Source organism: Methylicorpusculum oleiharenae, from assembly GCF_009828925.2.
GTDB lineage: Bacteria > Pseudomonadota > Gammaproteobacteria > Methylococcales > Methylomonadaceae > Methylicorpusculum > Methylicorpusculum oleiharenae.
The window spans coordinates 4,612,235-4,669,905 of the sequence record NZ_WUTY02000001.1 but is presented as its reverse complement, the minus strand read 5'-3'; the positions used below and the strand labels follow the sequence as shown (position 1 = coordinate 4,669,905).

The window sequence follows — 57,671 nt, the reverse complement described above, 5'->3', positions numbered from 1 at the left end:
CTTTCCATGTCGCAAGCCAACTGCTTCATAATCTTGGCAGCTGATCAAACCCGAGTGGAAGTTGGTGAAACGGTTATTGTGCAACCTTTTGGAAACTGGTTATAAAGTTTGAGTAAAAAAACTGAGTTAAGTAATTACGAACCGATTAATTAAACAAAATTCTTACATGCTTCGTCCTTAACATATACCGATGGACATTTTTAGCGCTCAACTGGTTCGCAACTGTTAACAAAGATTGTTGAATCCGCGCCTTAGATCCCTCCGCCTACATAAATTACGACTAGCCCTTCGTTCCACTCACCGCTTTTTAACTGTGCTCTTCTCGTTCGAATATCAAAAAGATGATCCATCCCCGATAAGTGCGATTCAACCCTGAATCACGCTTATCGGGTTATTCCTGTTTCAAGTTGCGATCCTCGGCGCGGTAGAAAGGGATAACGTAAGCGTGCTCTGCCAATTTCTGAACTGCGAAGCACAACTATGAAGCAAGCGATTTTTCCAAGTTTGCCGCCCAACCGGAATAGCCGATTGTAGGCAAAACTGAAGCCCCGGTTTGATGCGCGGTTTCCGGATCGACATCGACACCAACCCCATTGACGAACCGGTTCATAAAATTGACCACGCAGCAGATGCACACCACATCAAAAAAGGCTTGTTCATTCCATCCCTCAGCATAAATTGCATTGACATCTGCTTTGGTGACTTGCGTAGGCGTTAGTGTAAGTTTTTTGGCGTAGCTCAATATCGGCTGAAGTTTTTTATCGACTTTAGGCGAATCAAGGTTAATCTTCATGTCACTGAATATCGATTCATCAATTCCGTAAGCGGTGGCCGCAGGCACATGAGAATGAAAACAAAAACTGCAAGAATTTAAGCCGGAAATATAGGTAAAAATGAGTTCGCGTTCGCCGTCAGTCAGTGGTGATTCCTTACGCATGATGTCGTCGATGAGGTGCAAGATCATAATACCCCGTTTGGGATATTTTTGAAACACATCCGGGAGATTAGTCGAGCCTGGACTCGAAAGTAAAAAAGACATGGATTTATCCTTTATTAAATTAAAAATGAATTAAAAAATGAGTTAGTTGTAAGCTATAAGTTAAATCACCCCCGGCAAAGCCCCGGACTTATCTCTGTTAGCCCCTCAAAGGGGCTTGTTCAAGAACCGCCAAAAGGCGAATTTGCTTGCCCAAAGAGCATCAGTTGCTCGTAACGTTCTTGCTCGCGGATGAAATTCCTCACCATTTCTACATCAAGGTTAACTGTTGATAAGAAATAACGCCGCGCTCGGAAATTTTTTTACTAGTAAAATTCTTGGTCTTGCACCTGAAGTTCCGGGTTATTGCATTCTCACTTGCTTTGACTCAAACTTTGATATTCCCTCATTTTCGATACTCCTCTCTTTTGGTCGAGATAAGAGCATCGTTGCGACCATCTTATAGATGGTCAAACCTTCGAGAGTCCCGCGCCATAGCCGGGGGATTACCAATATTAATTACCTCCCTAATACGATTGAAAAATATATTGACTGATTGGTACATAAAAAATAAAAAAATAAGTGCGGGATCTTTAGGAATACGCATACTCGCTTGGAAAGACAATCGACAACACGGTAGGGGTAGCCACCATAAGCGCCAACTTAAGGATCTAAGTGCTTGATTAAGCAAAACGAACACCTAAATTCCGACGTTCAGCGACGAGCTCCGAAACACGACCCGGCAAACCCTGAAGCTTTCTCTTGCGTGGACGTTCACAGAGGCTTTTTATACAGTTGTCAATAAATCGCTCATTTTTTGGCAAACAAGCCGTGAGTCCGGATTTGATTTCATCGGCGATCATGCGCCATAAACGCCAATGGGTAATCGAACGATCGCCGGCCATCGTGGTGGCCGCCCGGCCGAATCGGCGCTGCACAATTTTTTGAGTCACTGCGGCAAACAGTAACTTGCCGTGCAAATATAAGTCCGCCAGCTTGCTGTTTTTACGAGCGCGTAGCCGGTCGATATCGAGCAAACTTTTCAGGCGCTTGATGACCAGTTCCACTTGCCAGCGAACCCGGTAGAGCTCAGCGACGGCTTTGGTGTCGAGCACCGACTCGGAAATCGAGGTAAAAACCAACACCCAACCGCTCAGCATCAAGGTCTTTTGGCTTGCCGTGCGACCTTTATCACGCGCGCGTTGTTTCGCTTTGCAGCGTGCCTGGGCGGCCTGTTCCGGCGGTAACGGCATCGCATGCACCACGCCTTCGATGCGGTTGTCTTGATGACACAGATAAACCGGTATCGCAGCCGGTTGGCCGTTCAAGTCGCGTAAGCGCTGTTCCCAAGCGATTTTGACACCGTTGGGATCGTCGTTCCGCTCGTAAAGCGTCATACTGTGCGGATTATAGCGCAGCACGACATCGCCGCCCCGGTCAATGAACGGAATTAAGCTCTTCGGTTGGTTGTAGCCTCGATCCATCAGCGCGACATCACCTGCGGCCAACTGATAATGAGCCAAGCTTTCCCCAACTTTATCGGTCGTGACGTTGACCTCGCGGAGTGTCAAGCTCATCAAGTCGATCGCCACATGCAGGCGATAGGTCGTTTCGTTCGCACCCGGTTCTTGCACGGTCGAGCCGTCAATCACAATGAAATTCAGTGCGCCTTGATTGACCACTTTATCCAGTCCAAACACACTCTTCAGTAACGACTTGATCCATGCTACGCAGGCCGCCAGTCGCTTGGTTACCGCCATGTCGCTCAAATAGCCCTGAAGCTTGGCGATTTCGCCAGCACAGCTGCGCAACGACAAGTCCAGTCCGCAATACAACAGGACTAACTGCAATAACTGCAGCGGTGATTGGATTTTCCGTGCCCGGGCAAACGCCTGCAATTCATAGGCCCGCGCCTGGAAATCAGCCGGGAGTTCTTGCAAAAAGTCATCAAAATGCGTATCAGTTAGCTGTGGCTGCATCATAGGGATTTTCACTTTCGTCGGTAAAAATACGCTATGTTGTGGTCACACCTTTATTTTTCAACTATGAATCAATATTTTATGGCTTAAGTTGGCGCCTATGGGGGTAGCCACCACTTTTTCATAGTTTTCCTGACAAGGCTTGGCGCCTCCCAGCACCTAGACTCCATAAAATACAGCGGTCAGGTAGGGCGACAATACCTGTAGATCGCTGCCTTCGCCTATTTCTCCTGTGGCTTGGGCTTTGGACAAGATTTTGAGAATGGTCATTTCTGATTGGGATATCCCCATATCGACTATTTCAGCCACTTTGGGGTCTTGACCTCGAAACCCCAGCGCCGCTTTTCCTAACATGCAGTTTTTCTGTTCATTAAAGGGTCTTTTAATTAATTGATCGAATAATTTCCTTAATGATTCCTGGGCAAATTTTGCTTCTGACAAGGTCTTGAATGCTTGAACAACATGCCAGTGTCGCGGAAATGCCTAAGCGCTTATAGGTAAAGTTCATGTTTTCTGTAAAAAGCCACATAAAAGCTGCCCTTGCCGATGCCCATGAAAGCCAAAAGTTCAGCCATCGATACGCCCTTGTAACCCTTGCTCCAAAATACTTCCATAGCATGGGAGATGGTTTGCCGGGTATAGAATCCGCGTGTTTTCATAAATTCTGCATTAGTCTTTCTGTTTCGTTTGGTACGGAATAAGTCGATAAATAGTATTCAGTAAATAGCACGTTTGGTTTGTGCGAGAAGCGAATCCCAAGGCAATGAGGCCCAGTTTGCTCAATCAACACAGTGGACAACTGCATCTTTGAATATTCAGTATCATTTTTTTGGCTAAATTTCGCGTTATTCGCATTAAAAGTCAAAATCCAGCCCAAATTCCTTTTGTCCCAACCAGAAAGAAGGTGATCAATTGAACCAATAAAAAAAGCAGTCCAAGCGCTAACAAGAGTTTTTTCACATCATTCATTATGTACCACCTCAGATACAGGCATCCTGTCTCGCCTTAAATTACTTTATTTAGACTAAGAAGTTGAGAAAAGACAAGTCAGTCAATCAGATCAAAATATTTGGTATTTATACTGCTTACCATAGTTTTATCCTATATCTTATAGAGTGGCACATAGTTATTATTTGGCTGTAGGAAAATAAGCTAATGAGCATAAGCTTTATTATTCATGTGTCTGAATTAATATTACAAGAAATCAGGCGCGTTTGTAAAAGACTAATTACCTATGAAAACATAGTATTTACCTATGAATTAAAACTGTAAGTAAGTTATTAATTTCAGTATTTTTCTGATTCTTCGGATGATAAATCGCATATATTTGGCGACTGATTTCCGGATTGCTCAAATAACGGCAACGCACGTCATCGGCGTTTGCAGGCAGGCTGTACTCTGGCATCAAGGCAACCCCCATGCCAGCGCGCACCAAGCTGACGATCCAATCCTCGCTATTGCTACGGTATGCGGCGTAGAGGTTGACTTCCTGGTCCTGGCAGATTGCCCGCAGAGTATCCCTAAGTTCGCAGTTCAACCGATCCAAATAAGGCTCAGACTGGATTTCCTTGAGGTCGATTTTGCTCAAGTGATTAAAACGGTGCTTGTTGTTAAACGCAACTACGTACTTTTCGGTATACAGCAACGTGGATTGATAGGGCGAACCCAGCAATTGCAAAGGGGCGCTAATCACCAAATCAAGCAAATCCGATTCCAGTTGCTGCAATAATAAAGTTTCACAGTCGATAATCAATTCAAATTCAATATTGGGAAACTCATGCTTGTAATGGGCAAAAATCGGGCTTAAACGTTGTGCGCCTATCGTTGCCATCAGGCCTATCCGCAACGGGATATTGTTCAACTTGGTAAAACGAAGGGCATCGGCCTTAGTCGTGACTGTTTCCTTGTATATCTTACGAAAGTTAGGCTCCACCAAGCGGCCGAGCGAAGTCAGCAAACAGCCGGAACGGTCGCGAGTGAATAATTCCCCGCCCAATTCATCTTCCAGTTTTTTAATGGATTGCGTTAAAGATGGCTGGGAAATATAGCTGAATTGCGCGGCACGGGTAAAACTGCCATGATCGCAAACCGCTAAAAAATAACGGATTTGATGCATTTCCATAGTGTCTTCCTCGAACTTATATAGCCAAAACCTATTCTTCCATAGAAAGTTAGTATTTTACAAGACTTATAAGCAGAGAATATGATTACATCACCATAATCGAATCCTATGAAAAACCATGAAAACTGCAAAACTCATTGTTATGTACCCAACACCTGCCGATGTCGATACATTTGAACAACGCTATGCAGAGGAGCATGTGCCGATGGCGGTAGAAAAAATGGCCGGAAAAACCCGCTTTGTCGCGTCGCTGGTTAAATCCAGTGTTGGTCAGGAACAAACGCCTTTCCATCGCATTGCCGAAGTTTATTTTCCGTCAATGCAGGATTTGGAAGCCTGTTTAAATTCACCGGGCGGACAGGAAACCGCACAACATGCCGTTGATATTTCGACAGGCGGTGCGCCGTTGTTTTTAATTGCGGAAGTTGAAAGTTTCGATTTTTAATCCCCCTGGCAATTGGGCAAGATATATGAGCCGATTGCCGATTTTATACCAATATCATCAGGAGCTACGATGTTATACCTGACACGAAACCCAGACCTTAATTCCTTACCCGACATGCAGGAAAAATATCCGCATCGCCGGGTATTACTATTTAAGATCATGGAAGAAATCATGAGAAATCATTCACCTTTCAGCAAGGAAACGCGCCAATTACTGTTTGCTTATACGTCATATTTGAACCAATGCAGCCTGAGCTATGAATACCATAAAGCCGCTTCGTTACCCTCAGGTCCTAACGAATCGGTATTTGCAGCTTTAAAAACGCTTATTAACAGCGCAAAAATCGATGACAAGCTAATACCGATACTTTGCTTTCTTAAAAAACTCACCCTGTCGCCTAAGCAAATTACCCCTGCAGACGCTCAAAACATCTTCGATGCGGGTTGGGACGAGCATGCGTATTTTGATTCCGTTTGTATCTGCGCCCTCATGAATTGCATGAACCGTTTTGTTACCGCTATACGTATTCTCGCCAATTCATCCGGCATCAATAATACTCATAAGATGCTGTTTACTTTTAACTATATCGGTTGAATGAGTGAAGATGAATTGATAATTCTGCCTTCAACAAAATACAAAAGAGGTTTTGAAGATGAAAAAGAATTTTTCGTTACCAGCATTATTCAATACGATAGCTCATGCTTGCCGCGCTATAGCTCTATTCGGATTATTGACCATTACTTTACCATCAGTCGTTTATGCACATCGGGGGGCAAATGATGAAGTCGATGCCTGCAATATTCTGGTGGGTCATGAACGGGTACACTTTACTGCCTATACTCCAACATTTACCACCAAAGAGTATTGCCAGTCGATTCCTCAAATAGGAGCGACTAATCTTGTATTCGATTATGAAGGCAAAGGCCTGCGCAATTTAACTGTCGAGTTTGAAGTCACCAAAGAACCAGAAGGAACCCGGATTTTCTATAAGGAACCGACAAAAATAAAATCCGGTACGGTCAATGGCGTGGTCGATTTCAGTAAATTCGGTGCAGGTAATTATCTGGCCCACGTCGCGATTGTGCATAAAGACAAGAGCATTGATAGCCATATACCGTTTTCGGTAGGTCTCGAAGAGGAATCCTCAGGCAATTTACCGATAAATTTGCTATTCATCTTTGTCCTTATAGCAGCAGTTTTTTATTTAATGAAACGCGAAGCCAATAAACCTGTAGTGGGGCCATCCGATGTTTAAAACCTATTTTGATAAATTTAAAACCGTTTCGACTTTTCGCAACAGCGTGTTTATCTTGCTGTTTTTTCTGCCTATCTTGATCACGCTGTTAATCTTTTTTAGCGAAGATAATGACGAGTTTTCGCAGATGGGCAACACGTCTTATACCAGCGATAAAGTTCAGGCGCACTGCGAAGTTGGTAAACGCCCGGGTGATCCAGGTGCGGACAATGGCGAATCAACAAGTGAAGGCATTAAATATAATATACGCACGCCGTTAAATTATGATCCCACAATCGCTCATCCATTGCTGATGGTTTATTCACCGGCAAAATCAAATCGGGCTAAGACTGAGAAACTGACCGGACTTACGCTAAAAGCGACGACGGCCGGTTTCATAGTCGCTTATGCAGATCATCCCGAGTTATCGCCTACCTCAACCATCGAACTCGGTACTATTCCAGGCTTGATTGCCAAAAAATGGTGTATTGACGAACAGCGTATCTTTCTTACCGGGCATTCTGACGGTGGGACTGCCGCGATGGCGCTGGCGTTTATGGCAGGTACCAAACATATCCCCCATGCGATTGCACCCAGTGCCGCCGGTATCGATTATCAGGATTTACGTGATCGCAAGTGTCCGGAGCCTATCCCTGTCATGATTATGCACAGCACGAATGACCACTTGTTTCCAAAATATGGTGTGCAGTCTTCAGGTTGGTGGGCGGCATGTAATAAATGTGAGCCGATACCTGAACAAATTGAAAATGGTTGCATGGCTTATTCTGGCTGTTCTAATGGCGTAAAGACTTGGTATTGCGAAGGCGATAAACTCCATGCGCAATGGCCGGGTATTAATGATACGTTGTTAGATTTCTTTATTTCGATAGGTCGTTAAGCGATACGGTCTACCGTTGAGAATTGCAGACATGTTGTGCGCACTTTTTATACCCGACACCTAAATCTGCTCAGACTAAATTATCAATCCCCTCCTCACTATCGTCGCTTTGAATCAACCAGTGAGAAAAAACGTTTATACTTAACGTTAAGGCGCTTTAAATAGTTCTGCAATAACTCAGAATACCCGTTTTTGGCTGGTAATTCCATTTGGTTCATTAAAATTACTGACTGCTTTCGACTCAACTGCTGTCACTGACTCAGATAGCGTGGCGGCTCGCATTTGGCCGTTATGCAAAGCTTTGCATAACGGCCATAATGTGAAGTTTCCTTTTATGAGCAGCGGCTTTGGCACAACCATGATGTAAGCTGGCTTTAAAGCCTCTACCACGCACGCAATCTTTGCATAATTTCCATGATTTAAAACAAGCATTTCAAATGCACCCAAAAGGAGCAATATCAACGATTATTCCAGTCGATGTCATCAGACGTATCGAATTCTCACTTTTTATCGACATCATGGATAAATTCCGCGTGATTGTTTCCCTGTTGGAAGCAATATTTAAGTAGAAAAAGCTATCTGTAGTACTGAGGGTTAGTTTCTGAATCGAACTACAGAAAATCGACTCCTGCAGTTTGCAAAAATTATGACCAGCTTTTTATCTGGCTGCCTTGCTCAATCTGCTATATTCCTAACGTCAACTATTCGAAACCAAGATGTTGTTCATAAAAGAAACTTCACATAATGGCCGTAATGACTCAGTGATAATGTCAATTTGCTCGCCGAATACCGGACTGTCGGCTGGGCCATTGGTTTGCCTTATCTATTGAAATTGGATCGTTACTCCGGCCAGCGGGTTTTTCCCGATTCAGTGAAGTCGCCAATGACTGCTTTGTAGACCTCCAACTCGCAGGATCTGGATTTCTCTGAATGGCCGCTTTGGAGAAGCGCGAGTGGCAAAAATGGGTCGTTCGCCGACGATCAGAAATCAAAAATTTGCTTATGGCCAATGGCTGCTTTTGAATATTTAACGTGGCAGATTGGTAGCGTAATCGGCGCTAGTTTCCTCCCGGATGGATATGCCTCTCAGTTGCTTGATACGATCAACCTATCCCTTAATGTAGCCAGAATACTATGATTGCCAGCATCTTCTTGCCTCATCACCTCGCGAATTTGAGCGTTTATTTGTGCTTCTGGTATACCCGCAAAGCGAGCCGCATTTAAAACTGACGTGTAAGCTTCGAGCACATCGCCGGTGGTCATTTGATAGCCATAGCCCCGTGCCATCCAACGGAGCGCCGCCATTCCAGCAGACACAGCAAATTGCGCCTGTTTTTCAGCAGAGTCTCGGCTTGCTCTAATCAGCGTCCGTGGGTCGGTGGGACTCGTGTTGACTAACTCGATTGCTCTATCGAACAAGCCGGCGTCCTTAGCCGCAGCAAACCATTTTCCTTCCGAGTTGGGCTCACTGGCCACCAGATCTTCCAGTATGTCCGCTGCCGGTTTATGCGGGTACTTTTTGACGAGTGCTCGAAACGTCGCCAGATGGGTGGTGCCCGAGTTGGCCTCCAGCGCATAACGGTTGTAGGCTTCTTCATAAAGACCTGACGCTATCAAAATAGCCTCACACACCTTGGCAACGTCCGATAGAGGTGTATTGATGATCTTCTTGCTTGCTTCAGCGTAGTGTAAAGCGTCGGCTTTTCTATCCAGAGCCAGCAATGCCCGAACCCCCCATTGACGATACCACCAGCCGCTGAAAGAGGGATTGTCAAACAGGGCCAATAATTCATCGAACCGACCGGCGGCATACAGAGAAGAGAGGTAAGCACTTGATCCCTTAAAATACGCATAACCGGATACCTGCAATACCTGCTCCACAGCCGGCCTGAATTCATCAGCCCATTGGCTGGCACACTCAGGGTTGGCGCACAGCTCACCCCAGGCATCGCCCAATGCCTCAATGTACGGTATCGCGTCAGCCTGCAACGCCAGCCACAACCGTTGCAGCCATTGTTGTCTGACCGAGGGGGCTACAGGCGCTTTGGCAATGAGAGGTACCAAGCTATCAATAGCACGGTTAACCGAGGCGCCGATGGCGCCGGAAGAACTATCAACCTGTTCGAGGGCCGGAGAGATTTTTTCTAAAAAAAGCACAGCACCTGCAGCGGCTAAGGCCGGATCTTGCTTGGCCATCCGCTTAATTTCAGAGAGGGCTTCCTTAATGCGTTGTTTCGGTTTATCCGACCGCCACCCAAAGGCATGAGAGCGAAAACGCGCTGCGAACTGCCATTTGTAAGCCGTCATGTTGAGAGTATCCTTGCTGAATTTAAAGGGAACGGCAGGGGCTTGATGATAAAGCGCTGCTCGGTTGCTGCTAACCCTCGGTGCCAATGAATATCAATCGATTGTTCCGGCGCGGTGTTTTTCCTGGCAAAGAAGCCTTAAGGGTGAGGACGATTATAAAGCCAGCTTGGGTTAGCGCTATGCTTAATTGGTGCCGTCCAGTGTTGCCAACCGATCCTTCAAGCATCTCGTGGCAATTTAAGTGTATCTCCCTTAAACCTTCAGAACGGCACCGAAGGACCGTACCATTCCACAGCAGCACGCGGCGTGGCTTTGGCGATCGCAGCAGCCGCATCGCCCCAGCCGCCACAACCGTGCCTACCCCAGCGGCCTCTGAAGGCATTGAGTAGCCGTTTGGCTTGCGCATAGCAACTAAAGAACAACACCAGTCCCCGTTGTTGCCACGGTGAAACCGGCGTGAGGCTACAAATCAGTTTGTCATCATACATACCCCGGTCATACACACCAATCGCCCCCCAGGCATAAACCGTCAGCGTGGTCCCCAAAGCTAAACGCGGACCGAGGACCACCGCATCGAGCAGATCCCCCTCTAAGCCGATGTAAGCTGGAATCGAGCCGTAGTTAAACGGGCAGGGCAGGAGCGAGATAAAATCCAGTTGCCCGGTCGATCCCCGTTTTAAAAAACTGCCACGGGGAATTTCAATGACCACCTCAACGGGAAGCCTCGGGTTTTGCTTAAACATCACTACTCCCAAAAACCCTAACCGCGTGATTTAGCATTTTGCCTGGAAGCACCGCAAAGCAAAGGCTTATCATCATCTGCACAATCGAAAGCCGGCCAATGGTTCGCCGCCTTACGGGCCACGAGGCCAGACCACCGGATGAGCAACACCCCGCAAGCGAATCACTCCGTACGCAATTTAGCACAGGTTTCAACCCCGTGCTTAGCAAACCAGGCCTGATGATGCTGAAACTCGGGTGGCCCCTAAAAGCCACCGTTACCCCGGCCAAGACGCAGCCCACGGCTTCCCTGAATGCCGTGCCGGGTCTGGTGCCGATACAATCGGCCGAAGCGTTATTGGAACCGCATGCTAGCCTGCTGGCTCAACTCGATGAACTTGCCGGTGTTTCCAAGCACCATTTCACGCACTTTTATAGCATTCCCCTGCGTAACTTTGCCCGTTTTGTCCAGCAGTTACCGGCATCCGAAGTCCATCATCACGCCGGACTCGGCGGCCTGCTGACCCATACCCTGGAAGTCTGTGTCACTGCCCTGAAAATCCGACGCGCTTATTTACTCTCGGAAACCGGCGGTGCCGAAGACATCGCCGCCCACCAGGACAGTTGGACCTATGCCGTGTTTTTGGCCGCGCTCTGCCATGACCTCGCCAAAGTTGCCGTCGATCAGACCGTGACGCTGTATGCGTCAAACCACCAGGAACAGACCTGGCAGCCCTGGCAGCACTTCATGGATGAACACGGCCTCGCCTACCGCAGTGAATTTAACCCCAAAAGACAGTACCGCCTGCATGAACACGCCACGCCCTTATTGATCCATAACATCATTCCCGACCACGGCATGACCTGGCTGAGCCAAGACCGGATCCTCTTGGCAAGATGGCTGGCCAGTCTCTGCGGCGATCATGACCAGGCCGGGGCGATCGGCGAGATCATCCGGATGGCCGACAGCCAATCGGTCGCCGCCAATCTGGGGGCAGACGGCAGCCGCATGCCCACCGTTAAAACCATCCCGCTGCATGAAAAAATGCTCACTGCGTTACGGCATTTATTGCAGGAAGGCGAATTACCCCTCAACCGAAACGGCGCGGCCGGCTGGATAAAAGACGAATACTGCTGGCTGGTCAGCAAACGCACCGTCGATGCCATCCGCGAGCATTTGACCCAAGAAGGCCATACCGGCATCCCTGCCAAAAACGGCCGACTATTCGATCTGCTCCAGGAACATGCGCTTCTCGTGCCCTGCGGCGACAAAGCCATCTGGACCGCCCGCATAGAAGGCGAAGGCTGGAGTCATCAATTGACACTGATCAAAATCCCCGTTGCCAAACTATGGACGCATCCGGAGCGCAGGCCTGAGCCCTTTGACGGGCGCATTGTGCCTATCGAACCAGTCGAAGAGGAGGGTTCAGACAACATGCTGAATGCTCTCACCGCAATAACAAGCCCCCTTCAGCCAGATCCCCTCCAACCCGCCCGTCAGCAGAATCACGATCCGATGCCGGAAGAACACGATCCGGCCCCGCTGTTGAACGTTCTGCCGGCACTGACGCAAGAGCGGGATGACAACTCAGCCAAAGTAAACGTTGCACTAACCCGAACGCTAAAGTCAAAGACTCAACCGCCGGTTAAAGACAAACCAGCAAAACCGCAGCCCAGCACCGCAGCCAAAGCCAGTGCAGAACCCACCGATCCGGTGGACGCCTTTTTTCACTGGCTGCAGCAAGGCATACAAACCGGCACCCTCAAAACCAATCAAGCCAAAGCCCGAGTGCATGTCGTCCAGGAAGGCGTCGCGCTGATGACGCCCGGCATCTTCCAGGACTATGCCTTGGCCAACGAACCAGACAGCGCCAACTGGGCCGCCATTCAGAAAAAAGTTCTGAAGAAAAATTGGCATGTCAAAGCAACCAACGGTTTAAATGTGCTCAACTATCAAGTCACCGGGCCCAGTAAGACTCACCCTGTCAATGTTGTGCTCTTTGAAGATAAAACGTTAATCTTCGGGGCAACACAACCGCCCAAAGCCAATCCGCATTTTCTGAAGAGGCTTTGAGGTCTGGGGTGCATTAGCTTTGCCAAGTTACGCGCAGCGTGTTCGGAAAGAGTTCACAAAATGATCGACTTCCTGGCATGATGTAGTGATCCATTATCGGCAGGATTTTCAGCGAAATGGACGCGTTAACCAGGCGGACTCGCTAACAACCATTCAATAAAGGGGAAACGTGCAATGGCGACTTCAAACTCTTATACAAGCCCAGACGCTGTTTGTGATCTGATCATGAAAGGTGGCATAACCAGTGGCGTCATTTACCCAAAGTTGATCGGCAAGCTAGCCGAACACTATCGGCTCAAAAATATAGGCGGCACCTCGGCCGGAGCGATTGCAGCAGCAGGCGCTGCAGCAGCGGAGTTTCGGCGTCATACTCAACATACCGATGCCGGCTTCATCCAATTGAAAAAATTACCCGAGATTCTGGGCGAGACAGTCACTGTAGAGGGGGGCAAACGCTCGCGGTTATTGAGTCTGTTTCAACCGACTTCCCGGCTAAGGCCGCACTTCACGGTTTTACTGAATACCCTGAATGTTAAGCTGCCGGGATTAGCCGCTCTGGAAACTGTTTTCCAGATGGCACGCCATTTTCCTTTGGTCTTAGTGTTCGGATTGGCGCTAGGCACGCTTTTGTTGTGGTCGATATTTTTTGGATTAACGGCAGGCAACCCGGCTGTTGCTTATTACGGTGCCTTAGCGGTAATGGGGGGCTGGATTATCATTACATTGGGAATCCGCTATGGGTTTAAGGGCAAAACTAAAGACAATAAAATGTTGCTCCGTACTCTAATAATTTGGTTTCTACTCGGTATTGCCTGGACCGCTATCGTGACAGGGTTGGTTAGTACCCTGACGATCCCGGTCTTGGTCTTCAGTCTGGAAGTCGGCAGCTTGACACTGGTAACCCTATTAACAAGCTTTGTCGTCCTGGTGGCTGTCTTGGTCTTTTTTACCCGATCAATGGTTAGCGGCTTAGTTGAGAATGGTTTCGGCTTTTGTAGCGGTTTGAACGCGGCTGACTCAGCGGATCCGAATGCGTTAACGAATTGGTTGACGGGTTATTTCAATGAATTAGCCGGACTGGAACCGACCGATTCACCGCTGACTTTTGGCGACCTATGGCGCGGTTCCCGGATTCAGAGCGCCGCAATCCCTGCTGCGAAAGATCGAGTGATCAATTTCGAAGCAATGACCTCTGCTGTCAGCCGAAAGATGCCCTATCGAATTCCGTTTATTCGAGATGAAAAGGAGTATTACTTTGACCCGGATGAATGGGCTCGGTTATTTCCGAAGGAGGTGATTGCGTTATTGAAAGTTCGTGGTGCCAGTAAAGGGGTCTATGACCCGACGACACCCAGCCGTTCTCTTTATCCTTTGCCTGAAGCAGATCAATGGCCGATTGTTATTGCCGTTCGGATGAGCTTGTCGTTTCCACTCCTTCTCTCGGCAGTCCCTTTATACGCCATTGATTCGACACTTGAAGCCGTCAACACCGTCAGGAAATACAACAGAGAGAATAAAGATCGACGGCCCCTTCCTGTCTCAAAAGTGTGGTTTTCCGATGGCGGTATTTCCAGTAACATGCCGTTGCATTTTTTTGACACCTTTTTGCCGCAACATCCGACATTTGCCATTAATCTGAAAGAAAAACATCCGGATGCGACCGACGACAACCCCGAATCTCCGCCAAAACCGGGGTTTGAAAAATGGCGCGTCTTTCTGGCAACCGGAAACGATCAAGGCTTGCAACGACACTGGCAATCGCCTACAGAAACAGGAATGGCCGGACTCTTCAATTTCCTAAAGACGGTCATAGAAACCATGCAGAATTGGCGAGATGAGATTCAATTTCCTTATCCCGGCTACCGTGACCGGATTGTTCAGATCAGTCAGTCGGAAAATGAAGGCGGACTCAACTTGAATATGTCGGAAGAAATCATTCAAGCGTTGGGCAATGCCGGTGAGAATGCAGCGCAACGACTGATCGACAGATTCATTGAAGGGAAGGGCTGGGACAATCACCGAAAGATTCGTTTACGTAACTTCCTGGCCCAACTTGATCTCGAGTTAGATGATCTTGATGCCAACCAATCAGTAACATGGCAAACATTTCTAACACAAACGGCAACACTGTCACCGTATAAAATGACGCTTAATGAAAAGAAACTGGCTGAGGAAACCTTAAAAAGCTTGGTCGATATGGCGGCAGAGTTGCGTAAAGCCGATCAAGACACTCCCCCGGTCACACTGACAGGCCACGCACCACGACCGTTTTCGGAGATCCGCATTACGCCACGGTTTTAGGATGAGGCTATCAAATTTAACGATGGCCGCCACTGATTCGCCTGGCTGCGTGATCACGGTGTTACCATTTCCCGGTTCATCTTGATCCGGATAAAGTTGAGTGAGTGAAAAACCGGTGTGGGGTGGAGGATAAACTTGAATAGACTTTGGCCGGTTTCTGCTACCGGACACGGGCGATGAAAAAATATTGGGCTAATGTTACCAACACAACCGGCCGAACCGCTCAACAGTTGGCTGCAAATTGCTGAACCTGACCGCGATCCGGGGCGAGGTAATGAAAGATTTTAGATTAAAGCCGAGGGATGCAGCGGGGGAGTTGAGGTTTTCCGGAGGGGGAGGGAAGGTTTCGACGCCGGAGGTTTTGGAGGGGATGTTTTAGTGATCAAAAGTAGAAACTTATTGGTAGTGATCGGCCACTTTGTGACATTTAAGAATTTCAACATATGGCGGTTGCAAAACAGAAAGCAGTCGTTCAACGTAGGTTTGGGCGCATTAAGGGCACTCCCGTTGAGAACATAAGCTATCCTGCCATTCGATTAGCGATCGTTGCGATTTCAGCTTCTGTTAATCGCTCCAGAGTCCAGCCCTTAGCAAATTTTGCAGTCTCTGACTTTGGAAGTTGGTCGTCTGTAAGATCGCGAATTCGAACCCTTGCAGGCATAGAGGCACCTTCTCCGACAAAGATCGCCTCTTGCTGAGCGAGATTCGGCAAAGCTTTCGTCATGCCAGACAAGCCATCCGGCAAGAAACGAGAAACATGTTGCTGGTCTGCTGCATTCGTAAGCCTCAAAACGAGCCATGTTCCGCACTGAGAAATCACGGTACTTTCAACGTCCGCAGGCCTTTGGCTAACTAGCATCAGACCAATTCCATATTTTCGCCCTTCACGAGCGATGCGGCGGATGGCAGTTTGAGCTGCCGCATACTCGGCCTCGCCCCTGTCGGGGACATAACGGTGAGCTTCTTCGCAAACTAGGACGACTGGATCACGTTTTCTTTCGTCAGTTGTTTGGTAAACCTTATACTGAAATAACAAACGGGCTAGCATGGCTGCAAGCGGACCGGCTACTTCATTTGGAAGGCCAGAAATATCCAGAATACGAATGTCCTGGTCCACACCCCCTTCGCCTTGGATCTGTCCAATCAACTGGGCAATAATATGCTCAAGTGGTGGACTCTGAGCATCCCACTCCCGCATCATGAAACGAATACGTGGATCACGCCTCAATACTGAGAGCTTATCCAAAATGGATTTAAATTTGGTGGCGAAATCAGAAGGCGTAACACTCTGAAGTTGAACTCCCTGCACACGCGCTGCCTGCAAATAGAAAATGTGGTTGTAAAACTCGTCAAGACTAAACGGCCTAGGTTTGTCATGATCAAACTCAATCAACTGTTCAAGCGTCACTCTCGCTTTAGGCCGGGGTGCATCATGGTCCAGTCCATCAGTTGGAGATGGCCCGCCATGTGCGGTCGGAGAAGGGTGAATAAGGTTAGCTGCAACCATTCGGGCAAAGGTGATAGCTTTGTAAACAATATTATTCTGAGAAGTAGCTTCTTGTTCAGTTTTCCCGATAACTAACGTTCTGAATTCATCAGCCGACATCAGCCAGTAAGGCAGGCTGATCGCAGAGCCAGTCGTCTCTTCGCTTCCGAGTGGGTCATAGGCACGATATACGATCGCACGCTTTTTGAATGCATGCCCGTATTCCCCATGAGGATCAATGACAAGTATTCGTGGATGACAGACTGTGTTCAGCTCTGGTGTGTGATCCAGCATGCTGTGAAGCAAAGCGGCAACTGCACCAGACTTTCCCGACCCCGTTGAGCCGAGCACCGCACAATGCATGCCAAGCATTTTATCCACGTTTGCCCGACATACGGCATTGTCCGCGCCGACGTAATGAGCAAATGGAACAAGTGGGCTATATTCGCCGTCATTCTGCTGCCCTTCAGCAGCCGAGTAAATCTGAACAGTCTCCTCGCGAGTGAGCAGATGCACGCTCTGGCGGGGCAGCGGATAGGTCGTAACACCGCGGACGAACCGAAGTTTCTGGTCTCCCGCGTTCCAGACACCTTCGGCAAACAGTTCGACCTCCATCAGTCGCTGGTCAGCATCGGGCGGAATAGGCTTCGCGATCTCAAGCAACTCCTCGGAACGCATGCGTAATAAGGTCACAAATCCGAACACGAGACGCCTTCCGAAATGGACTTTGACGATGCTTCCAATCTGACCTATGGGATAGACCCGCCCTTCGTAGGTTCGGGTGAGCTCCGTGACATCCCCCGATAACTCTACACGAATCGTAGTTCCTGATATTTCGACGATGTGCCCGATCTTGAGGTCAGAAATAAGATCAAATGTATTCATAGCGCGCAGGCCTCCGCTCCGCTATTAAGCATTTTGGTGACTCCAGCAAACGTCCACCAATCTCGTTTTGCTGGGGCAGTCGGAGGAGAATGAGGACCGTCCGCACCGACATACAAGCCATCTTCAGTAATGACATAGACCCGCTTGCCCCACGGCCCCTTCCTCCATTTCTGAAGAGTGGGATTGAGGCTCTGAGCGAAGGCGAGAACCGTTGTTTTGTTCTCTGGACGTTGAAGTGCTAGTTCAATCTCTTGGTTAATGTGCTCGTCCCCAAAGCTGTATCCGCAGGTTGCAAGAAGATTCTCCTCCCTCGCTCCAAGTGATCGGCGAAAAAGGTCAAATTGGGCCGCGAAGGGGTCCCGTTGAGTCGCCAGGTATTTGGTCGATTGCGGGTAGATGAGAACACGAGAAATCTTCTTCGGATAAAGATCGCCGTCGCGGACTCGCCATACACGCTCATCCTCTCCCAAATGCCAATCGATCGATCCGTGAAGCTTGATTACATGGGCACGATCTCTGAGGTTCGGCTCCTCGTCGCCATATCTATGGCTTCGATACGCGACCGCACCACCTGAAAAGCCGTCCCAATAGGAGAGCCCCCCGAGAGCAAGCGCATCCTCAAGGAGCGTGTCATAGTTGGTAGTGAATAATCGGACAGCTCTCCGGCGCTCGGCGATTCCTGCTTGGCTTCGATTGAACAGAGCAGAAAAAAATGCTGAATGGTGGTAGATAACGACGATCCGGTTCGCATGTGTTCCGATCACCTCCGGGCCTACACTAGGGTTAGCAGGCTTATATCCCCATCGAATAGTCTCAGCAATCCATGTCAGAATCTTTTGGTGGAGTTTATCGAGTTCATCTACCGAGAGAGTTACGCTGTCGAATATGACGGTCTTATCCTTGGATCGATCAGCAATCGCGCGGTGATCCCCGAGCTGACTCAAGATGTGTTCGATATGCGAGTCGTCAGAAAGCTGACTTTTCACAAACTGAAGAACCTTGATGTCGTTTGGCTCTCCTTCTGTTTCTGCCATAGTGAATACACGATCCGTTAGCGGCTCCATAAGGGGAATTCCGGCGTCAAGACTGATCCCAGCGCCGAATAACCATGACTGATTACTCGCCGCCAAAAGATTGTCAAGCTGGGCTAGTGCGTCTTTTGTTGCAGCAGGGTTCATATTTCTATTTATCTCCATTGTGTTGCTTTTTGACTGCTAGATCCTGAGCCCAGAATTCTTTGGCCTATTCTATTTTTCGCGCGTTATGGGTTTCAGATGTAGTTTTGAATGAGGGGGTTTAGTGCGACTAAGTCTAGTTCCAAATTTAATTCAACACCATAGCAACACGATACACAGTAACATTTTCATTAGGAAAATCTATGGGCACCAGGTAAGAGCGACTGGTAAAGTGCCGGTTGCAGCCATTCAGCAATTTAGCGCGCCGTCCGCAAAGGCTCGTCAACGACCATGTATTTTAAGAGCAGTTGATTCTAAAGCCTGGCTGCATCACACCGGATGAATAACGCTAGTCACCACGCCCCATATCACCATTTCGAGTTCTTCATATAGGACAATATCCCGATAGGCCGGGTTTTCCGAGCCTAACAGCCATCGCCCGGCCTGGCGTTTCAACCGCTTCACGACCAACTCCCCATTCAGCGCGCAAATCACAATCTTGCCCGGTACCGGCTCGATAGACCGATCGACAACCAGAATGTCATTGGGATGTATGCCGGCACCGAGCATCGATTCGCCTTCCGCGCGGACAAAGAACGTCGCGGCGGGTTTTTGTACCAGCAGCTCGTTTAAGTCCAGCGTTTTCTCGACATAATCATCGGCGGGCGAAGGAAAGCCGGCGGCGACTTTGCCGGAAAACAGCGGCAAGGCCACCGGCATCAGTGTTCGTGCAGGGAAGAGCATATTGTCCGGAAAGATGTGAATGGGGTATCGTGTTTGAGGTGTGTTAAAGCGTTATTATGTTCTCTATTGGTTCTTATTGTAGTTTGTTTTGGTAGGGGAAGAAACAGAATCCGGAAAATCGTACGATAAGCAAAATCCTGTTTAACAAAATAAAATCGCTATTTATTGAAAATCAGAACAATAAATTTCGAAGTTGAATAAACAGTAAACTCATTTAGTTTTAATGGTTTATGAATGCTCAGCGTACTTTAATTTCCGTTTTCTGAACTGTTAAACCCACTATAACTGTATATATTCATTACTGTACCAATGCCCGCTTGGATCGATTGTTGGTACAATGAGAATGTTGTTATTACTCTTGATTGCATCAGCATATCCCATTTCCCATGGACACCAACTTGAGCCAAAAGATGATCTGCAAAATGGAGAACACTTGATGCCAGGAATTTACTTAGTCTTCAGCAGTCTGCGAATAATCTCTTGCTTCGGCCTGAACATATCTTCTGAACGTTGCAAATGACCACTAAAGAAGCCCAGATCGAACAAAGCCTGATTGCCAAGTTAACCGATCTTAAATACACGCATCGTCCCGATATACGCGACCGCGAATCGCTAGAGCAAAACTTCCGCCAAAAATTCGAGGCGTTGAACCGAGTGCATTTGACCGATGCCGAATTCGCGCGCCTGCGCGATGAAATCGTCACCACCGACGTATTCACCGCCGCCAAAACCCTGCGGGAACGTAATTACTTTCAACGTGAAGACGGCACCCCGCTGCATTACACCCTGGTCAATATCAAAGACTGGTGTAAAAACGACTTTGAAGTGATTAACCAACTGCGCATCAATACCGACAACAGCCACCACCGGTATGACGTGATTTTGCTGATCAACGGCGTGCCGGTCGTGCAGATTGAGCTGAAAACCCTCCAGGTCAGTCCGCGCCGTGCCATGGAGCAAATTGTTGAATACAAAAACGAACCCGGCAACGGCTACAGCAACACGCTGCTGTGCTTCATGCAGTTATTTATCGTCAGCAATGAAAGCAATACCTACTACTTTGCCAACAACCACAACCAGCACTTCAGTTTTAACGCCGACGAGCGCTTCTTGCCGATTTACCAACTGGCGGACGAGAGCAACCAAAAAATCGCCCACCTGCACGATTTTTCCGACACTTTTCTAGCCAAATGCACACTGGGCCAAATGATCAGCCGCTACATGGTACTGGTCGCCAGTGAGCAAAAGCTGATGATCATGCGCCCTTACCAAATCTATGCGGTCAAGGCGATTGTCGATTGCATCCACCAAAACCGGGGCAACGGCTACATCTGGCACACGACCGGCAGCGGCAAAACCCTTACCTCGTTTAAAACCTCAACGCTGCTCAAAGATAATCCGGATATTGAAAAATGCCTGTTCGTGGTGGACCGTAAAGACCTCGACCGGCAAACCCGCGAGGAATTCAACCGCTTCCAGGAAGGTTGTGTCGAAGAAAATACCAACACCGAAACCCTGGTACGACGCATGCTCTCGGAAGACTACGCCGATAAAGTCATCGTCACGACCATTCAAAAGCTCGGCCTGGCGTTGGACGAAAACAGCAAACGCAACCAAACCAACACGCAAAAGGGCAAGCCCACCTACAAGCAACGCCTCGAACCGTTGCGCGACAAGCGCGTCGTGTTTATCTTCGACGAATGCCACCGCTCGCAATTCGGCGAAAACCATAAAGCCATCAAAGAATTTTTTCCCAACGCGCAACTGTTCGGCTTTACCGGCACGCCGATTTTCGACGACAACGCCAACTACGTGCAAATCGACGGCACGGTCGGGTCGTTCAAAACCACCGAGGATATTTTCGAAAAACAACTGCACGCCTACACCATCACCCACGCCATCGATGACAAAAACGTACTGAGTTTTCACATCGATTACTTTCAGCCCGAAGACCCGAACGGTAAAAAAGCCAAACTCAAACCCGGCGAAACCGTCTCCCAGCAAGCCGTCGTCGAAGCGATCCTGAACAAACACGATGCCGCCACTAACTCGCGGCGTTTTAACGCAATTTTGGCTACAGCGTCGATCAACGAGGCGATTGCCTATTATGATTTGTTCAAATCCATTCAAGCCAAAAAACAGACTGAAGATGACAGCTACGCACCGCTGAACGTCGCTTGCGTGTTCTCGCCGCCCACGCAAACACTGGCAAAAGACAACGACACGCTAAACGGCAAAAATGTGGCCGACATCAAGCAACTGCAAGACGACCTGCCGCAAGAAAAAGCCGACAACCAAGAACAGCCGGAACAGAAAAAAGCCGCGTTAACAGCGATTATCGCCGACTACAACGCCCGGTACGGCAGCAACCACAGTATTAACGACTTCGACCTGTACTATCAGGACATACAACAACGCATTAAAGACCACAAATATTCCAATCAGGATTACCCTCGCAAACACAAAATCGACATCGTCATCGTGGTGGATATGCTGCTCACCGGCTTCGATTCCAAATACCTCAATACCTTGTATGTCGATAAAAACCTCAAATACCACGGTTTGATCCAAGCCTTCTCGCGCACCAACCGGGTACTGAATGACAGCAAACCCTGGGGCAACGTGCTGGATTTTCGCGGTCAGGAAAAGGAAGTCGATGCCGCCATCGCCTTGTTCTCCGGCCAATCCATCGACAAAGCCAAAGAAATCTGGCTGGTAGACCCCGCGCCGACGGTGATCAACAAACTGCAAACGGCGGTCGGCACTCTGGCAACCTTTATGAAAGCGCAAGGCCTGGATTGCGCGCCGGAACAAGTCGCCAACCTGAAAGGCGACACGGCCCGCGCCGAATTCATCAACCACTTCAAAGAAGTGCAGCGCCTGAAAACCCAGCTTGATCAATACACCGACCTCGGCGAAGATCAACAGGCCCAAGTCGAAAAACTGCTACCCGAAGACACTTTGCGCGGCTTTAAAGGCGTGTATCTGGACACCGCCCAACGCCTGAAAGCCCAACAAGGCAAAGGCGGCGACGGTACCAGCACGGTGGAACAGCTGGAATTTGAATTCGTGCTGTTCGCCTCGGCGGTGATCGATTACGACTACATCGTGGGCCTGATCGCCAAATTCACCCAAAAAACCAGCAAACAAAAAATGACCCGCGAAGAACTGATCGAGTTGATCAGTTCCAGCGCGAATTTGCTGGACGAGCGCGACGATATCATTGCTTACATCAACAGTCTGCCCGCAGGGCAAAGTCTCAATGAAAAGGCCATTCGCGACGGTTACCCAGCCTTCAAAGCCGCCAAGGCCGCCAGCGACTTGGCCGCCATCGCAGAAAAGCACGGTCTGCAAGCATCGGCCCTGCAGACCTTTGTCGATGCCATCATGAGCCGGATGATTTTCGATGGCGAAAAGCTCAGCGATCTATTGGCTCCACTGGAACTGGGCTGGAAAGCCCGCACCCAAGCCGAACTGGCCTTGATGGACGACTTGCTGCCGGTATTACACAAACTGGCCCAAGGCCGCGAAATTTCAGGATTGGCGGCGTATGAATAACCATTCAGCCAGCCGATGATTACCTTACCAATTAACTGAGGAGTTTGAGATGAACCAAGCGCAATTACTTGAAAAAATTCAGGCTTTACCACCCGATAAACAAGCCGAGGTCTTTGACTTTGTCGATTTTCTTGCCTCCCGTAGCGCAAGCAACAGCCAACAGGATGAATGGACTGATGCCAAATTCAGTGAAATGGCCATGAGCCAGGCGTTGCGTGGCATGGAAGACGAGTCGCCCCTTTATACCCAAGCCGATCTTAAGGAGCGTTGGCGATGAAACAAGCCGGGCAAATCGTGCTGGTACACTTTCAGTTTACCGATCTTTCTGGAGCAAAGCCACGTCCGGTGCTCATGCTGAGGAAAGCATCAGTTCAATTTGATGATTGGCTGGTGTGCATGGTCTCTTCGCAATTGCAGCAAATCGACGCCTCGCTAGATGAAGTTGTGTCACCCAGCGATGCCGACTTTGCGGCAACAGGCCTAAAAGTTGCCAGCGTCTTGCGCCTATCCCGGCTAGCGGTTTTGGACGGCGCATTGCTTATGGGCAGCTTGGGGGCTATCAGTAATGAGAGGTTGCAGCGGATTCGCCAACGGCTCGCCGCCTGGATTTTAGCGGGAAGTCAATGAATAAGCCGCATGTGCTTGAGCCAATATTCAGCGAAGTGCTGCAGCACATACAGCATGCACGGCACAAAATCTTTACCCAAGCCAACACGGCCCTGATTGACCTGTATTGGCACATCGGCCTTACCATCAGCCACAAAGTGCAAAGCGAAGCTTGGGGCAAAGGCGTGGTGACCGAGTTAGCCCGTTACATCGCCCAAAATGCCCCGGACATCAAAGGCTTCAGCGACAAAAACCTCTGGCGCATGAAGCAGTTTTACGAGACGTATCAAACCGATGAAAAACTCGCCACACTGTGGCGAGAATTGTCATGGAGCCATAATCGCCTCATCATGACCTTAAAAACCCAGGAAGAACGCGCGTTCTATCTACATCTGGCGGTTCAGGAAAGACTCAGTGTGCGCGAGTTGGAGCGCCAAATCGATACCGCCTATTTTGAACGCAACCTGCTGAGCGCAAAACTCTCACCACTGGCGAGAGAAATACATCCCAGTATCCAGCAAACCTTCAAAGACCAGTACGTGCTGGAGTTTCTCGGCTTGCCGGAAACCCACAGCGAAAACGACCTGCAAACCGCGCTGATCCAGCACATGAAAGCCTTTATTCTGGAACTGGGCAGCGACTTTATCTTCATGGGCGAACAATTCCGCCTGCAAGTCGGCAATCAAGATTTTTTTATCGACCTGCTGTTTTATCACCGTGGTCTATCGGCGCTGGTGGCCTTTGAACTCAAAATCGGCAAATTCTCGCCGGAACACATGGGTCAACTGAATTTTTACCTGGAAGCGCTGGACCGCGATGTCAAAAAACCGCATGAAAACCCCAGCATTGGTGTCTTGCTCTGCCGCGACAAAGACGACGAAGTCGTGGAGTACGCACTATCGCGCAACCTTTCGCCGACCTTGATTGCGCAATATCAATTGCAACTGCCGAATAAAAAACTTATCCAGGCCAAATTGCATGAGTTGTTGGCGCAAGAACGGGAGGGCGAACGATGAGCGAACCCACGAAAAAGGCTTTGGTGCCGATGTTGCGGTTTCCTGAGTTTCGGGATGCAGGGGAGTGGGCCGATGCCCCCCTAATTGCATTGGCTAAATTTAGGAGGGGTAGCTTTCCGCAACCTTATGGTTTACCTGAATGGTATGACGAAGAGAATGGGATGCCTTTTGTTCAGGTTTTTGATGTAGGCAATAATTTACGATTAAAGCTAAAAACTAAAAATAAAATCAGCAAACTTGGCGCAGAACAAAGCGTATTTATTGCAAAAGGTACATTAATAATCACCCTACAAGGATCAATTGGAAGGGTTGCGATTACGCAATATGATGCTTATATTGATAGAACGTTACTAATCTTCGAGAAATTTATTAAGCCGACTGAAAAATTATTTTTCGCTTATGTTATTCAGAGTTTATTTGAAATTGAAAAAGAGAAAGCACCGGGCGGAATAATTAAGACAATTACAAAAGAATCGCTTAGCAATTTTATAGTTACATTACCTAGTCTTTCTGAACAACAAAAAATCGCTGATTGCCTGTCTTCCATCGACGAACTGGTCACTGCACAAACCCAAAAAGTCGAAGCCCTCAAAGCCCATAAAAAAGGCCTGATGCAGCAGCTTTTCCCCGCCGAAGGCGAAACCGTCCCCCAACTGCGCTTTCCTGAGTTTCGGGATTCATGGAAATTCAAGGTGTTAGGGCAATTTCTGGAAGGCTACTCCGAAAGAGTTCCTTCAAGCACAGAGTTAACTATTTATAGCTCTACAAGGGAGGGTTTGAAAACGCAAAAAGACTATTATGATGGCCGTGAGTTGGTAAACGAAGGAGAGTATGGGGTTGTTCCAAACGGATATTTCGTTTATAGACACATGAGTGATGATGCGGTCTTTAAATTCAACATTAACAGTTTAGAAAATCGAATTGCAGTAAGTAAAGAATACCCTGTTTTTAAAACTAAAGGATTAAACGCATTTTTTTTGCTTCAAAAATTAAATAATGGCCTCGATTTTCAGGAATTTGCGATTATCCAAAAAAAAGGTGGTACTAGAACGCGACTTTATTTTAAGACACTATGTTCATGGCAAACACTATTGCCGACTATCCAAGAACAACAAAAAATCGCCAATTGCCTATCGTCCATTGACGATCTGATCAGCACCCAAACCCAAAAACTCGCCGCCCTAAAAGCCCACAAAAAAGGCCTGATGCAACAGCTGTTTCCAGCCGTGGATGAGGTACAACCATGAGCGCATTGACGACATTTCAGGCGGACATTAAAAATATTCTCGAACAGGCTCGTAACAAGGCGCGTTCGGCGGTCAATGCGGCCATGGTCGAATCCTACTGGCTGATTGGTCGGCGTATTGTGGAGGAGGAGCAGCACGGGCAGCACAAAGCCGAATACGGTGCCCGCCTGATTGAAGATCTGTCGACCGCATTGATGGCGGATTTCGGCAAGGGTTTTTCTTATGCCAATCTCTACAACTGTCGTCAGTTCTACTTGACCTTTCCCGATCAAGCGATTCTCTACACAGCGTGTAGAGATTTGAGCTGGAGTCATCTGCGCTTGATCATGCGGGTGGATTCGCCGCAGGCCATCGACTACTATTGCCGCGAAACCCGAGAGCAGAACTGGACGGTGCGCCAACTGGAACGCAACATCAAAAGCCGGAGCTTTCAGCGCTTACTTTCAACCCAGGGCAATCAATCTTCATCACAAGGCGCATCCGCCCATCTGGAATTCATCAAAGATCCCTATGTGCTGGAATTCTTGCAACTGCCGGAGGCAGGCCAGCTAAAAGAGAGTCGGCTGGAGCAAGCGATTATCGAGGAATTGCAAAAATTCCTACTGGAACTGGGCAAGGGATTCTCGTTCGTCGCCCGGCAAATGCGCATTAGCACCGAGACCAGTCATTTTTTTATTGACCTGGTTTTTTACAACTACCTGCTCAAATGCTTTGTCATCATTGACCTAAAAACCGGCAAACTCAGTCATCAGGATATTGGTCAGATGGATATGTATGTGCGTATGTTTGACGATCTCAAGCGCGGCGAAGACGACAACCCCACCATCGGCATTATTCTTTGTGATAGCAAGGATGAAACCATCGTCAAATACTCAGTCATCAAGGAAAGCCAACAACTTTTCGCCTCCAAGTATCAGCGCATACTCCCGACCGAAGAGGAGCTGGTCGCCGAAATAGAGCGCGAGAAGCGATTGATCGAGGCAACGAAATGATGGATTACTTCTACTGACCGACCATACGGAAAACGATCATGACCCAACAAGAACTCAACAAACTCGGCAGCACGCTATGGGCAATCGCCGACGATCTTCGTGGTGCGATGAACGCCGACGACTTTCGCGACTATATGCTGTCGTTTCTGTTTTTGCGCTATTTGTCAGATAACTACGAAGCCGCCGCACAAAAAGAACTGGGGCCGGATTATCCGAATTTACCCAGTAACCCCACACTCACCTTGCCAGGGGAGATCAGAGATGCGGGATCTGTCTATCAAAAGTTGCCCCCTACACAGCAAACTCCTGAGGTTGTGAGGGGGTATCTTTCGCCGCTATCGCTATGGTATGCAGCGAATGCCGGTGATGTGGCGGAATTTGAAAAACAAATGCGCCGCAAAGTGCATTACGTGATTGAGCCGCAGCATCTGTGGAGCAGCATTGCCGAACTGGCCAGAACCCAAAACGGCGAGTTGCTGCACACCTTGGAAAAGGGCTTTAGGTACATCGAAAACCAAAGTTTTGACAGCACCTTTCAGGGCCTGTTCTCGGAGATTAACCTCAATTCCGAAAAGATCGGCAAAAATTACACGGAACGGAATGCCAAACTGTGCACCATCATCAGTAAAATCGCTGCGGGCATTGCACAATTTTCCACCGATAGCGATATTTTGGGCGATGCCTATGAATACCTGATCGGCCAGTTTGCCGCCGGCTCCGGCAAAAAAGCCGGCGAGTTTTATACGCCGCAACAGATTTCTGACATTCTGTCCGCTATTGTTGCCCTCGACAGTCAGGAACCGGCCACCGGTAAAAAGAAAAAGCTGGATAAGGTGCTGGATTTTGCCTGCGGTTCGGGCTCATTGTTACTCAATGTCCGGAAGCAACTCGGTTCCCATGGAGTTGGCAAAATCTACGGCCAGGAAAAAAACATCACCACCTACAACTTGGCACGGATGAATATGCTGCTGCATGGGGTGAAAGATTCCGAATTTGAAATTCACCACGGCGATTCCTTGCTAAACGATTGGGATATCCTGAACGAAATGAACCCCGCCAAAAAGCTGCAATGCGATGCGGTAGTGGCTAATCCGCCGTTTAGTTACCGCTGGGAACCGAACGAAACCTTAGGCGAAGATTTCCGTTTTAAAAGTTATGGCCTCGCACCCAAGTCAGCCGCCGACTTTGCCTTTTTATTGCACGGTTTTCATTTTTTAAGCGACCAAGGCACGATGGCGATTATTTTGCCGCACGGGGTTTTGTTTCGCGGTGGTGCCGAAGAGCGTATCCGTACCAAGCTGTTAAAAGACGGCCACATCGATACCGTGATAGGCCTGCCTGCCAATCTATTTTTCTCAACCGGTATTCCAGTTTGTATTCTGGTATTGAAAAAATGTAAAAAACCGGATGACGTGCTGTTTATCAATGCCAGCGAACACTTCGAAAAAGGCAAACGCCAGAACCGCTTGTTGCCTGAGCATATCGACAAGATTGTCGATACTTACCAATTCCGCAAGGAAGAAGAGCGCTATTCGCGTCGGGTTGCGATGGCCGAGATCGAGCAAAACGATTTCAACCTGAATATTTCCCGTTATATCAGTACCGCCAAAGCAGAAGTGCAAATTGACTTGCAGGTAGTCAACGCCGAGTTGGTGAATTTAGAGAAAAGCATTGTTGCAAGCACTGACAGGCATAACCAATTCCTTAAAGAGTTGGGGTTGTCGCCTTTACCGTGCGTTCTAAGAGAGTAATGACCTCTAAGCGGGAGCATTTGAACAAAAACTTTATGCAATACCATCAAAACACTATGTTTACCATCGATGTATTACTGATATGTGCACTTAAAGATGAATACGACCAAGTCCTTAAAGTCACCGATGGTCTTCAGAGTTCGGGCTGGAATGAGCATCCGATTACTAGCGGCTGGATCGTAGCGGACGCTGATTTTGCTACTGCAACTGGTGACATCCTTAGAATTAGGGCGACACACGCCAGTCACATGGGGCGAGAGCAGGTTCAGGCTGCCGCAAGTAAACTCATTTTTGATCAGCCCGCTCGATGCATCGCTATGAGTGGGATCTGTGCTGGGCGACGAGGCAAGGTATCCCTAGGCGATGTGATATTTGCGGAACGACTCTGGTCATACGATGCCGGAAAGATAGCTGTTGAGGATGGTGTAGAAAAATTCCAAGGCGATCCTATCCAATATAATCCGTCAAAAGTATGGGCGCAGCGTATGCAGCATGTAGCTATCCCTTCACCAAGCACTTCTTGGTTAAGTTCCCGCCCTAGATTGCCATTAGAGTATCAAGAAAAGTGGGTTTTACTTCGTCTTTATGCCGGTGAAGAGCCGAGGCAAAACCCAAATTTCAATTCAGAATGTCCGAACTGGAGCGAAGTTCTGCCGCGTCTTTGGAAACGTAAATGGTTGGAAAAACCGTTGACGTTGACAGACACGGGACGGCAACATGCTGAAGAGTTAAATTTGCTATATCCCGCCACACTACCAGCGTCACCTGATTTTATGATTCATGTTGCACCTATTGCAACGGGAGCAGCTGTTAGCGAGGATGAGGGGGTATTCCCGCGTCTCGCAGAATCAATGCGCAAAGTTCTTGGCATAGAAATGGAGGCAACCGCGCTGGGTGCGTTTGGCGAAGTCCACGACATACCTGTAGTTGTCGCAAAAGGTGTGTCTGATTATGGCGACTCGTTTAAGGATGATCGCTACCGTGAATTTGCTGCCCGAGCTTCCGCCGAATTATTGATCGCCTTTCTACGGAATGCGGCAGATTTGCTACCAAAGCAAAATACCCCAACTGGTTTAGCCTCTGCAAAACTTTCATTTTTATCATCTGTAAGTAACATACCAACCGATCTTATTAATGTACTCGCAGAAGAATATCCCGACGTTCAACATGCCCGCGCTTTATGGCAACGTGCCGGTGGCAGAGTCAGTGATGTCGAAAATTTAGCCAGACCTCGCGATCTATGGCAACGGCTTTGGCAACGCAGTGTGCAAGGTGCGTCGGCTCGCCCCGAAACGTTACTGCAAGCGGCGTTGGAGGACCTGCCTGAAAATGTCGTATTAAGTCAATACCTCGTCATGCTGAATGAATCAAAGACAATTTAATTTTCCTATAGGGAGCTATGGATGTCCAACTTACTAACCGAATTGCTAAAAGCCGGACTTATCGAAAAACTTGAAGGCGACGATGGGCGTTTTTCAAAAATTGAACAAGCGGCCAAAGCCATCGCCCAAGAACTTCGTGAACAGCCGCCACAACTGATTCGGGCCATTTTGGCTGGGCTTGATCCAGACATAGATAAAGACGATCCTATTATTGTTAGAGCTGAACAAGCTTTAGTTGCGGAATGGAAAGCCGTACGTTCGGTTTTTCCTGATAGGCCTATCAACATTCTCAGAGCCATTTTGTTGGATGCCTGCAATCAAGTGGCCGAGGAAGAAAATTATGCAGCTATCTTGTGGCTAACGGCGGCGGATACTTTGCCCTTATTACGGTTGGGCAGGGAAGAAACTATTGTTCGTCAGATACTGGAAACCTGGTTCAAGTGCGCTGAAGAGAAATCGCTGGTGGGGCATGCTCTATCTGATGATGCCGATCAGAACTTTGGTGTGGACTTGAAGTTCCCAAAGACTACTGCGCTTGAATCACCGAAAGTAGATAGAGTGGGATTGTTAACAAAAATAGAAGGTGCGGCTGGACCTCATAATAATCAGAGTAAAGCTGCACCTAATCCAAATCCTCAATGGCCCAATACCGGCTCCACATGGTCTTTTGAATTTGCGCCAAGGATGCAAACCTTGCTTGCTGATGAATTAGAGACATTGGCGGATAAGTTTCATAAGTCTCAGCTTGTGGAAATTAAAGAAGTGCAAACTTATATTGCCAAGTTAACTCAAGCAGTGAATGAGTCTCTGGTTACCCAACAGCGTAATGTCCAAGAGGCCAGGAAAGCTGAACAAATTCGTTTAAATTCCCTGTGGTGGTCAGAGGCGCTTTACTCGACTACATTGCGTTGCAGCTATCGTGAACTCGATCCTGCTATTGCGACTGTAGTGATGGCGGTAGATCTGCTTAACGAAGTTGTCCAGCCTACAACCGCCAGCGTCGGTTACTTACTTGCCGAAGCCGTCAACCGGTTGCCTGATGCTGATTTCAGTAAAAAGCTAACATTGCATGTGTTGCTCGAAACACTAGGTAAAGTGTGTGGTCGTCTCGACAGTGAATGGCTGAAAACGCTCGACATACCCCCTGAAACAGGCCGTTTAAGCTTGCGTGATGGGGTGGCCTTAGTTCTAACCGGCAAAGCACAAGATGTTTTATCGACATTGAAGCGCATGGGAGCAAACGGCGAGCATGAAATGAGTTTCCCCCAATTTGCGCATACATTCTTCAGACAAGAACAAGCGGTGCAATTGGCAGAGGCCTCGCATGAATAAGCCTTGCGCAGACAAAAGTTGTTTCGCTCATAAAGGCGAGTCTTGTGCTCTTGGAGAAACGGATTTAGCCAAGTGTGATTCGTGGTGTGCAACGATAACCGATGATAAATCCGAAGAGATAAGTATTACTGCAACAACTTTCCGTGTACCTTGGTCTGGCAGTGCATTAGGTTTAGCAGACATGGCAAATTTGAGCCCACGTGGTCGCACTATTTTGATTGGCGTTCTTGGTGCACATGATGCAGGCAAAACCACGCTGTTAACCGGCAACTATTTGCAGTTGTTGCAAGGAAAGTTACTGGCAAATGCGGGGTTCGCCGGGTCTCGTACTTTGGGAGCATGGGAAGCTTTAGCTGCATGGACGAGATTTGATGATGCGGCTCGTCCTGCATTGTTTCCACCTCATACACCGCGTGGGACAAGTCGTGTACCGGGTCTGCTTCATTTGGCTTTGCGGAATACCAAGGGCGAGTTCAGAGATATACTGCTGGCTGATGCGCCTGGGGAATGGTTTACTCGTTGGGCCATCAAGGAAGATGCACCCGAGGCGGAAGGCGCTAGGTGGGTTGTGCGTAACGCGGATGCGTTTTTGGTATTTGCAGACTGCAATCGGCTTGCCACGTCAAACCCGGAACGTGGTAAGGCACGAAATGAGTTACGCCAGATTTTGGAGCGACTTGGAAATCATGTGGGCGATCGTCCCACCACAATGGTCTGGGCAAAAGATGATATTGAACCCAACGCGGACATCCGTTCATCCATACAACAAACACTAACAAGGCAAATACCTCACGCACTAGAGGTTAGTTCTAGCACTAACCGGCCTGCCACATTAACGAAGGCAATGGAGACAGCTCTTTGTCCCGCTTGGTCACCGGTGCCGGCCACTTACCTAGTTGAGCCTGTTCTCCATCATCAGCCATTTTCTGCTTTTCGAGGTAGTCATGCATACGCCTGAAATCCTGTTGCTCGGTGGGCCGGATAGCGGAAAAACACACTTTGCGGGTCAACTATATGGACGTTTGAAACGGAATCCTGGTTTGCTCGAACTTCGTGATACACCCGCAGATCTTAGCGCTCTGGAAGAAGTGCTACATTGCCTGGAAAATGGTCATGCTGCAGAGCACACTTCGGCAGGTACCTGGACTGATGTTTTATTACCACTCAGGGATAAGCATGGCAACGAGCTGGATTTGCGCTGGCCCGATTACGGCGGTGAGCAATTACTTACGATATTTACCGAACGCCAAGTCACTGAAGCGTGGCGATCTGAACTTCGTTTAGCTGATGGCTGGCTGCTTCTCATACGATTGAAAAAAGAAACAACTTATCCTGATGCGCTAACAGAACTGGCAAATCGATCATCAGATAGTAACGGCACCACAGCACGTGCAGGCAATTGGGATGGAAACGCCCGCTGGGTTGAGCTGTTGCAAATTTTGTTGCATGTAGCTGGCTTGAGCACAGTGGCACACCTTAAACAACCACGCCTTGCGGTGCTGCTTTCCTGCTACGATGAGTTGGCGGTAGATAACCAGCTACCTAGCCAAGTGTTAGCCAAAAACCTACCTTTGGTCTCCGCATTTATCGATAGCATATGGAAGCCTTCTGCCATCAGTATCTGGGGGCTTTCAGCATTAGGCTGTCTATTAGAGAAGAATAGTGATAACGAAAATTTCATTAACCAAGGGCCTGAGCACCAGGGCTGGGTTGTTAACCCAGATGGGCATAAGGACGCTGATCTAAGTCGCCCGCTTGCATGGCTGTTGGGGGTCGAGTGATTCAGCCGCTCATGGCGCGGTACGGTGTAAAGGATAACAGTCACGGATTACTGGAATGGCAAGGAGCTCCAGCCTCCTTACCCTCTGAATTGCTAGGCTTGACGGACAAACCACCCGGCCATCTCGTTCCTGGAGAGCGCTGGTGGCCGTCTTTAGGTTGCGGTGCGGTTGGCGATTGGTGGGTGCTATGGTGGACGATGCCCGATGAATCAGCTTACCGAGCTGGCATGGTGCGTAGTGAGGTTGCTTTATGGCGACGGGAAGATATTGGAGCCGTCAATGATTTGCGTCCTGTGCTAGCGTTGCTTTCAGGAATGGAAACAATATCAGCGTCATCAACAGAGCAATTACATTCTGTGGCAGAGGCCTTGGTGTCATCAGAAGTCGCGCGAACTCCCGTATTCTCAGATTTGGATGCTTGGCCGGGAATTCTTGCCGATATTTGGTCACGATTGTGGCCAGAAGCGCGGCGCAACTTTTCTGCGCGGGTTGTCGTGATTCCTCCACAAGGTGGTGAATCGGTTGCACCGCCACTGCTGTATTGCGTGCCACGTCAGAGTTTGCCTGGATGGGCCAATTTTACGGTGATCCGCTTTACTTCGGATTCAGCTCCAATAAATCGTGCGGCCACCTGGCTGATAGGCGAAGACGATTCTACTTTTAAAGAAATATTGGACTCATGCCATTTCTGTTCTGGTGACCTGAAAGAACTTGATACGGTAGCCCGCTCGGCGGATCGCTTGGATAAATTACGCGAATGTCCAATGCCCAATAATGCACTTGGTTTTTTGCGTACCTTATCGGTTCTTACTCCGTCGCATGACGAGGCAATAAATTTGAAAACCGAAGCATTAAAGGCGCTGGTTGTTGATTTGAATGCTGAGAAACCTGAGTTCGTATTAAAACTCAGAAACCTTACCCCCGTTTTCTTACCAAATGATACTTCGCTCCCAGATGCGGTTGGAAACTGGATTACTACTCAGTCATACAAATTAACGACAGACGAATCACGAAAGCTTCTCACAAGCTTAGAAGAGAATAAAGCTGAAACGTGGTGGCAGACGTCAGTGCGTCAAGCACTGCTTAAAGGTTTCTCTAACCCTGATAAACAGTGGGCCAAGATCGCGCTTAATTGGCTTGGATTACATGATTGCACGGAGATACTCCAAGCTATTATTCCTTCTAGCGAAACAATTGAAACCTGTTTGCTTGATGTTGTTGATGATGAAATAAATCTATCCGAAACGGCACTAAGACAACTTGAAACGCTAGTGAAATCACGGCAATGGTCTGGCTTGCACGCTTGGGTAGTAATGAATTTATATTCTCCATCGCAGGCATTTCAGCTTCAACGGGATTTTCCGGGGAGTGCGGTTGATGGTTTGAAATATCTAGTCGCGCATTTGTCAGGTGGCGATATTATCAATGAAGTGATAAATACGCCTGACAGTCAACTGATTCAGCTTGTCGTTCAGCGCACAGTACGGGAACCGCAATTGTTGAAAGACTTGAATGCGGGAAAGGCAGTTTGGCGTGATTTATGGGCTGCACATATCGCTGCTGGTGGCGTTTGTTGGCCACCGAACGTTAACCGAGAAATACAGGGTTTAAAGCTACTTGATGCTGTTACGATGGGCGAAAAGGAGTCATCGGGACTCATCGCGATACTTGCTAAAGACTTGGAGGGAATTACTTTTAATCATCCTGATAGAGTAAAGTTATGGAGCGTGTTGAGTGCTGACAGTTGTATGGCATTGCTCCCCGTGGTTGCAGATGTCTTGATACAAACCTGCAATGCTGGGCAGGTTGTTTCCAGCCCTGAACCTCAACTGGCTCAGGAAGTTCTCAAGCGAACCCGTACAATTGGTCTTTCAATCAAGGTTTTTGTCGTGCTCTTATCATCGAATGTGTCGCTGGACGAGCAGGATTTGATTAGCTGCATCTCATCATCAATACGAGCAGACTGGCAGCCAGGTGTAGCCACAGTAATCGGGAAAGTGATGTCTGAAAGAAGATGGAAGAGGGCGGCAGAAAAATCATATGATCGGTATATGTCGGGAGCAATACCAGAACTGCAATCTGTGGTGGAAGCCTGTCAGACGTTACTTTCTTGGTGGCAGCGTGTGAAGATCGATTTTAAAATGGGAAATACTAACTTAACTTCAAATATTGAGGAGAGTCTTGTATCTCGAGTTGCTGAATTAGGAGGTAATCTCGCTCCTGAAGAACTAGATGACATTTGGGAGCGTGCTGGTGGAAAGCGCAAGGAGTTAAAGATAGGAAGTACACCAGCAATACGCTGGCAATCAGCCGCCAAGTCAGCTCAAAATGGTAAGCTGAAGAATGGTTTGCTGGCACTAGTAAAAGAACTGCAAAATACACATCCGCATAACCCTGATTTAAAAGAACTAGTGGGTATTATTACTGAAATGAAAAATAGCAATTCATGACGGTAACAAGCATATTAAGACAGTGAATATAAATCATAGCCCTCCAGAAATTGATTTCGATCAAATTGAACGTATCACTGATCGCCTTCGAGATTTAGTAAGAAATTACCCAAAGGGTTTAGGTCTTTTTAAAGAGTTTCTGCAAAATGCAGACGACGCCGGCGCATCGAAATTGCGGATCATCTATGATCACCGCCTGCATAAAGGTGCTTTGGAAAATACAGCAATGGCGGTCGCTTTAACGCCTTCTCTGCTATTTTTCAACGATCAAATATTCACCGATGCCGATTTTCAGCGAATACAAAACATAGGGAATGGTGGAAAAGTCAGCGATTCGAATCGTACTGGCCGGTTCGGTCTTGGATTCAATACTTGTTACAGTGTTTCTGATCATCCTAGCCTGTTAACTGCCGATAAAATCGCCTGGTTCGATCCTCATCAGCGTATATTCCCAAAGGGAAAAAATGCTCGCGCTTGGTCAGTTCCTGTCGCACAAGAATATTTCCCAAATTGGCTAGAAACCTTTGCTCCGGCGGGATTAAAACCCGGCGAGGGGTATTTGTCTGGAACGGCTTTTCGGCTTCCTTTACGTACAAGCGGGGATGCTGTTATTAGCGAGATTTGTGATGAACCTTTTACCTACGAAGATTTCATCTCAATTTTGGAAGAACTCAACCAAATAGGTCCGCCATTAATTATTTTCTTACGGTCAGTTAATACACTTGAAGTCTTGGAGATAGGCGAGGATGGCTCTGAGCAGCTTAAATACCAACTGTCTACCGTAAACGAGTCAGAGATTGAACAAAGTCGTTCTATTCTCAGAAATATAGTGGATGGAAGGCCTGAGGATTTGCTCAAAAAATGGTTGGCATCAGACGAAGAGTTACCAGTTGTTCAATACAATCATTCGTTTTCTTTGTTGGGTATTGACCGCATAGCACATCATGAAACGTGGGCTGTTACCTCTGGATTATTTCGCGGCCCAAACGATCAGTTGTTGGAGGACGCCCTTAAAGTTTGCAGGCATCGGGAAAAAGCTATTCCATGGGCAGGGGCGGCAACGATGCTGAGTGGAACCAGAGCAAATGCAGTTTCCGGTGGTTTAGCGTGTTTTCTCCCATTGCCTGAAAAAGTCGATTGGCCGATTTGGTTGCATGGCTGGTTTGATCTGAGCTCCAATCGGCGGGGTATAACTCGATCTGCGGAAGTAGGCGGGTCAAACCATGACCGTTATGAATGGAACAAATCATTAACGGAACATGCAGTTGCTAAAGCATGGGCGATGTTGATGGTTCAGGTAGCTGGGGATGAAAAGCATAATGTTGAGCCGTATAAGCTTTGGCCAACAGAAGAACTTCCAGACGACATAAATCAAGCGCTTATTCTGGGATTTTATCGGGTCGCCGCTACATTGCCTCTAATTAGAGGGTTTAATTCTGACGGCTATCATTGGTATGGACTAAACGATGGTGTGCTCGATTTGTCGCAATCGTGGCACAGTCAACTAATAGAGCCATTTATAGCGGAGGGTTGGTCAATCTGTATTCCCCCTTTGAATGACTTTGTAAAACAAGGTTTTGATGAAGCAGACCAATCAATATCAAGTTTAACACCTGCATTGTTACGTGACTATTTATTAGACGTTGACAGTGCGTTGGGCAATGCCTGCGAGCTGGACGAAGCTCCAAAGCAAATGCTCAGAAATAGAAAGTGGATTTACTCGTTAGCGAAATTTTGTTCAGGTGGAAATTTTAATTCTTTAGCCAACTTACCCCTTGCAATACTCAGTGATGGCTTGCTGCATACATACACTGCCTGCGGAACTATTTTTATAGATGACGGAAACGAACAAATTCGACTATTGCTGCAGGCACTTCCAGAACGATTGTTTGATGCTGAATATGAAGCTGCCATTAGCATTTCAAAAGCCTTTGAAAAAATTAATGTTGTTACATTTGATCTTGGTAACTTTCTAGGCTGGGTTCCGGAAATATTAGCAAAGGGAAATCCAGACAACTCATGGCTATGCACATTTTTTGATTATCTTGAACGGCAAAATCCAGAAATTATTAAGGTTTATGCCGATAAAATTAAAGTATTGAAAGTAGTTCCCGATCAGTTCGGGAGTTTTCGGGAAATGGGATTAATTGAGACGCCGCTTATAACACATAAAATTGAGGATAAGCGTCTACTCGATGCTTTGACTACCCTTAAAATCCCATTGCTTGAAGGCTCATCTGAGCTAATACAAATAATTGATCGATTTTCTTCAAAGAATAAGGGATTTGTCTGGCAGCTAACGCCTGACGACATAGCTTACAATCTCAAAGATCATGCCGAGAACGAAACTTTTGACGATAGTGCTTTAGACGACAGAGAGAATGTGCTGTTTCCCTTACTAGACTTTCTCGCATCAGATAGAAACTGGATAAAATCTGATGACAGTCGCCTCCCTTTTCTACGGCAATTAAGATTTTTGCCTACTACCAGTGGTCAAAGGATAAATGCCGAAGAACCCAATGCTTACATACCGGGTTCATTCCATCCGCCAACAGGTTTTGAAGGAGAATATCAGCTTTTAGATACTGGGGAGAATGATCAATGGCGTTTGATATTCTCAAACCTTGGCATGAATATTCTTAATGGGAGCACGTTTGTTGAAAAAGCCTTATTGCCGACTTTTTCATCGAATATCACTAATGAAAAACGCCATAGTCTGCTTGTTTGGCTTCGTGACGAATATCAGCTTATTGCCAGAGACCTAGAACAAACCGATCGTGAACGACTTCATCAGTTGATTCGTAACTCCCCGATTTTGCCTATTAGCGGTGGAGGCAACGGCGCGCCATCTAAAGTTTATCGCCCTAATGCGAGTGAACCCAAAAAACTTTTCGGTAATCGCGTTCGAATTCCTGACAAACAGTTTTTTTCATCCGATCAAGATCTGTGGAATAAGTTTTTTGACGATTTTAGACTTCCTTGGAAGCCATTAGCATCTGATTTGCTCAATGAAATACGAACTTTAGTCGACATATCCCATGAACAAGGTGTTGCGGCGATTCGTACACCACTTAAAAACCTGATAGCTCATATCAGCGATAACTGGGGGGAACTAGCCAATATAAATTGTAATGAAAACAAAACGTTTGCTGGAACGCTAGCAGAAATTGATTGGTTACCCGCTGTACCTGCCGAATTTGCCAAATATGCTGCTTATTATTCAGGCTTGCAGGACTCGCTTTGGAGGCCAGATCAAATAGTACCCTCTCGGCTTGGAAATATTGCGTCATCTAAATATCCAGTATTAGACAGCCAGGAATTTAAAGAAGAAATGGCGGAAGCATTAGGACTTAAAACTGATGTAACAATTGTTGACGTAATGGAGCATTTTGCCATAGTCCGGAATTTACCAAATCCGACTACAGAAGCTGAACTTGATATGATCCGCCGTTGTGCTTTTGATGTATATAGATTTATTGGTCGGCAGTCTCATATTCCTTGGGCGTTAAATAAAGCAAACTCAGTGGCCGTATCAGAACTATCACAACAGCTCTGTATTCTTATAGCTGATAAATGGTGGCTACCCTCCCGATGTTTTTTTCAATTACCCTTTGCGACAACTTGGGCCGCTTCTTTAAAGGATGAATTTCCCAATAATGATCAAGTACTGCGACTTGGCTTGGAACGTTTAGGTGTTCGTCAAACTCCTGAACTTGATGATTGGCGCCAAATGTTGATCGATTTAGCTGAAGCCGCTGATTATAGCGTTTTGAATTTAGATGCTCTAAATCAGGCGCGACGTGTAATTAGACAGTTGCGTTCTGCGCCACCGGAATGGCTTGAAAGAAACGATGTTTTAGTACCTCTTGAATCAGGAAAACTGCATTATGCCTCTTTATCTTTAATTCCGGACGATTCGAGATTGAAGAAGGTCGATTGCAAAACCGCCTTACCATTGATTGAGGACAATAATGATGCAATTGATGTTGGCCGTTATTCTGGAGCACGATCCCTCCATGCTGAACTTCAGGATAGGTTGGCGGTATCACCACAACTTATCGAAAATCAGGATTTTGCAAAGAAAATTCAATATCGGATTAGATCTCGAGAGTTTCGGGAATGTCTAATAAGAATCGCATATGAAGAAGCTTTAGCAAAAAATGATGCCAATCCAATGGAGGTTGTAAATAACCCCATATTTGATAGCCCCAAAAAACTTGAAATTCGTATTACATCAACCATTCAAATAGAAAGTGTTATCGACTTAGCAGGGGAGGAAATTGTTGCTTTCGAAATTTCTGATGCCTCAAGTTTTTTGGAGAATGAAACTAATTATTCTAGGCTGTGGCTAAAAGATCGTAAATCTCGCCGCCGAATGCTGGATGAATTAGTCAGAACTATTTGTGAGCTTTGCCAGCTTTCTGATCAACTACGATTAAGTCGAATTCTTGAAAAACAGTCTGAGGACATGTCCAGAGTTTTGGACGAAGACGAAGTAGCAATTATTCCAACCGGCCAATCACTGGATTTAGGCGACAATGAATTTGAACCAGATGATTCCCATGAATTTAACGAAGCATCATACGAAAAAGTTACGACTTCGGTAGATCAAAATATTCAGCATGATAATAGTGAAGTCCAGAATATTTTTGTTGGCGAAAGTTATGGTTCTGGGATGGAAGACGTGGTCGAAAATGAGCCCGAGCCAGTTCCGGTTCTGCATCGCCAGTCCCTGCCACAATTTAGTCGTGGCGCTTATAGAAAATTCAGAGCAAAGTTTCGATCTACAAACTCAAGTGCCCGTGGCGGGGCTTCGGACTTTTCCGGACAGAAATCCTCTGACCAAAACTCCCCGTCAATTGAACCAGGACATGGCAGCAGCACCTCTTGGGTGGAGGGGGGAAACAAGGATTCGAGTAAGTCCAATCAAGCCCGCCTTCGCAGTTATGTGCATGAAAAAGAGCAAAGGGATTATGATACGGAATCAACTGAATCCGAAGCTAAAGATATTGGTGACGCAGGTGAATCTTTCGTAATGAATTGGGAAATGAAAGCCGGTCGTACTCCCAAGAAAATGCCTATAAATAACGAAGGCTACGATATCGTATCTGAAAGCCCAGAAGGACTTCGTTATATAGAAGTTAAGAGTATCGATGGTGCTTGGGGGGCAAGAGGTGTAGGTGTTACCCGTGCTCAATACGATACAGCAATTAAATTTGGTTCAAATTGGTGGCTTTATATTGTTGAACACGCTAGAGATGGCGGTCGGTCAGTTGTGACTCCAATCCAAAATCCCTTCCACCAAGCGACGGAATTTAGATTTGACCCCCCTGTGCCAATATGACCTGAGACACCTACCCCTCGGAAATTAGAGTATAAAGGTAGGCCAGAATCATGAGCAAATCGAAAGCAGAGACCATGGAATCACCACAAGTAACTGCGCCGGAGGTCGCGTTGGAAGACGCCCGTAGGGCGGCTGAAAACGCGACCTCCGGCGCGCGGCCCGACCCAGAGGTGGTTGCCACCGCCCAGCGCCGACAATTTACCAGCAGCGACAAGCGCCGCATCCTGGAGGCCGCTGATCGCTGTACCCAGCTGGGTGAGATTGGCGCTTTATTGCGCAAAGAAGGGATTTATTCCTCCCATCTGTCCACTTGGCGTAGGCAGCGTGCTGCCGATGAGCGCGCCGCGTTGGCGCCGCAAAAACGCGGGCGCAAGGCCGACCCTGCGCAGGCCGAGGATCGTCGTGTGCACCAACTTACCCAGGAAAATGAGCGTCTGCGCCGCAGACTGGCTCAGGCCAATGCCATTATTGAGGTCCAAAAAAAACTTTGCGTCTTGTTCGGTCTGCCGACGGACGAGACGCCGAGCGAGTCCTGCTGATGCAAGCCCTTAACCAGTTGGCCCCGGAGGTCGGCCTGGCGTCGGCTTGCGCGGCCCTGAATTCGAACCGCAGTTCGGTCTATCGCGAGGATGCCCGCCGGCGCCTCTTGGTGCCTGTGCCGGTAACGCGGGTGCCTCGTCCGTCCGTCCCGTTGGCTTTCTCGACCAGTGAGCGCCAGCAACTGCTGGCGGTGCTTAACAGCGAACGCTTCGCCGATTGCTCGCCGTATTTTGTCTATGCCACCCTGCTGGACGAGGGGCGCTACATCGGCTCGGTGCGCACCTTGTACCGCGCCCTGGAGGCGGACGGCCTGTCGGCGGAGCGCAGGCGCCAACGGCTGCACCCGGTCTATACCAAGCCGGAACTCCTGGCCACCGCGCCCAATCAAGTCTGGAGCTGGGATATCACGAAACTCAAAGGCCCGGCCAAATGGACCTGTTTCCACCTGTATGTGATCCTGGATATTTATAGCCGCTATGTGGTCGGTTGGATGGTCGCTCCGCGGGAAACCGCCGAACTGGCCGAGCAGCTCATCGCCGAAACAGTGGCCAAGCACAACATCACGCCGCATACGCTGACGCTGCATGCCGACCGCGGTTCCAGCATGCGCAGCAAGCCGGTGGCCGCCTTGCTGGTCGATCTGGAGGTCGCCAAGACCCATAGCCGGCCTTATGTCTCAGATGACAATCCCTATTCCGAGGCCCAGTTCAAAACCCTGAAATATCGGCCTGATTTCCCCGTCCGCTTCGGATGCCTTGAAGATGCCCGCAGCCATTGCCAACGCTTCTTCCAGTGGTACAACCAGTCCCATTGCCACTCGGGCATCGGTTACATGACCCCGGCCACCGTCCACTTCGACCAAGCGGCTGCGGTATACCAAGCCCGCGCCAAAACCCTGGAGACGGCTTTCCTTGCCAACCCAAAGCGATTCAAAGGACAGTGCCCCTTGCCGCCCCGCTTGCCCAACGCCGTTTGGATCAATCCGCCTAATAACACAAAGGAGAAACTTGACCCATAAATAAACAACAGTTAGACACTAAATAAAACAACTTGGTGTCTCAATGTCATTGACACATTCCGGACGCAGGTTGGAGAGATTTTCATTTTGATCCCCATCGTGTATTACAAGCCCAACCGAACGGCAAACCGGAAGTTGGCGCACAGTATGAGCGGGATAATTCAATTGTTACGATTTTAGAAGCTTTCCAGCGCGGCTTATTATGGAAAGTCAAAATTAAATTAGCAGATGACTCGACTACTACAGTCCCCTGGAACCCAAACTGGCGGAGATTATAATCAATGGCTCGAATGATTCCCGAACTTAATGAGTCAGCCTTAAATTTGGTACCTTCTGCGGCAGAATGTTCAGTTTATTGTTCACTTCGAGATGGCCTTAAGAGCGATGTACTTGTCTTGCATTCTCTAGAATTAGTTGTTAATTCCGCAAATGATGGCCCCAAAGACGCGGAAGCTGATTTCGTTATTTTTGATCCAAACCGAGGGATTTTGGTCATTGAGGTTAAAGGCGGCGGGGTCAAATTTGATGCTAATGATCGCCAGTGGTGGTCGATAGATCGTTATAAAAATCTGCATTCGATTAAAGATCCTTTTCGCCAAGCAAAAAACGCTAAACATGAAATTCTTAGAAATCTCAAAGCTGAAAAAGGATGGGGCGCAACCGGAATGCCGCGCATAACGATAGGGCATGCAGCAGTATTTCCTGATCTGCCTGATATTAGTGCACTAATTTCTCCTGACAGACCGATTGAAATAATCGGTAGCCGGGCTGTCCTCAATGATACATCTGATTGGGTAAGCAAAGTATTTGAGTTCTGGAGCAAAGGGAGCTATCAAGCACAACCTTTGGGACAGAGGGGAATGCGGATTATCGAGTCTCTTTATTGTCACAGCATCAGAGTTGACGTGCCGTTAGCACTAACCATTGATCAAGAGTTCCGACGCCAAATTGAACTAACTGAGCGTCAGGCAAGAGTTTTGCGTAGTTTTCGTTATAGAAAGCGGGCTGCTGTTTCCGGCGGTGCTGGAACCGGGAAAACTCTCCTTGCCTTACAGCATGCAAAATTACTGGCTTCACAAGGTATAAAAACACTTCTTGTCTGCTATAACAGAGCGCTTGCTGATTTTCTGAAACGGGAAACACAAGGTCTGGAAAATTTGCATGCCTTATCCTTTCATCAACTGTGTGATTGGCGAATCAAAGTTACAGGCCAATATTTGCTTGAAGAAGCCAAACAAGCTTATCCGGGAAGTTCATTATTTGATCTACAAATGCCCTATGCGCTTTCCAGATCGACCGAGCTGGACAAATTTCGATACCAGGCAATCGTAGTAGATGAAGGACAAGACTTTGGCGACGAATATTGGCTGCCGATTGAATTGTTACTGGACGATGAGGAAGATGCTTATCTTTATATATTTTTTGACCCTAACCAAGCCGTCTATCGGAATGCATCAACATTTCCTATTCAGGACCCGCCATTATTGCTAATTGAAAACTGCCGCAATACCAAAAATATACACGAGTTAGCTTATCAGTATTATATTGGCGATGAAGTTGATCCACCGGATATCGAAGGGGCTCCCCACGAGATATTAGAAGCCAGTGGATTGAATAATCAAGCAAAGCTTATCAAAGATAAAGTCTCTGAATTAATCACAAAAGAGCAAGTGGCTCTTCATGACGTGGTTGTTTTGGTTCTGGCCAACCAAAAGGATCATTATTATCAGGCATTGCAAGTTGCCGGTTGTCCAAGCGGCAGCAATTGGAGCTTTGAGTCCCTTTGGCAACCCAAAACTATCTTAGTTGATACGGTGAAACGATTTAAAGGACTTGAGAGCGCTATCGTTTTGTTTTGGATTGGAGATCAGATAGATATAGAAGCCAACAAGGAACTGATATACGTAGCACTGTCGCGAGCAAGATCAAGACTTTTTCTAGTGGGCGATATAGTGAAAACTTCACAGTTAGCCAGAAAACACGGATGTTCCCGGTGACGAACTGCCCATTAATGCGTATGTGATAAACCCCATTATCACCGAAAGGTCTAATTTTCTTATACCACTCGGCCAATTAAAACTAAAGGTTTCGGTATTGGTGGGTTAAGGCGGTGTATTCGATCAAGGTAAATAGAATTTAATTATGGGGTAAGAATGGTTTCTAACCAGCGTGTCCATTGTTCGATGCCTAATCGCTTTTCTTTTAAGTAATCATAACGGTCATAATGGATGGAGCCAATGTCTTGAAAAGCGTGCCCCTGAATTTTGTTTCTCACTTCAAGGCCAATTCCGATGCTGCCTGCCAACGTTTTCCAGGTTCTGCGTAAATCTCTGGGGGCAAATTTGGGAAAGCATTCCCGTTTGCTTTTTCCCTGTGGCGAACAGAACCGGGAAACCGCTTGCGATAACGAGTCACTGGTGCGAGGTTGGGACGCATCCAGGTGATGAGGGAATAAAAATCGACTGGTGCCGGAATACTGCTTAATTTCATCCAATAAGTGGAAGTGGAACTCAGTTAAAGGCACTAAATGGGGCTCTTTGCTTTTATTTTTGCCTCTGTTTTTCCTTCGTTCAGCAGGGATAGTCCATAATAATTCTTGTTGATCAAATTCAGCCCACGCTGCACAAAGCACTTCCTCAACCCGCTGGCCTGTTGCAATCAACAGTTTGATCGCAAGCGCCATATCGGGGCTCATGGCAGCCACTCCGATTAGACTCCAGAGTTTTTTTACGTCTTCTTTATTAAGATGATGATTCGCGACTCGATTTTCACCCGGTGCTTTTTTAGTATCAATAACCGGATTGATACTGATGTTGAAATCAGGAAGTTCTTTGTTTTTTTTCCAGCGAGGTGAAGCTTTGCAGTGCTGGCCAAAGGTAAATGCTGCTCTAAGATAGGCTCGTGTCCGGTTGGCAAGGGTTGGGGCGCCTCTATTTTCTATCGTGGCAATAATATCAATAATGTGTTCGGAGGAGACCTCGCAGCATTTAAGATGACCAATACAGGGGCCAATATCCCTGCCATAAATCGATTTAACTTGTTTGACTGCGCGTTTGAGATCCATTTCCAGGTCAAGCAAATAAAATTTAAATAACTCCGCGACCGTTCCGTGTTTATTTTGTTTTTCTTGCTCTGTAAGTGCGTCAAGTTTCAATTGTTCCGCATAAGAGATCGGGTCTAAGCCTTTATCCAGTATCTGGCGAGACTGTCGAGCGGCTTCTCGTCCTTCTTTCAAAGACATAGCCGGGTATGTTCCTAATTTGATAAAACGCCTTGTGCCGGATTCAGGGCTGGTGTACGAAAGCACAAAAGTTTTAAGGCCGCTGGGTAAAATTTGGAGCATAAAGCCTTTTAAAGCAGGGTCGGAAGAATTATCCCTTAATCTGATGGTATTTGAGCCGGCCTTGGCATTTTTGATTAATCTGTCTGTTAAGCCGGTCTTGATCATGAGGAATGCCTGCGTCTAAATCATAAAATTTCATTTGAAGTTTATGAAAAAACTATAGCATAAAATGTCGCTTTTAATGTCGCTTTGTGCTTGAGATTTTGTGAGTTTAAATGAGATGAACTGATACGTAAATGTATATTAATTATATGATAAATATAGAGATATTAGATTAACTGACACTTTATGATACGATTAGTTTTGTGACTGTTAATCACTAGGTCGGCGGTTCGAGCCCGTCCGGGGGAGCCAATCAAAACAAGGACTTACATGGAAATGTAGGTCCTTTTTTTTGCCCAAAATTCTTATAGTCTCCCGGTGGGGGAATCGGCTCGGCAAAAACGACACGACCTGATATGAACTAACTTTGCATCATCATTCAATAGCTCATGGCCAATTTTACCTTTACTCCAGCCGATTATCCTGAGATGCGTCATCGAGGGATGGATTTGAACAGCACGATTTTTAGAAAGTTCACGAAGGACGACATTAAAACCTGCGCTAAGCATTTGGGGATTTGGCAGCAAAAGGCCTTGATGGTTCAAAATGAAACCGAAATGGACTTGTTTACCGATTACGCGATTTACGCTTATCGTCCACACGGCTTCAATATGGCGGAGAAATTCTTGCGCCTATTCAGCAAAGAAGTCGACGAATATGAATTGGAATTGCTGCGTCGCATGAGCCATGCGCAATATGCGATTTATCAGGTGGAAGAAACGAACGGTAACGATTCCTTAAAAGTTGTGGATGTGTTCAGCAAGGTGATTTACCGGCTTGTCGATTATCAATTGGCTAAAACCGCTCATCAGGGAATGATTCTGGCTGGGTATCTGATCGATTTTGATGGCTTTTGGATTCAAACAGGTGGAACCGTTTTACTCAGCAAAGAAATCCTCCAAGCGGAGCAGTTCAAACGGATAATTGACCGGATTGATGATAATGAGTTGAGTCATTTTCTGAGCAAGCCTGCAAACGGAGCTAAGCTGGCAAAAGCGATCTTTTCTGCGACTTTCGAACTGGATAAAACCTCCAATTTTGAACATAGGTCGATTTAAAAAGACAAATTCAGTTCAAAATAGACACTTGATCGGTGTCCGTGGGATCCAAATAAAGCAAGGGCTTACGTTAGCGCGTAGGCCCTTTTTTATTGACAGAATTTCTGATGGTCATCGGGCATAATATCCCTTCAAAAGCATTCCGCAAAGCGTGACGGGTGCAACGACAGCTGCTTTATCTACGGGTGTTGCGATTGCTACCATTGTTTCCTTATCAACGACGACTCTATCGGCAGGAGGAGTACTTGGTTTTTGGGGGTGACAACGACAGTTATAAGTTGACCGGTCGCATTAACAGGGGGTGCGATTGTGTTGGGCTTGAGCGGTTTTGGCATCAGTAAGGCGGCCAGGCTCAAATTCAATGCCGAAAAGCGCTTCAAAGACAAATAGAGTGTCTGTTTTTTTACATCACATACTTTATTCCAATAAAAAATATTTAAATATATCTTTATATCCCTGAAATACTTGAAAATAATTTTATGGCGCAGAATATGCGTAACAAATGAATGTACTTAGGAATAATGAAAAAAATCAGGCTATTTCTAGTATTTTGTCTTGCGTTCCTAATATCTACATTACGGACTTCTGCGTTTTCCTCTTGACTGACAGCACTTGAATAGATACCACCCAGTCAGTATTTCTATAGTTGTAGGACTTACGCATTGACGGAAGCCTGAAATTGTGGGTTCAAATATTCCTTGCCGACCATGAAGTGGGTGACGAAGGTGGCGACCACATCCTGATACAACGCTTTTTGCCATTGGTAAGCATTCAGAATAATGTCTGTAAACTGCAGCTTCTGCAGATGAATATAGCCACATAAAGCGGCAAAGATATGATTGAGTATCGGTACTTTGCCTCGCACCTGAAATTTTCGATGTTGCAAACCTGCTTGATCATGCGGTGGTATTGCTCAATCAGCCAATGCTGATCGTGCAGCTTCTGAAACTCGGCTTGCTTGAAAGCTTCATAAGCCTCAGCCTCTGGCAGGAACACCACGTAATGGCGCAGTTGGTCTTTTAACCGCGTCCGAAACAGCTTCACGTTATCAAAATCGCGTAACCAGACCCGCATCCCGTCGTCGGGGATATCCAGTTTTTGCACCTGGACCCAGGTGCCTTTTTCCGTGGAGACCCGGCGGTTGCTTTCCACCGCAAACATAAACCCCATCCGGTGGTTTTTTACCGTCTTGAGGTTGTCCACACAGGCATACCAACTATCCCCGGTCATAAATTTCGGTTGTAATCCCCAGGCCAACACCTCGGCTAACATGTCGAGAAAATAATCATTTTTGGTTTTTCCTTCAGCCTTGTCGAAGACCCGGTAGTCAGGGCAAACGCATTAAAAATTATCCGCAAACAACACCTTGCTACGAAAGTCGCCATCCCAAGCGGCCACTTTGCGTTTTTTAGCAAGGCTTAGTTTTGAAGGCTCTTTTGGAACAGATTCAAAACGAGATGTCGGATACTCGTCATAATACTTGGAGCGTTTCCCTTGCGAATCCGGCTGGCACCTTCTCGAAGCACGACATCCATACGCCAATGCAGGATATTCTCAATCCCCCAGTGTCCCCGCGCCGCATAGGCAAATGTTTTAGCAACAGGCGGAATAGAGTTGATGAAAAAACGCTTTTCCTTAAACTGTTTACCGGCTTCTTCGTATTCTCTTTCAACCATGCCGATAGTCCGTAAACCTGCCCAGGATTCTGTTTTCGGCAGTGTGCGCAAATCGTCGGTGATCCAGTAGCGGCGAGTTTCCAAGCGCCCGTGGCCGTGCTCCACTTCCTCCTCATAATCATATTTTATTGGTTTAAAACCAGCCGCTTGAGCCGTTGTGAAATAATTCTCGACGGCTTCATGCAGGCTGCCTTGATTACCTTTCAGGCCCAACACATAATCGCCACCGATCGGTTTGGCAATGTCCCGTTGACAGCCCATTGCGTCAATGCTCACGATGCAGCCTTTTGGCTCCAGTAATGCCAACAGTTTGGGGATGGCGGTAATTTCGTTCGACTTCTCATTTGTCGCTTCCTGGCCTAAAACCACTCGGTTTGAAGCGCTCCATGCACTCACCCTATGCAACGGGTTTTTGCTGTTTTTACGATCTCGCAATCCCCTCGCCGTTTTGCCATCCACACTGATCAGCTCACCCTCTGTTTGGGTGTTCACGCTTTGTGTCCAACTGATAAAGCACTCTTGGAAAGCTTTAGGTGATAACCTTGATATGACATACCCCATACAGTCATGAGAGGGTATACCGTTTTTTAATGGAACAAAACGCCTGAGCCAATCTAATTGGTTATGACCGAAATCGGCTATATCTTCCCAGCCTTCAGCACCACTGATCACGGCACATACGGTTAAAACTATGATGTCCATTAACTCATGCAGCTTATTACGGTTTATTCGAGGGTCGGGTAATTTCGAAAAATACTCTACAAAACAGGGGTCATATACTTTTATTGCAAAAAGTATTGCTTTAACCTCGTAATATACTGTTTTTCAAATTATTTATATGCGTTTGCCCTGATGGGTTCGTAGTGTTCCCGCAACAGAAAACGATTCACACTGTCGTGAGAAATGTTCATCACCTCGGCAAGACGGGTGCAGGTGCTTGATTTCGGTTCGCTCATCAAAAATCCCATATACATTGGCAAGGTACAACACGCTTTCGGCGGGCGGCTAAGTTTTCTTATCATCCCTGAATCGTTCTTGTTAATTAGCTTATTTCGTTGGCGTCTAAGCCGTCATCCTGTTTAAGGAATGCCTGTTTCCAAAGAGGAGATTGTTGATATTTATCCATATGAGGGATGAATCACAAGAGTACAACGTTCACTTGTTTACCAAAAACCTCATGAACTGTTGGGATCAAGTGGTCATGGTGACTAAGAAAAATAACTTGGGTTTGTTCGGATAATGCCTTAAGTGCTTCAAACCCCGCTTTTGATCGGACATCATCGTAGTTGATAAATAGATCGTCTGCGATGAAGGGCAATGGCATGGCCTGCTCCAAGTGCATTTCCAGGGCCGCTAGTCGAAGTGCCAAGTAAAGCTGATCTCGTGTGCCGTCACTCATGCCAGAAATACCAACCAGCGTGCCATCGGAGCGAAGCCCCTCTAGGACCATGGGCTCCCGCTCAAAATCAAGAATCAGCTTGGTAAATGATCCGGACGTTAATGTCGAAAAGATAGCACCCGCTCGTTGCAACAGGGGTCCCTGCTTTTCTTCTCGATAGCGGTCTATAGACCAACGGAGCAAGCGGCCGGCGGTGAAAACTTTTACATAGCGTTCTGCAACATCCGACATTTGCGCAAGCGCTTCTTGGCGTTGGGCCTCCGCCTGTGTTGCCGCGTCTGATCCACCGATTTCGGACAGAACCCCCAAGGCATTTGCACGGTCAGCCGAAAGAGTTGTTTGCTGCTGCACTGCATCAGCAATTTCATCGTTGATGCGTGTGAGTTCAGCGGCAAGCTGAACCAGGTTGGCTGCATCAATCTCAGCCTCGAGTTGTTCCCGTATAAGACCATCCCCCCCACTGAGAAGAGCTGCCTTAGCCTCTGCCAGCGCGGCATTTAGGCGGCGTTGCTCGTCAGATCGGCCAATTGCTTCATTCAACAAAGCCGTGGTGTCGACCCCCGCTTTTTCCATGAGCGGCTTCAAACTCGCCATTGCGGTTTGACTTGATTCCTTGGCTTCCAAGACCTGACTGTTTGCAATTCGCAGGGCTTCTTTAAGCCGACTGCTTTCAGTAAAAGACTCGCGGGCTCGATCTAAACGATTGGCTAACGTTTGAGCAATTTGCTCGGCTGGCTGATCTTTGAGCTCAGCGGCAATGATTTGCGCGAGTCGATTCCCTTCAATAGAAAACTCCTTTAGGTCAGCATTCATGGTGTCGATGCGCTCGACTTGAATCTGCCGCATCTTTTCTAACTTTTCAGCTATTTGCTCGATGAGCTCAAGAGCACCTTCAGTCGTGCCAATATCGCTGTCAGGAGGCAACCCCGTTTTAGCCAGAGTTGTTGACCAAGCTTTAGACCAGCGGCTTTCCTCAGCTTTCGCATTCTCAGTGGCTTGCCTTAACGTCGTCGCCAGTGACTGCGCGGTAAGCAATTGAGCCGATAAAGTTTCGTGCCGAATTTTGGCGCTGTCGGTGGCGTGGATATAGTCTTCGGCCTGAATGCACAGGACAGACAAGCTATCCGTCTCGACCACAGGAAGCCGCGTTTCTTGTAACGCCTTGACGAGATTGAGTCGGGACTGTGCAACTAAACGGCTAAATGAATCAAATTCATCCTGTGCATCTTGATATGCAATACCAGCAGACAGCGCCTTTTCCCGTCTAATAATCCAGGCCCCCATGTCTTCTAAGGGCATGCCGTTTAAACCCATTGACAGTGCTTCCTGCCCCCATCGGTCATCGAACACGTGAAGCTTTGCTTCCCATTGTGCACATTGGTGTTCAATCATCGATAGGCTCTGCTGCTCCCGTTCAAGCAGCTGATTCAAGCTTTGGAGTTCGGTTGCTTCTTCGACATCGTCGAGTCGCTTATCGGCAACTTGGTCGGCATGGGTCATCTTCTCTTCAAACGTGTGTCCCTCTCGCTGCAGATCAATTTCACCGGTTTTTATCGCTTCCCAAGACGTATCTCGTTCAGTCCGCGCTTCAATCACCGCCGCTAGTGTCATAGGATGATGGAGCGCTTTAAACTGGGCAATTTGTAGTTCAATTCTGGCAACCTCAGCTGTTTGATTTTTTAGCCTTAATAATTCAGCTTTCCGGTCAGCAATTAGGGATTGCCGCTCTTGGATCAATCGGTTTACTTTTTCTTGGCTAGGCGGCTGCAATGCGATTAACTCAGGCAAAGGCTTTTGCCATTGCCCCAACTCCAACAATAGATTGTCCAACGCTGACTTCGTCTTGGTCAGCGTAGCTTGGCGCATTTGGAGGGCTAATTCGGTGTCACCGAATGATTTGGTGTTGGCTAATGCTGCACGTAGCGCGGGTTTGACCTCGCCCATCTGCAACTCAGCCAACTGCTTTGATAGTGTTTCGATTTCAGAACACTTGGTTTTTTCTGCCTGTTCTGCTGCCCGTAGGGTTTGAATAATGCCGCCGCGGTCGCGGACCAGTTGCCTGAGTTCGCGCCGGACCAGCAGTGTTGGTAGACGTTGGGCAATTGCACTCTCAGAGTCTTTGGCCCAACTCAACTGGTTGCAGGCTTGACCCACCGCTTGCCAAAGCACGGCTATTTCATTTTTTCGATTGGCGATATCGCGCTCATAGGCGCTGTATTGAAGGCGAAGGTTATCGAGTTTGCTGATGTCGGCAGCCAGTTCAAGTACGACTTCGTCCACATCGATGTTGGATAACGCTTCAGTGATTTTTTCAACCTCATCATTGCGCAGTTCTAGGCGTTCAAGGGCGATAGCCAGCTCGCGTTCTGCAGTTGCGAGCGTAGCAGCGGCGTCGACAGGCAGTTCTATCACTTCACCCAGTTCAGCGAGTTTATGTTCGTTATCCCTCAGGGTCATCAAAAACGGGGCGAGCCTTCGAATGCGCTCAAGCCGATTACGCTGGCTTTGGAGTTGCTGATGTCGTTCGCGCTCATGACTGAGCGCTTCTTGCAGAGATTCGACCTTACTATTGGCGTCTACCCAGACTTTGGTGCGGACAGTGGCTTCCTTTAACGCGGTGGTCGCCTTGTCGAGCTGATCTGCGGCGATGTAATACTCTCGGTTATTGGCTTTTCGGGGTGCCCAAAGCTTATCCGCCTCGGCGATCAGCGCATCACGAATTTTACCGAGACTGGCAACACCCGCCGCCGACTGAAACAGGATCTGGCCGACGTCGTTCTCGGCATTGAGGATGCTATTGCCTCCGGACACCAAGCGCGTATGGTCAAGACCAAACATTTGATCATAGAAATGTCTATCCGCACCATCTAAGAACGGTGTCAGCGCAGTATCGGGCAAGACGACATCCTGTGGTGAACGTAGGGTTTGTTTTAGAGCCTTTGCCCGGTGAAAGTCTAACGAACCTGAGGCATTGCTGATGGAGGCACCCAAACGTAGTTCATTAAGCGGATGTAAAAAACTGAGCTGAGAACGCGGCGGGATGCCGAACAACAAATCAACAATGGCGGACCGCAATGTCGACTTGCCGGCCTCATTAGGCCCGACAATTAGATGAAAGTCCTGTTTGGCTACTGGAAACATAACCGAGCGGTCAGAGAATTTGCCGTATTTGATTAAGTCCAAGCGGTTGAATCGCATCGTCAGTTCACTCTACCTTGGCTAAATGAGACAGCAGTCCCGGACGGACTTCGCGAACCAAGTCCACTAACTCGCCTGAACGGATGGCTTTAAAATAAGGGACTGAGGTTTGCAACTCTAAGGGAGCTTTATTGACGAGCCCTAAAAGATCGTCTTGCAGGCTCTTAAGGAAATCAGCGTCTGATTCAGCCGCCTGAAGTAGATCCTGCAAATCGGATAAGGCATCGGCTCGTGCTCGCAGCGCCTCACCGTCATCTGCCGAAGCAGTCGCCACCTTGACCTTTTCAATCCAAAGTCGCTCCGTCCCCAGGGTGACTGCCAAAGCCAAGACTTCGGCGCGAAGTTGCGGTTCCAGTCCGAAAAGATCACCGTGCGCAGCCGTTTTACCGGTGACGGTGACTCTAACCGCTAGGGGAATGGTCGACGAGCTGCTTTCTACCCGTTCGTCGAGCGCTTTGCCAATGTGGGTCACGACTTCCGATAGCGTTTTGCACTCGGTAGCATCAACTTCAAGACTGACCCAGCGCAGAACATCGACGAAAAGGCGCTGAATATCATGAATGCCGTGCTCATCTGCAGTGACAATAACCGCTCCACGCGGTCCGGTCTCCCGGATATGACGACCTTGGAGGTTGCCAGGAAAAACCACTGTCGAGGCACCTTCCCATATTTGATGCTCGTGAACATGGCCCAATGCCCAGTAATGGTAGCCCTTGGCATGAAGTTCATTCAAACTGCACGGGGCATAAGATGCATGCGCTGCATTGCCCTCAAGCGCGGTATGCAGCACGCCAATATTGAACATGCCTGGCAGTGGAGCCGGATAGCCAGTCACTAGATTCTCCAGGGTCTCTTTTTCCTTAAAGCTGCGGCCATGCAGGGCAACCTTTAGGTCTGCCAGATGAAAAGTATTGGGTCTTCGGGTGTCGAAGGCAAAGACATTGTCAGGCAATTGCAGTTTCTTGGTCATTTCACTTTCGGCATCGTGGTTGCCGAACAGCAGATAAACCGGAATGCCCGCTTTTTTAAGACGGCCCATTTCTCTACAGAAATAAATGCCGGTGTTGTGATCCTTCCAGGTACCATCGTAGAGGTCGCCGGCAATCACCATGAAGTCAACCGCTTGCTCAATCGCTTCAGTCACCAGGTTGGTAAACGCATCGCGAGTCGCCGTGCGGAGCATCTCCACCGGGGCATCAGCGTATGCACTTAATCCGGTTAACGGACTATCCAAGTGTATGTCTGCCGCATGGATGAATTTCACTGATCCTTTCCTTTTTGTTGTGCGTATCTAACCATCATGATATGTATTCTCCACACTACTTTCGCCAACGATCAATAACATCAGAAAAGGCAATGTCACTCACTTCAAACCACTTTGAAAGCGACGCTGAAACCTTACCCATGTGACTCTCTCACTGGTCTTGTTTCTTCGCACCTAATAAACGTCACCTCAAACGCCTTACAAGCCCGATATTGCTGCATGCGATTGGTAAAGGTAAACGCTTCCTTCGTTTCGTAGTTCTGAAAAATATCCAAACCACGGTCTAACGAAATTTTCCAACCGTGATCGGTCAAAATGTGTCGGGCATGAATCGTCCCGGTTTCGTCAAATGCCCATGTGAAATGGATGCCGACCGCGCTACAAGATTCGGCGATTTTATCCAGACTTTCCCGCTGCTGCTCGCCCTTAAAGTCATCCTCAGTCGTAATCAAATGAACTTCAACTTCAGCATCGTCAGATTTATGCCTGACGATTGTTTCAAGAAACTCCATAAAATTACGAAGCTGATAAAACAACCGTATATAAGGATCAGTGATAGTGATTTTGTTAGCGCCCGCCAGATAGGGCCCAAACAAAAAATCAAATGAAATCCCTTTCTGGTTTTCCTGAAATGTTAGGTGTTTTTCTTTCAAGACTGGCTCGGGAATATCCCGAGGCGATATCGAAGGGTATTCAACCGGTGACGTGGGAATTTCTGATTGAATCAATTCCTCCTCGTCACTGCCGTCACCAACAGAACGATGATAATAATGCGGGTATTCTTGTTCTTCCAGTGTCGTGACTTGATACAAATGCTGCGAGGAATTCAGATAGGCAAAATTGACCTTGGCATAGGTCTGATCGATCCGCATCAATTGGTCCTTGACGCGTTTTCGACCTTCAATTGCAAATTTCAGCAGTTCTTCAATTTCGTCTGTGGAAGCTCCTCCATGTGGAAACAAGATTTTCATCAGGCCGGAAAACGTTTTATTGATACCGTCCCGGTCACGTGTCGAAATATCAGACGAAAGTGAGAAATGCTCTGCGTAGCGATCTGCATAATCGTGATTACGTAGAGAGCGTAAAACTTCGGCGAGATAATCCACGACGAAACCATAACCATCCGAAAACATCTCGCTACGCAAATTTTCCATTTCCCAGCCGGGAAGAAACCAGTGCATCCGGTCCAGAATGGCCTGACCATCAGAATTTCGGTAAGTCTCCGGCAAATCCATGAAAAGGTTTTCGTGCTTCAGCATGAAGGCAACGTTATGCGAAGTGTTGCCGATATAGACCATGGATGCTTCGGCGCCTTGCGGCCCCGTACCCCGATTAAATGACTTATTAGCCATATAATTTTTCAGCGTATCGATCAGCTTAATGTCCGGCTTTTTGTTGCTTCCGGCAAACTCATCCATGGCAACAACATCCCAATAACCGACCAATCCGATTTTGCCGGTCGTATTATTGATAAACAGTTTTGCCAGTGTTGCCTCGCCACCAGAAACTAAGGTGGCATGAGGCGAAAACTCTGAATAAATATGAGACTTACCCGTCCCTTTGGGACCCAGTTCCAATAAGTTGTAATTTCGTTCGCAAAATGGGATTAAGCGGACAAGCTGGATTAGCTTACTTCTGCGACCAAAGACTTCCGGATTTAAACCAATGCTCTGGAGCAGAACATCAATCCATTCTTCTGTCGTAAACTGTTTTCTCGCTTCGATATAGCTTTCATAGTCGAAATGGGAAAGCTGAATGGGCTTTAACGATGACAATATCCACGGCGATGCGTTTTGATCTTCCGTAAAATCATATTCAAGGTCGCAAATGCACCAAACACCACCGACTAACAATTTAGGATGCTTCTTTATGGTTCCTGAATCGATCAAGACCTTTTTTAAGCCCAAGTTTTCAAAGGTTGCTTCGTAAACGTTTGCCTTGTCGTTTAAGTCAACACAGACTTTATCGATCACTTTGTAGCGACCTTTCTCCTTAATGGTCGATCGCACTAGGCCCGCTTCATTGCGATGGACATAATGCTTGCGAAGGATCTCCTTGACCGTCTCGATGCCCGTCTGAATCGTCGCCTCGTCACTGGTCGCGCAATACTGGCCGAGCAAATATTCCAACACGTAAGAGGGAACGATCGCATTCCCCTTAACGGTCTTGACGAGATCTTTTCGAACGACAAGTCCTGGGAAATGGGTATTGATTTTCTTATCTAGGGGAGTCATCAGTAATCAGCCTTCAGTTATCAGTTGTTTTTCTATCGAACTGATTAATCCAACCAACATAGCAGACAGTTCGCGGGTTTCATTCAGCCAAGATTTTCCTTGAATGGGTTCGATGTATTCGATGTCGATTCCGATATAAATTTGAGTTTTAAGCTCACCACATGAACCTTTTGCATAGTGCAAAAACCGGATGAAATCCTTTTTTGAATTTCTTTCTGATCCCTCAGCAATATTGCTAGGAATAGATAAGCCAGACCGCGTAATCTGATCCCTAAAACCAAAATCCTTGCAATCAGTAAATGATTTGTACAATTCTGCCGAAAGCCGCGCTGATCGTCTCCAAACTACTAAATCCTCAAATTTCATTCAATTTCTCTTTTACTGACAACTGACGTCTGATAACTCAAAAATCAAAATCGCTGGTAAACGAACGTCTCATCACATAGCGAAGCGATTTATATTCTTTGTAATGTGAAGTGCCGGCATGCTTTTCTTCCAGCTTAAGAATGACTTCCTGGCCATTGGCATCATCGGCTTTACGCGTAAGTACAAAGCGTATTTGCAGTTCTCTTTCTCGTGGGTTCTCCGAGCTAAGGTCGAAGGTCAGTTCATGGCTATCGGATATTAAATCTCCTGCCTCAGTGTAAATGCCTGCACGTAGGATTCTGGGCTGGATTTTGTCGGTAACGGGGCCCGACTGATAGAGCGTTACCGCCAATTGGCCAGCGGTAATAACCGAACTGGCTCCACGCAAGATTTCAACCTCAACGCTAGTGACATCGCTCTGGCGTTTTTTGTTGATCTTTAGCACTGGAATAACAACTTCCTGCAAGGATGCTCCGCCGTGTACGAAGCGGCTCCCTGAGCCTTTAAGGCGTAAGCGATTGATCGACTTGGGTATCTGAACCTCAATATTACCTTCCAAGCCTAATTGTGCGGGTGAGAACGTGTGTAGTGCCGGTGATAACGTGAGCCCCTTGCCCAATACAAAGCGACGATCACGGTAAAGAATATGGGCACCCTCGGCCTCGACG

At 47.6% G+C, this 57,671-nt stretch carries 41 protein-coding genes and 2 pseudogenes (2 of these 43 running past the window's edge); 23 read left to right on the top strand and 20 right to left on the bottom strand.

Annotated elements, in window-relative coordinates; translation table 11 throughout:
* Nucleotides 1-105 carry the 3' end of a molybdopterin molybdotransferase MoeA gene (gene moeA, locus GO003_RS20745; RefSeq protein ID WP_159657119.1) on the top strand. 1,188 nt of this gene lie to the left of the window's left edge, so only the last 105 of its 1,293 coding nucleotides appear in the window; the start codon falls outside the window, past its left edge; the stop codon is at nt 103-105.
* Between the two features lie 373 nt (nt 106-478).
* Here moeA and GO003_RS20740 read toward each other — a convergent pair whose 3' ends face one another.
* The 5 genes from GO003_RS20740 to GO003_RS20720 form a co-directional block, all read right to left on the bottom strand.
* Nucleotides 479-1,039: a carboxymuconolactone decarboxylase family protein gene (locus GO003_RS20740; protein ID WP_159657117.1), complete on the bottom strand. Its 561-nt coding sequence runs from the start codon at nt 1,037-1,039 to the stop codon at nt 479-481.
* 620 nt (nt 1,040-1,659) lie between these two features.
* On the bottom strand, nt 1,660-2,958 hold the full coding sequence (locus GO003_RS20735) for a transposase (RefSeq protein WP_231089119.1): 1,299 nt from the start codon (nt 2,956-2,958) through the stop codon (nt 1,660-1,662).
* A 156-nt stretch (nt 2,959-3,114) separates the two neighbouring features.
* Nucleotides 3,115-3,309, bottom strand: coding sequence for a hypothetical protein (locus GO003_RS20730; RefSeq protein ID WP_159659085.1), 195 nt, complete (start codon nt 3,307-3,309; stop codon nt 3,115-3,117).
* 137 nt (nt 3,310-3,446) lie between these two features.
* Complete coding sequence (locus GO003_RS20725; protein ID WP_159659086.1) at nt 3,447-3,614, bottom strand: TetR/AcrR family transcriptional regulator; 168 nt, start codon at nt 3,612-3,614, stop codon at nt 3,447-3,449.
* A 590-nt stretch (nt 3,615-4,204) separates the two neighbouring features.
* Nucleotides 4,205-5,077 carry a LysR family transcriptional regulator gene (locus GO003_RS20720; RefSeq protein ID WP_159658579.1) on the bottom strand — a complete coding sequence of 291 codons (873 nt, stop codon included), beginning with the start codon at nt 5,075-5,077 and terminating at the stop codon, nt 4,205-4,207.
* A 118-nt stretch (nt 5,078-5,195) separates the two neighbouring features.
* Between GO003_RS20720 and GO003_RS20715 the strand changes: the two genes are divergently transcribed.
* The 4 genes from GO003_RS20715 to GO003_RS20700 all read left to right on the top strand — a co-directional run bounded on the left by GO003_RS20715 (nt 5,196) and on the right by GO003_RS20700 (nt 7,654).
* Nucleotides 5,196-5,522, top strand: coding sequence for an EthD family reductase (locus GO003_RS20715; RefSeq protein ID WP_159658578.1), 327 nt, complete (start codon nt 5,196-5,198; stop codon nt 5,520-5,522).
* A gap of 69 nt (nt 5,523-5,591) precedes the next feature.
* Nucleotides 5,592-6,116, top strand: coding sequence for a carboxymuconolactone decarboxylase family protein (locus tag GO003_RS20710; protein WP_159658577.1), 525 nt, complete (start codon nt 5,592-5,594; stop codon nt 6,114-6,116).
* Between the two features lie 58 nt (nt 6,117-6,174).
* Nucleotides 6,175-6,777 carry a hypothetical protein gene (locus GO003_RS20705; protein ID WP_159658576.1) on the top strand — a complete coding sequence of 201 codons (603 nt, stop codon included), beginning with the start codon at nt 6,175-6,177 and terminating at the stop codon, nt 6,775-6,777.
* Nucleotides 6,770-7,654: an alpha/beta hydrolase family esterase gene (locus GO003_RS20700; protein WP_159658575.1), complete on the top strand. Its 885-nt coding sequence runs from the start codon at nt 6,770-6,772 to the stop codon at nt 7,652-7,654. Before GO003_RS20705 ends, GO003_RS20700 begins: the two co-directional genes overlap by 8 nt.
* Before the next feature lie 177 nt (nt 7,655-7,831).
* Here GO003_RS20700 and GO003_RS20695 read toward each other — a convergent pair whose 3' ends face one another.
* From GO003_RS20695 to GO003_RS20685, 3 genes are all read right to left on the bottom strand, one after another.
* Nucleotides 7,832-8,116, bottom strand: a complete 285-nt coding sequence (locus GO003_RS20695) for a hypothetical protein (protein WP_159658574.1) — start codon at nt 8,114-8,116, stop codon at nt 7,832-7,834.
* 624 nt (nt 8,117-8,740) lie between these two features.
* Nucleotides 8,741-9,961 (bottom strand): hypothetical protein, encoded by a 1,221-nt coding sequence (locus tag GO003_RS20690; RefSeq protein WP_159659108.1) that lies wholly within the window; start codon nt 9,959-9,961, stop codon nt 8,741-8,743.
* 260 nt (nt 9,962-10,221) lie between these two features.
* A complete protein-coding gene (locus tag GO003_RS20685; RefSeq protein ID WP_231089227.1) occupies nt 10,222-10,707 on the bottom strand; it encodes an inorganic diphosphatase in 486 nt (161 codons plus the stop codon).
* Nucleotides 10,708-10,922: 215 nt separating this feature from the next.
* On the opposite strand from GO003_RS20685, the gene mobH reads away from it, so the two are divergent.
* Together mobH and GO003_RS20675 are read left to right on the top strand one after the other, a co-directional pair.
* The gene (gene mobH / locus GO003_RS20680; protein ID WP_231089118.1) at nt 10,923-12,755 is read left to right on the top strand and encodes a MobH family relaxase; all 1,833 of its coding nucleotides are present in this window, start codon (nt 10,923-10,925) and stop codon (nt 12,753-12,755) included.
* A 174-nt stretch (nt 12,756-12,929) separates the two neighbouring features.
* Nucleotides 12,930-15,056 (top strand): patatin-like phospholipase family protein, encoded by a 2,127-nt coding sequence (locus GO003_RS20675; RefSeq protein ID WP_159659107.1) that lies wholly within the window; start codon nt 12,930-12,932, stop codon nt 15,054-15,056.
* 520 nt (nt 15,057-15,576) lie between these two features.
* Here GO003_RS20675 and GO003_RS20670 read toward each other — a convergent pair.
* The 3 genes from GO003_RS20670 to GO003_RS20660 all read right to left on the bottom strand — a co-directional run bounded on the left by GO003_RS20670 (nt 15,577) and on the right by GO003_RS20660 (nt 19,322).
* Nucleotides 15,577-17,427: an ATP-binding protein gene (locus GO003_RS20670; protein WP_159659106.1), complete on the bottom strand. Its 1,851-nt coding sequence runs from the start codon at nt 17,425-17,427 to the stop codon at nt 15,577-15,579.
* Nucleotides 17,424-18,605, bottom strand: coding sequence for an SIR2 family protein (locus GO003_RS20665; protein WP_159659105.1), 1,182 nt, complete (start codon nt 18,603-18,605; stop codon nt 17,424-17,426). The genes GO003_RS20670 and GO003_RS20665 overlap by 4 nt, the downstream gene beginning before the upstream one ends.
* Before the next feature lie 327 nt (nt 18,606-18,932).
* On the bottom strand, nt 18,933-19,322 hold the full coding sequence (locus GO003_RS20660; protein WP_159659104.1) for a LexA family protein: 390 nt from the start codon (nt 19,320-19,322) through the stop codon (nt 18,933-18,935).
* Between the two features lie 540 nt (nt 19,323-19,862).
* Between GO003_RS20660 and GO003_RS20655 the strand changes: the two genes are divergently transcribed.
* The 15 genes from GO003_RS20655 to GO003_RS20585 all read left to right on the top strand — a co-directional run bounded on the left by GO003_RS20655 (nt 19,863) and on the right by GO003_RS20585 (nt 44,360).
* Nucleotides 19,863-22,904 (top strand): type I restriction endonuclease subunit R, encoded by a 3,042-nt coding sequence (locus tag GO003_RS20655; RefSeq protein WP_159659103.1) that lies wholly within the window; start codon nt 19,863-19,865, stop codon nt 22,902-22,904.
* Between the two features lie 49 nt (nt 22,905-22,953).
* Complete coding sequence (locus GO003_RS20650; RefSeq protein WP_159659102.1) at nt 22,954-23,181, top strand: DUF2281 domain-containing protein; 228 nt, start codon at nt 22,954-22,956, stop codon at nt 23,179-23,181.
* Nucleotides 23,178-23,531, top strand: a complete 354-nt coding sequence (locus tag GO003_RS20645) for a type II toxin-antitoxin system PemK/MazF family toxin (RefSeq protein WP_159659101.1) — start codon at nt 23,178-23,180, stop codon at nt 23,529-23,531. The genes GO003_RS20650 and GO003_RS20645 overlap by 4 nt, the downstream gene beginning before the upstream one ends.
* Nucleotides 23,528-24,526, top strand: coding sequence for a PDDEXK nuclease domain-containing protein (locus GO003_RS20640; RefSeq protein WP_159659100.1), 999 nt, complete (start codon nt 23,528-23,530; stop codon nt 24,524-24,526). The genes GO003_RS20645 and GO003_RS20640 overlap by 4 nt, the downstream gene beginning before the upstream one ends.
* Nucleotides 24,523-25,773 (top strand): restriction endonuclease subunit S, encoded by a 1,251-nt coding sequence (locus GO003_RS20635; protein WP_159659099.1) that lies wholly within the window; start codon nt 24,523-24,525, stop codon nt 25,771-25,773. Before GO003_RS20640 ends, GO003_RS20635 begins: the two co-directional genes overlap by 4 nt.
* Entirely contained in the window at nt 25,770-26,765 is a 996-nt protein-coding gene (locus tag GO003_RS20630; protein WP_159659098.1) for a PDDEXK nuclease domain-containing protein, read from the top strand. Before GO003_RS20635 ends, GO003_RS20630 begins: the two co-directional genes overlap by 4 nt.
* A gap of 38 nt (nt 26,766-26,803) precedes the next feature.
* A complete protein-coding gene (locus GO003_RS20625; RefSeq protein ID WP_159659097.1) occupies nt 26,804-28,516 on the top strand; it encodes a type I restriction-modification system subunit M in 1,713 nt (570 codons plus the stop codon).
* Between the two features lie 56 nt (nt 28,517-28,572).
* Nucleotides 28,573-29,898, top strand: a complete 1,326-nt coding sequence (locus GO003_RS20620) for an effector-associated domain EAD1-containing protein (protein WP_231089117.1) — start codon at nt 28,573-28,575, stop codon at nt 29,896-29,898.
* A 21-nt stretch (nt 29,899-29,919) separates the two neighbouring features.
* Nucleotides 29,920-31,230, top strand: a complete 1,311-nt coding sequence (locus GO003_RS20615) for a GTPase-associated system all-helical protein GASH (RefSeq protein WP_159659096.1) — start codon at nt 29,920-29,922, stop codon at nt 31,228-31,230.
* Nucleotides 31,223-32,188: a TRAFAC clade GTPase domain-containing protein gene (locus GO003_RS20610; protein ID WP_159659095.1), complete on the top strand. Its 966-nt coding sequence runs from the start codon at nt 31,223-31,225 to the stop codon at nt 32,186-32,188. The genes GO003_RS20615 and GO003_RS20610 overlap by 8 nt, the downstream gene beginning before the upstream one ends.
* Entirely contained in the window at nt 32,175-33,011 is an 837-nt protein-coding gene (locus GO003_RS20605; protein ID WP_159659094.1) for a TRAFAC clade GTPase domain-containing protein, read from the top strand. Before GO003_RS20610 ends, GO003_RS20605 begins: the two co-directional genes overlap by 14 nt.
* Nucleotides 32,990-35,461: a GAP1-N1 domain-containing protein gene (locus GO003_RS20600; protein WP_331001648.1), complete on the top strand. Its 2,472-nt coding sequence runs from the start codon at nt 32,990-32,992 to the stop codon at nt 35,459-35,461. Before GO003_RS20605 ends, GO003_RS20600 begins: the two co-directional genes overlap by 22 nt.
* 22 nt (nt 35,462-35,483) lie before the next feature.
* Nucleotides 35,484-40,805: a DUF3883 domain-containing protein gene (locus tag GO003_RS26455; RefSeq protein ID WP_231089116.1), complete on the top strand. Its 5,322-nt coding sequence runs from the start codon at nt 35,484-35,486 to the stop codon at nt 40,803-40,805.
* Between the two features lie 74 nt (nt 40,806-40,879).
* Nucleotides 40,880-42,363 (top strand): IS3 family transposase gene (locus GO003_RS20590; protein WP_407942127.1). Its coding sequence is split into 2 segments (ribosomal slippage): nt 40,880-41,291 and nt 41,291-42,363, totalling 1,485 coding nucleotides; the frame shifts between segments, so codons are not numbered across the junction.
* A gap of 281 nt (nt 42,364-42,644) precedes the next feature.
* On the top strand, nt 42,645-44,360 hold the full coding sequence (locus GO003_RS20585) for an AAA family ATPase (RefSeq protein WP_231089115.1): 1,716 nt from the start codon (nt 42,645-42,647) through the stop codon (nt 44,358-44,360).
* Nucleotides 44,361-44,503: 143 nt separating this feature from the next.
* On the opposite strand, the gene GO003_RS20580 is transcribed toward GO003_RS20585, so the two are convergent.
* Nucleotides 44,504-45,811, bottom strand: a complete 1,308-nt coding sequence (locus tag GO003_RS20580) for a tyrosine-type recombinase/integrase (RefSeq protein WP_159658605.1) — start codon at nt 45,809-45,811, stop codon at nt 44,504-44,506.
* 386 nt (nt 45,812-46,197) lie between these two features.
* On the opposite strand from GO003_RS20580, the gene GO003_RS20575 reads away from it, so the two are divergent.
* Nucleotides 46,198-46,866, top strand: a complete 669-nt coding sequence (locus tag GO003_RS20575) for a hypothetical protein (RefSeq protein ID WP_159658606.1) — start codon at nt 46,198-46,200, stop codon at nt 46,864-46,866.
* Nucleotides 46,867-47,521: 655 nt separating this feature from the next.
* Here the strand turns inward: GO003_RS20575 and GO003_RS20570 are convergent.
* From GO003_RS20570 to pglZ, 8 genes and pseudogenes are all read right to left on the bottom strand, one after another.
* Nucleotides 47,522-48,195, bottom strand: a pseudogene (locus GO003_RS20570) (transposase); the annotation flags it as partial.
* An 89-nt stretch (nt 48,196-48,284) separates the two neighbouring features.
* A complete protein-coding gene (locus GO003_RS20565; protein ID WP_231089114.1) occupies nt 48,285-49,244 on the bottom strand; it encodes an ISAs1 family transposase in 960 nt (319 codons plus the stop codon).
* Nucleotides 49,245-49,396: 152 nt separating this feature from the next.
* Nucleotides 49,397-49,561 (bottom strand): annotated as a pseudogene (locus tag GO003_RS20560) (IS701 family transposase); the annotation flags it as partial.
* A gap of 119 nt (nt 49,562-49,680) precedes the next feature.
* Nucleotides 49,681-53,139: a YhaN family protein gene (locus GO003_RS20555; RefSeq protein ID WP_231089113.1), complete on the bottom strand. Its 3,459-nt coding sequence runs from the start codon at nt 53,137-53,139 to the stop codon at nt 49,681-49,683.
* Between the two features lie 7 nt (nt 53,140-53,146).
* Complete coding sequence (locus GO003_RS20550) at nt 53,147-54,403, bottom strand: metallophosphoesterase family protein (protein ID WP_159653280.1); 1,257 nt, start codon at nt 54,401-54,403, stop codon at nt 53,147-53,149.
* Nucleotides 54,404-54,537: 134 nt separating this feature from the next.
* Complete coding sequence (gene brxL, locus GO003_RS20545; protein ID WP_159653278.1) at nt 54,538-56,637, bottom strand: BREX system Lon protease-like protein BrxL; 2,100 nt, start codon at nt 56,635-56,637, stop codon at nt 54,538-54,540.
* Nucleotides 56,638-56,643: 6 nt separating this feature from the next.
* Nucleotides 56,644-57,003 carry a four helix bundle protein gene (locus GO003_RS20540; RefSeq protein WP_159653276.1) on the bottom strand — a complete coding sequence of 120 codons (360 nt, stop codon included), beginning with the start codon at nt 57,001-57,003 and terminating at the stop codon, nt 56,644-56,646.
* A gap of 37 nt (nt 57,004-57,040) precedes the next feature.
* Nucleotides 57,041-57,671, bottom strand: the final stretch of a protein-coding gene (pglZ, locus tag GO003_RS20535; RefSeq protein WP_159653274.1) for a BREX-1 system phosphatase PglZ type A. It continues 1,919 nt past the right edge of the window; the window shows 631 of its 2,550 coding nt (coding positions 1,920-2,550); the start codon falls outside the window, past its right edge; its stop codon occupies nt 57,041-57,043.

Bases quoted from the DNA above. Each gene is read 5' to 3' on its own strand.
- GO003_RS20740 (WP_159657117.1), bottom strand. From the start codon at position 1,039: ATGTCTTTTTTACTTTCGAGTCCAGGCTCGACTAATCTCCCGGATGTG.
- GO003_RS20735 (WP_231089119.1), bottom strand. From the start codon at position 2,958: ATGATGCAGCCACAGCTAACTGATACGCATTTTGATGACTTTTTGCAA.
- GO003_RS20730 (WP_159659085.1), bottom strand. From the start codon at position 3,309: ATGTTAGGAAAAGCGGCGCTGGGGTTTCGAGGTCAAGACCCCAAAGTG.
- GO003_RS20725 (WP_159659086.1), bottom strand. From the start codon at position 3,614: ATGAAAACACGCGGATTCTATACCCGGCAAACCATCTCCCATGCTATG.
- GO003_RS20720 (WP_159658579.1), bottom strand. From the start codon at position 5,077: ATGGAAATGCATCAAATCCGTTATTTTTTAGCGGTTTGCGATCATGGC.
- GO003_RS20715 (WP_159658578.1), top strand. From the start codon at position 5,196: ATGAAAACTGCAAAACTCATTGTTATGTACCCAACACCTGCCGATGTC.
- GO003_RS20710 (WP_159658577.1), top strand. From the start codon at position 5,592: ATGTTATACCTGACACGAAACCCAGACCTTAATTCCTTACCCGACATG.
- GO003_RS20705 (WP_159658576.1), top strand. From the start codon at position 6,175: ATGAAAAAGAATTTTTCGTTACCAGCATTATTCAATACGATAGCTCAT.
- GO003_RS20700 (WP_159658575.1), top strand. From the start codon at position 6,770: ATGTTTAAAACCTATTTTGATAAATTTAAAACCGTTTCGACTTTTCGC.
- GO003_RS20690 (WP_159659108.1), bottom strand. From the start codon at position 9,961: ATGACGGCTTACAAATGGCAGTTCGCAGCGCGTTTTCGCTCTCATGCC.
- mobH (WP_231089118.1), top strand. From the start codon at position 10,923: ATGATGCTGAAACTCGGGTGGCCCCTAAAAGCCACCGTTACCCCGGCC.
- GO003_RS20675 (WP_159659107.1), top strand. From the start codon at position 12,930: ATGGCGACTTCAAACTCTTATACAAGCCCAGACGCTGTTTGTGATCTG.
- GO003_RS20670 (WP_159659106.1), bottom strand. From the start codon at position 17,427: ATGAATACATTTGATCTTATTTCTGACCTCAAGATCGGGCACATCGTC.
- GO003_RS20665 (WP_159659105.1), bottom strand. From the start codon at position 18,605: ATGAACCCTGCTGCAACAAAAGACGCACTAGCCCAGCTTGACAATCTT.
- GO003_RS20660 (WP_159659104.1), bottom strand. From the start codon at position 19,322: ATGCCGGTGGCCTTGCCGCTGTTTTCCGGCAAAGTCGCCGCCGGCTTT.
- GO003_RS20655 (WP_159659103.1), top strand. From the start codon at position 19,863: ATGACCACTAAAGAAGCCCAGATCGAACAAAGCCTGATTGCCAAGTTA.
- GO003_RS20650 (WP_159659102.1), top strand. From the start codon at position 22,954: ATGAACCAAGCGCAATTACTTGAAAAAATTCAGGCTTTACCACCCGAT.
- GO003_RS20645 (WP_159659101.1), top strand. From the start codon at position 23,178: ATGAAACAAGCCGGGCAAATCGTGCTGGTACACTTTCAGTTTACCGAT.
- GO003_RS20640 (WP_159659100.1), top strand. From the start codon at position 23,528: ATGAATAAGCCGCATGTGCTTGAGCCAATATTCAGCGAAGTGCTGCAG.
- GO003_RS20635 (WP_159659099.1), top strand. From the start codon at position 24,523: ATGAGCGAACCCACGAAAAAGGCTTTGGTGCCGATGTTGCGGTTTCCT.
- GO003_RS20630 (WP_159659098.1), top strand. From the start codon at position 25,770: ATGAGCGCATTGACGACATTTCAGGCGGACATTAAAAATATTCTCGAA.
- GO003_RS20625 (WP_159659097.1), top strand. From the start codon at position 26,804: ATGACCCAACAAGAACTCAACAAACTCGGCAGCACGCTATGGGCAATC.
- GO003_RS20620 (WP_231089117.1), top strand. From the start codon at position 28,573: ATGTTTACCATCGATGTATTACTGATATGTGCACTTAAAGATGAATAC.
- GO003_RS20615 (WP_159659096.1), top strand. From the start codon at position 29,920: ATGTCCAACTTACTAACCGAATTGCTAAAAGCCGGACTTATCGAAAAA.
- GO003_RS20610 (WP_159659095.1), top strand. From the start codon at position 31,223: ATGAATAAGCCTTGCGCAGACAAAAGTTGTTTCGCTCATAAAGGCGAG.
- GO003_RS20605 (WP_159659094.1), top strand. From the start codon at position 32,175: ATGCATACGCCTGAAATCCTGTTGCTCGGTGGGCCGGATAGCGGAAAA.
- GO003_RS20600 (WP_331001648.1), top strand. From the start codon at position 32,990: ATGGCTGTTGGGGGTCGAGTGATTCAGCCGCTCATGGCGCGGTACGGT.
- GO003_RS20585 (WP_231089115.1), top strand. From the start codon at position 42,645: ATGGCTCGAATGATTCCCGAACTTAATGAGTCAGCCTTAAATTTGGTA.
- GO003_RS20580 (WP_159658605.1), bottom strand. From the start codon at position 45,811: ATGATCAAGACCGGCTTAACAGACAGATTAATCAAAAATGCCAAGGCC.
- GO003_RS20575 (WP_159658606.1), top strand. From the start codon at position 46,198: ATGGCCAATTTTACCTTTACTCCAGCCGATTATCCTGAGATGCGTCAT.
- GO003_RS20565 (WP_231089114.1), bottom strand. From the start codon at position 49,244: ATGGACATCATAGTTTTAACCGTATGTGCCGTGATCAGTGGTGCTGAA.
- GO003_RS20555 (WP_231089113.1), bottom strand. From the start codon at position 53,139: ATGCGATTCAACCGCTTGGACTTAATCAAATACGGCAAATTCTCTGAC.
- brxL (WP_159653278.1), bottom strand. From the start codon at position 56,637: ATGACTCCCCTAGATAAGAAAATCAATACCCATTTCCCAGGACTTGTC.
- GO003_RS20540 (WP_159653276.1), bottom strand. From the start codon at position 57,003: ATGAAATTTGAGGATTTAGTAGTTTGGAGACGATCAGCGCGGCTTTCG.